The organism is Pseudomonas sp. NPDC088444 (assembly GCF_044900175.1).
In the GTDB taxonomy this organism is placed as follows: domain Bacteria; phylum Pseudomonadota; class Gammaproteobacteria; order Pseudomonadales; family Pseudomonadaceae; genus Aquipseudomonas.
Window position 1 is genome coordinate 170,166 of the sequence record NZ_JBJDNK010000004.1, and the last position, 55,483, is coordinate 225,648.

The window sequence follows — 55,483 nt, forward strand, 5'->3', positions numbered from 1 at the left end:
TATTGCTGCTGATACTGCTGACCAGGAATCGGCTTGAGGTTGACCTCGACGCGACGGTTCTGGGCACGGCCATTGACATCGGCGTTGCTGGCGATCGGCGAATCAGGACCGGCACCCCGTACCGACAGGTGAGAAGCATCGACGCCCTGCGAAGTCAGGTAAGTCGCCACGCTCTGCGCACGCTGTTGCGACAGGTCCATGTTGTGCTGGCGGCTGCCGGTGCTGTCGGTATAACCCACGATCTCGATCACGTTCTGGTTGTACTGTTTCAGCGAGCCTGCCAGGTTGTTCAACGGCGCGTAGAAGCTGCTGGCGATGGCCGAAGAGTCGGTGGCGAACGTGATATTGCCCGGCATCACCAACTTGATGTTATCGCCTTCACGCTGTACCTGAACGCCAGTGTTGGCCATGCTCGCGCGCAACGCAGCCTCCTGTTTGTCGGCGTAATAACCGTAACCGGCGGAGGCGGCACCCACCACGGCCGCGCCGATCAAGGCGCCCTTGCCGCGGTTGTTGTGATCGATGGCAGCACCCGCGACGGCGCCAGCCAATGCGCCCAGACCACCGTACTTGGCGGTTTTGCTCATCCCGCCGGAATTCTGCGCTTGCCCCTGATTGTCGTAAGGATTTTGCGATGCGCAGCCAGACAATACGGCCAGCGCGGTCGCAGCGATGATCAAACGGCGAAAGGTAAACATCTCGGAAGTGCTCCTGTTTTGCTTTACACGGCCACTGAAAAGGCCGAGCGATTTGCGCGATTAGAGCATGCTCGCCGTCAAAAATTCCTTAACGTCGCCTGAACGATTTCACGCCCGGACAAATGGATTTTCACGCATTTCATCACCCAGTCGTGTGTCTGGCCCGTGGCCTGTCACCACCGTGGCCGCCTCATCCAGCGTGTACAGCCGCTGCTTGATCGAACGCACAATGGTCGCCTGATCGCCTCCCCACAAATCGGTGCGACCCACGCCTCGCTTGAACAACGTGTCGCCTGCGATCAGCAACTTGGCGTCTTCGAACCAGAAACTCATCGACCCCGGCGTATGCCCCGGTGTGTGCAAGGCCACGCCGCAGCCACAGGCCAGCTCCTCATCGTGCTCCAGCCAGCGATCCGGCGGCGGAACGGGTACATACGGCACGCGAAACACCTGACACTGGGTTTCGAGGTTGTCCCATAAGAACTGATCCTCTTTGTGCAGATGCAACGTCGCTCCAGTCTTTTCCTTCAACTGCCCTGACGCCAGAAAATGATCCAGATGCGCATGGGTATGGATGATGCTCACACACTTCAGGCCATGGGCGTCGAGCCTGGCCATAATCAATTCGGGGTTGCCGCCCGGGTCGACCACGATGGCCTTCTGAGTGACCGGATCACCGATAATCGTGCAATTGCATTGTAGCGGGCCGACGGGGAAGGTTTCGCGGATGAGGGTGGGTTGAGGGGTATTCATAGGCAATCCAAAAATCAGGTGACTGTGTAAGGCAATTACAACACGCCAATGTACTTGCAACGCCATCATCCCTCTCAACTGAGTGGTTTTTCGACTATGGTCAGAAAGGCAAGGATTTTATTTTTTGCCTGATTCTTTGATGCCCGTCGAACATCTGTAAATAACGGTTTGTTTAATCAGGAGAAACCTGAAAACGCACCCTTCCAGCCCCCTGTTTCGGTTGATGTATTTTTCAAAAAACCGCTCATATACTGGCCTTGCGCAACCATCGAAATGTGTGGCGTTCGAGTAGATAAGATGTCACTCGATGACCCCGCAAGGCAGCCAGGCCCCCAAGCGTAACGAGCAGGCTCCATGCTAAGAAAAATCGCGGTTTCCGATCTAAGGCTGGGCATGTACATCCACGAGTTCTGCCGCCCGCGGCTTCATGATCCGTTCTGGACTCAGCATGTCGAACGCGAGCTGAGCGACGAGACGGTGTTGCAGCGCATTCAGGCTTCGACGCGCGAGGTATGGATCGACACCGGTCGCGGCAAAAGCCCCGACGAGCAGACGACGATTCTGGCCTTCGCTCCGTCGAGCACCCGCGAGGCGGACACCACGCCCAGCACCATGGAAAAAGAGCTGGCTCGGGCCAAGGCCATCTGCGGTCGGGCCAAGGCGGCGGTCATGACCATGTTCACCGACGCGCGCATGGGGCGAGCGATGAACGCCGAGGACGTCGATCTTCTGGTCGAAGAAATTTCCACCTCGGTGATGCGTCATCCTCACGCACTGATCAGCCTATCGCGCCTGAAAACCTCTGACGAATACACCTACATGCATTCGGTCGCGGTCTGCGCGCTGATGGTGGCGCTAGCGCGGCAAATGGAACTGAACGAGGAACAGGTGCGCGAAGCGGGCGTTGCGGGGTTGATGCACGACGTGGGCAAGATGATGATTCCCAAAACGATCCTCAACAAACCGGACCGGCTGACATTTGAAGAATTTGAGGCGATGAAATATCACCCTCAGGCCGGACTGAAGATTCTGCAAGACACCCGGCAAGCCACCAAAGCGGTGCTGGATGTCTGCTTGCATCACCACGAGAAGATGGATGGCACGGGGTATCCTCACGGTCTGAAAGGCGATGAAATCAGCATCTACGCCAAGATGGGGGCGATCTGCGACGTCTACGACGCCGTGACCTCAGACCGGCCTTACAAGAAAGGTTGGGACGCTGCGCAATCGATCCGCGAAATGGCGTCCTGGAAAGGCCACTTCGACGACACGATTTTCCAGCACTTCGTCAAAACCGTGGGCATCTACCCGGTTGGCGCGCTGGTTCGTCTGAAAAGCGAGCGCCTGGGGGTGGTCATGGAACAGGGCGAGAAATCGCTGCTGCACCCCAAAGTGAAAGTCTTTCTTTCCACCCGCACCCGCATTACGTTCATGCCGGAAATCGTCGACTTGGCCTGCACCGACGAACATGACGCCATCGTGAAATACGAACGGGCCGAGGACTGGGGCGTGCGTGACGTTGAGAAAATGTGGGCGGGGGATGCGGCGGTCTGAGCACGCATCGGCATTAAAATGCCGAATATCGCGCCCGAACAAAAAGAATCGGCAATAAAGTGCCTGTTTTTACCCCAACAACCCCAACTCCTGCGCCCTCGCCACCGCCTGAGTTCTGCGCTCCACTCCCAGCTTGCTGTTGATGTGGCTGGCGTGGGTTTTCACGGTGTGCAGCGAGATGAACAGCCGTTCACTGATTTCCTGATTGGAGCAGCCTTGGGCAATGAGTTGCAGCACGCCCAGTTCCCGCGCGCTGAGGGGGTCGCCGCCGGGGCATGCGATCGGTTCGCTGACGTCGCGGGCACAAGGCATGTCTTTGTCGGCGCCAGGGGGAAGCTGATTGAGCAGGTAGTCGACCAGTCGGCAGCGTGGGCGTTTGAGTAACTGTTCGCGCAGCCAGTTGCCGTGCTGATGAATGATGCCAAAGAACGGCAGGACTGCGCCGCCGGTCGCGCCCTGAAGGCTGCGGCTGAGCATGTCTTGAGCCTGGCTTTTATCCGACATGGCCAGTGCGAGCAACAGGTGTTGGCTGGTCGCATACAGTCCCAGCAATCCCGCGCCGATGCGCTGGGCGTAGTCGCTCAGTTGGCTCAGGCGTCGAGCGGCGTCATCGGTCCGCCCCTGAATGCGGTCAAGAATGGCCCGCAGCAGTTCGATGTGTTGTGGCATTTGCGGCAGGCATTCAGGCGCCGCAGCCGGGTGATCGCCACCATACGTCTGGCCCAGACGCAGCAGCCAGGCGTCGGCCAGATCGATGCGCCCCTGCGCCAGCCACAGCTCGCACTTGGCCAAGGTAATCATCGCGAGGTAATACACCGGCGGCACATCCCAGATGTGCATCAACCGCTCAGCCTCGGCCAGTTCGGCAAAGGCCTCGGCAAAGCGCCCCTCCCGTCCCTCCAGCCCGGCGATGACGCAGTGGCCGATGAGCACGCTGATGTCGCGACAGGCGCGAGCCTCGGTCAGCCCCGCGCCGAGACGGGCGCGTCCGGCCTCGGATTGCAAACACTGAACGAGCAGATAGCCCTCGTACAAGGTCAGCCGCGCTCGCACGGCGTAAAGCCGTTGTGAGGACAACCCAGCGAGACGTCGCAGGCCCTGACGCACTTCGTCCAGTGCGCGCAACGCTTCACCCCGAGCCTGCAAGGTGCGCGCACGATCATAGTGGGCTAGCGCTTCGAACAGCGGATTGGCCACTCGCTGCGCCAACTCCAGTGCCTCGCGATTGAGTGCGCGACCACGCCATAAATCGCCTTCGGCAATCGCCAGATTGGCCAAGGTCGACAGGCACAACAAGCGCTGGCCGTAGCGCTTTTGCGGAAGACTGGCCAGCGCTTCGCTGCAATAACGCTGTGCGGTGTAACTGTCACCGCGACCTCGGGCGATGATGCCGCTCAGCGCCAACCATTGAGCCAGCATGGACTTTTGCGCCGTCGCCGAAGGTGCAGGCAGAAAGCGACTGAGGTGATTGCCCAGTTCTTCGGCGGCATCGAGTTGGCACGCCAGCCCCAACGCCCAGGCATACAGCACGATCAGGCGCGGCGTGCTGATCAGTAAGCTGTCGGGCAAGTCCATTTTCCAGCGCAGCAACATGCCCACATTTTGCTCGGCCAGCAGTTGCTCTTCGGACAGGTTCTGCACCAGATTCGCAGCAACGTCGTGATGGCCTGCGCGCAAGGCCTGCTCAATCGCTTCATCCAGCAAGCCCTGTTCACTGAACCAGCGACAGGCGTTCAAGTGTAGGCGGCGCTGCTGGGGCGCAACGTTACTTCCGGCCCGAGCACGCAGCAGGTCGGAGAACAAGTGGTGATAGCGGAACCAGCGCCCGTGCTCATCCAATGGCACCAGAAACACTTGATGGGCCTGAAGGAAGGCGAGGATTTCGGCGCTGTCGTGAGTGTCGCGAGCGGCGTTACACAGCGCACTGCAAAAGCGCTCAAGGCAGGCGGTTTCATACAAGAAGGCCTGGACGTCGGCGGGCAGGCAGTCGATGACCTCTTCAAGCAAGTAATCGCGGATCAGACCCTCGCCGCCATTGAGTTCCTGGGTCAGGGAGTTATCCCCGGCTTCGGTAGCCGCCAGCAGCCAGAACCTCAGACCGGCGACCCAGCCCTCGCTGCGTTGCAGCAGGTTTTTCAGCGCGTCTTCGCTCAGCGAATTGCTCTGCTGATTGAGCACCGCCCTAGACTCTTCGTCAGTGAGGCGCAGGTCTTGCTCAGACAGTTCAAGCAGTTGCCGCGACAGCCGCAGCCGCGCCAGATGCCAATCCGGACGCTGACGGCTGGTAACCATGACGGCCAGCCCGGCAGGCAAGTGATTGAGGAGAAATTGCAGACAGCGGTCGAGCACCGGGCCTTGCACGAGGTGATAGTCGTCGAGCACCAGTAGCAGCGGTTTGCTGAGCATCAGGTGCATCGCCAGTTCATCGAGCAGGCCGTCGAGCCACTCCTCAAAGGCAAAAGGCTGATGCCGCTGACGCATTTTCAACAGGCCAAGGGCCTGGCTGCCGAGTTGCGGGAAGAATTGCTGGAGGCCTGAAAGCAGGCGTTCGAGGAATCGGCCGGGGTCGCTATCGCGCTGACTCAAACCCAGCCACAGGTTCTGCCATTGATCAGGAAGGCTTTCGCAGAACTCAACAGCGAGGGAGCTTTTGCCGAACCCGGCTGGCGCGCTGACCAACAGCAAACGCCCTGAAAGACCGGCACTCAGACGCTCGCACAAACGCGGCCTGGGCACATAGCCTTCAGGCAGTGGCGGACGAAAGAAACGCCCCTCCAGTGCAGTGACTGCGTGATTTGCGAATCCTTGCAAACGCGACAGATCAGTCATGGCCGACTCTTGTTGGAAGTGTTTGTTATTCGGCGTTCAACTGTCGGGAGACTAGCGGCTATGGTGCGGGTTTTGAAGAATGTTCGACGAAAGACTGTAAGAAAACATATCCAATCAACAGCGCGAATGTTGCTTTATATGTTTGGGGACGGGTGTGTCTGAAACGATGTGTGCTTAGAAAACACCCCGACGAATCGGGGTGTTTTCTTCTTGCCACCATGGGGTTCAGCCATAGGGTAAAGCGGCGCAGGACAACGAGTGCTCAGTGGCTGTGATCAACAGTGCACCGCTCTGCGCCAATTCGGTCATCGGATCAGCGCACGCCTTCCTGACGCAGCGCGTTAGGCTGGAAGTCGCTGATGGTGGCGGTGAAGCCGAAGTCGTATGCCTTCTTCTCTTCGTTCTTCATGCCCAGCGCCAGGTAACGGCCCGATTGCAGATCGTACAGGGTTTCCAGGGCGTACCACGGCACTTGCTTGTCGTAGTAGTTCTCGCCGTGCGCCTCGGCCACACGCCAGAGTTGGCCACGGCCGTCGTAGTGGTCGATCACCGCCGCTTGCCAGGTGTCTTCGTCGATGAAGAAGTCACGCTTGGCGTAGATGTGGCGCTGGCCTTCCTTCAGCGTGGCGGTCACGTGCCAGACGCGGCGCAGTTCATAGCGCGCCAAATCCTGATTGATGTGCCCGGCCTTGATGATGTCGGTGTACTTGAGTTTCGGGTCGTCGAGCTTGTAGCTGTTGGACGCAATGTACATCTCTTGCTTGCCGATCAGCTTCCAGTCGTAACGGTCCGGAGCGCCGTTGTACATGTCCAGGTTGTCGGAAGTGCGCAGACCGTCCGCTGCCGTACCCGGGCCGTCGTAAGAGACTTGCGGTGCGCGACGCACACGACGTTGACCCGCGTTGTAGACCCACGCCGAGCGCGGCTCTTTCACCTGATCGAGGGTTTCATGCACCAGCAGCACGGTACCCGCCAGACGCGCTGGGGCGGTCACTTCCTGTTTGAAATAGAACAGGATGTTGCCCGGATTCTTCGGATCGTAGTCCTTCATCTTGTCGCGAAACACGAACTCGTCGTGGAAGTACACCGGGTTGAACGAGCCATTGGTCTGCGGTGTGGCCTGGGTCACCAGACGCTGGACGCTGCCACCGCGATAACGGGTGATGTGGTTCCAGATCACTTCAAGGCCGTCTTTGGGGATTGGAAACGGCACAGCGGTTTCGAAGTTCTCAAGGCCGTTACCACCGGAGACCAACTTGGTGTTGGTGGCGTTGCGCTTGATGGCCGCGAACACGTCAGCAGGCACGGTGGCGCCCCGGTGTGACGGGTAGACCGGCATTTTGAAGGTGTCCGGGTAGCGCTTGAACATCGCGTATTGGCCCGGCGCGAGCTTGTCCTTGTACTGCTCGACGTTCTGCGCAGTGATGATGAACAGCGGCTTTTCGTTGGCGTACGGGTTGGCGAGGAAGCCCTTGTCGTCCACCGCTCCTGCGTTGGTCGGCATCGGGCTCCAGGCCGGAATGGTGTTGGCCGCGTTACCGGCCTTCTCGGCGCCCATCGGCGTCAACGTATTGCCCAGCTTGGCGGCTTCATCGGCGGAAACAGCCGCCATCACTCCGGTCGCCAGCAACGACAGACCGAGTACACCGATCTGCAGCAGACCTTTTGTTGTTTTCATGTTCATGGTCATTCCTTAGAAGTTCATACCGAAGCTGAGCGCCACGAAGTCGCGGTCATCCACTGTGGTGTACTTGCCGTCGAAGAAGTTGGTGTAGGACAGGTTGGCGGTGTAGGTGTTCTGGTACTCCGCTTCCACACCCAGGCTGATCGCTTTGCGACCCTCTTCGAAGTTGCCGCCCGGGCCTGGCGAATAACCGTCGACGTCATGGGACCAGGCCACGCTTGGCTTGAGGTTCACCCCGGCGAACACGTTGTTGTAGTCCCAGATCGCGCGCGCGCGATAACCCCAAGAGTCGGTGGTGGTGAAGCCGTCGTTTTCGCAGTAACGGCTCAGGTTGTTCTGCGCCGCGCCCGCCAGCGTACTGGCGTTGAGCGCCGTACATTGGCCATTTGGCAACGGACCAGGCCCGTAGCTCGGGTCACGGCCATAACGCAGTTTCGAGGTGCTCTCCAGACCACCGACGTGGGTCCAGCCGATTTCGCCGACCACGGTCAGACGCTCGGCGCCCATCACCTGATCGAAGAAATGGGTGAACGTGGTTTGTGCCTGGCTGATCTCTTTGCGGCGATAGCCTTTCTGGTCCTGACCCGGCGTGCCTTGCAGCAGCGAGACGCTGGAGTTCAACGGCGAGAGGCCTGAATACAGAATGTCGGTGGTGTTCAGTTGCACCGGTGCGTTCGGGCGATAGCTGATTTCACCGCTCCACGCCGTGCCGGTGGGCAACGTGGTGGAGAAGCTCAGGCCGAACAGGTGAATGTCTTCAGGGTATTCGACGTAGTAGCTGGAGTTGCCCGCCACCACCAGTGGCAGCAGCGTCGGTGCCAGAGCCGTCGCGGTCGCCAGCGGTACGCCGTTGCCCACCAGTTGCCCGACCAGACCTGCGCCGCTATAGGCGCTGGCCGGTGCGCCGCGACCGCTGAAGATCGGCAGACGGCTGTGATAGTTCATGTAATAGGCGCCGAATTCGGTGTCCAGCGGCTCGAAGTTATAGTGCATTGCCAAGCCATACTGGCCGCTGTCGCGCGCATCACGGTCAGGACCACGACGCACCACCGCGCCCTCATCCGGCGTGCCAAACACTACGCCACGTTGCGCCAGTGCGTTCTGCACCGGGTTGCGCAGCGCCGCAGGCAACGCGGAGTTCAGACCGGCCCGGGTACGCAATACCGCCAGATTGTTCGAGCAGCCATCAGCAATCACGTCAGGCTGCGAGAAGAACGTGCCGCAATTGTCGACGACGGTCTGGTCCCATTCCAGTTGGTAGAAGCCTTCAGCCGAGAGGTTCTCGGTCAGGCTCTGGGACAGGTAGAACATGTTGACCGGAATCAGGCCTTCCTTGATTTCCGAGCCGGGACGACGGAACGCCGAGACGTCGATGGGGTTGATGCTGTTGATGCCGCCGCCAATGAAGGTACTTTCACCCCAACTGACGACCTGTTTACCGAAACGCACGGAACCTGGCTCATCGGCGATGGAATAGTTGTGATAGACGAATGCATCGAGCAGTTCGAAACCTGAAGACTTCGCACCTTCCTTGCGGCCCGAGTCACTGATGTCCTTGAATTCACGGCTTTCATCCTTGAGTTCAAAGTCGTACCAGTACTTGCCACGCAGGAACACGCCCGTGTCACCGTATTTCAGTTCAAGATCGTGGATGCCCTTGAAGATCTTCGAAAAGGTTTCCCCACTTTTGAAGTTCAAGTGGCCGTCGTCGGAGGTTTGCGAGAGACCGTGTCCGCCGTTGTTCGAGCCGATCAGGTTCTTGTTGGCGTTCTGCGTCGACCAGCTTGCGCCAATGGACAGGGACGAGTCGAAATTACCTTCGATTTCACCGATGTTGAAACTGACGCCGAATGCAGGACCGGCGAGCGTGGAAGCGAGGCTGACGGCCAGAGGCAGTTTCGCCCGGCGCCAGAACAGGTTTGCTGATGTCATCGACGCTACTCCATGTGCTTTTATTTTTATGGCAGTGGGTGCTTCCAGAAACGACTCAGGTGGACTGATCCGCAGTGCCTGGGTGTCAACGCGTATCGGGCAGCCCATGTGAAGCTGCGAAGCGATGGGGCGTTTTTCTCCGGTACCAACCTACTGCCGACTATAGCCAGCAGGTGCTACTGCTTGATCCCTCTAAAGTGTGATTTACAGCGTCAACGCCTCTAATCCGCCGATTTCGACGGACCGACTGCGCGGCACAGGGAGGATGGCTGAATTTCAAAATTTGGCAAGGCAGACGCAAGCCAGACACCTTCACGACACATTGTCCCGGTCGAAACCGTGACAATGTGCGCGAAAAAGAGAGGGTCAGAGGGTGGAGAGGAACGCGCTGTTAGTGCTCTGCCATTCGACGATGTCCAGGCGGATGCGCTTCTTGTCGAGCTTGCCGACACTGGTCTTGGGAATTTCGGTAACAAGGGCGATCTGACTCGGAATCGCCCACTTGTTGATGTGCCCCTGCTCCACGAACGGCTTGAGGTGTTCCTTCAAGGCTTTGGCGTCGATGACGTGGCCCTCATGGGCAACCAGCAACGCGAACGGCCGCTCGCCCCACTGCGGATCGGCGACCCCGACCACTGCCACTTCGCGCACACCCGGATGGCGGCTGCACAGGTCTTCCAACTCCAGGGACGACACCCACTCGCCGCCGGTCTTGATCACGTCCTTGATCCGGTCACGAATATCAATGCCGCCCATGCTGTCCAGCGTCGCGACATCGCCGGTGTGCAGCCAGCCGCCCGCCCAGAGCTCGGCGCCTTTTTGCGGCTCGCGGTAATAGCCCTCGGTCAGCCACGGCGCGCGTAACACCAATTCGCCTTGGGTTTCGCCGTCAGAAGGGAGGAAATTGCCGTCGCTGTCGACGATGGCCGCCTCGACCAACACGCCCGGCGCACCGGCCTTTATCCGGTAGGTGACGCGCTCGTCTTCGCTGCCCGCCATCAACTCGTCGTTCAAATGCGCCACCGACACCAACGGCCCGGTCTCGGACATGCCGTAGGCTGCCGTCAGTTGAATGCCCTTGGCCTTGGCCGCTTCGTAGAGCGAACGGTTGAGCGAACTGCCACCGATGATGATGTTCCAGCCGGTGAAGTCAGCATCTTTGGCGGCCTTGGCGTTGAGCACCATTTGCATGATGGTCGGCACGCAGTGGGAGAACGTGACTTGCTCCTCACGCCACAGCCTGACCAGTAATTCCGGGTCGTAACGCCCAGGATAGACCTGTTTCACACCGAGCATCGTCGCCGCATACGGCACGCCCCACGCATGGACGTGGAACATCGGCGTGATCGGCATATACACCTTGTCGGTGCCCAACAGCCCTTCGACGCTGCCCATGATCGTGGCCACAGCCAGCGTGTGCAGCACCAGTTGCCGATGGGTGAAGTACACGCCTTTGGGGTTACCCGTGGTGCCGGTGGTGTAGAAGGTGGTGGCGACCGAGTTCTCGTCGAAATCCTCGAAGTGATACGTCGGGCTGGCAGCGGCCAGAAGGGTTTCGTACTCGCCAATCAGGTTTGGCAAATCAGCGGTCTTGTCCGGTGCGTCGGTGAGCAGTAGGGTTTTTTCCACCGTGGTGAGTTTGCTGGCGAAGCAGTTGTAGAGCGGCACGAACTCGCTGTTGACCAGAACGAATTTGTCTTCGGCGTGGTTCATGGTGAACAGAATCTGATCGGGTGACAGGCGTACGTTAATCGTGTGAATCACCGCGCCGATCATGGGAATGGCAAACATGCATTCCAGATACCGATGGCTGTCCCAATCCATGACGGCCACGGTATCGCCCGCTTTCACCCCCGCCTCGGTCAACACATTGGCCAGACGGCAAATGCGTTCATTGAGGGTCAGATAGGAGTAGCGTGATTGGTCCCGGTAGACGATTTCCCGCGTTTTTTCATAGCGACTGCCCGACATCAGCAAGCGTTTGATCAACAGAGGGTACTGGTACGCGCCATCAGCTGGCGGAATCACGCGTGTCTGCAGCATAGGAATCCCTTTTCAAGATGCATTGGCGGTGCCGAAAATATGCACTCTAGAGCCTTCACTCGCCAGTCAAATCAGCCAAAGGGATGATTCGAATGACGAGTGACCGTGCAGGCATTGCGCCATTTGAAAGGGCAAAGCCGCCTCAAGCGAGCTGCGCAGAGGGGTTTTCAGCCGGTGTACGGGGGAAAACCAACGCCGCCAGAAAGGTCAGCGCCGCAAAAGCCGCGAGGATCACGTACAGCCCCACCAGGCCCTGACGCGGCTCGACAAAAGCAATCAGCGGAATGGCCGTGGCGCTGGCACCGAACGAAAGGAAGTAACGCAGTGCAAACACCCGAGACTGCCACTGCGGGGCGACGAAATTGGCGACCATCGCGTCGTTGACCGTCACCTGACCGAACATCACGAACATGAACCCTGCGCCCAGCAACATCACCGGCCAGCTATCCACATAAGCCAGCGCAAACAGAAAAGGCGCCTGGCACACGGTGAGAATCACGAACGGCCATTTCAGGCTGAAGCGGTCGAGAAAGCGGCCAATGGTCAACTGCGCGATGGCACCGAAGGCATAGGCCAGGCTGACGATCAGCCCAAGGGTTTGCGGCGAGGCGAACAGGTCATGCAGACGATCCTGAAACAGTTTCGGGTAGGTCATGGTGGTGGCGTTGAACACCACGCCCCCGGTAGCCGTGGCGATGGCCAGCACGCTGAAGACAATGGTCATGGAAATGCGCTGACCGGCTTTGCCTTTCGGTGCCGTGTGGGGACGTACAGGAATCGGCTCGTCCTTGATCTGCCAGGCGAACACCAGCCCGATCACCATCGACACGCAGCCCGGCAGAATGAACGCCGAACGCCAACCAAACTGCGCCACCAGAAACCCGGTCAACAGCGCAGAAAATGCCACACCGAGGTTGCCCCACATGCCGTTGACACCGATTTCGCGACCGCGATTCTTCGCATACCCCACCAGCATCGCGGTGCCCACCGGGTGGTAGATCGCCGCGAACACACCCATCAACGTCATGCCCACCGCCAGCATCGTGGTACTGGTGCTCAGCCCGGTAAAGATCGACGCCGCGCCGATGCCGAGAAAAAACAGCACCATCATGTGCCGCCGACTCCAGCGATCCCCCAGCCAGCCGGCCGGTAGCGAACACGCGCCAAAGGTGATGAAACCGCCCAGCGACAGGCCGATCAGTTGCGCGTAATCCAGACCGAACGCGCCCGACATGCCCAGCACGGCGGCGGGGAAAATCAGCATGAACATGTGGTCAATGACGTGAGCGGCGTTGATGAAGTGGATCACCCGTTTGGGTGAATTCTGTCGTTCGGGTTTATTCATAGCGATGCATCCTGAACTTGCAGTGGGTAGGGACGCTCATGCTAAGTTGGCGACTATTCGCAGTTGAGACAACTAAGTCATCGAATCCGCCATGTTGATCAACCTGTTCAGTCACAGCCCGGTCACTGCCCACCCTGCGGACTACCCCGACGGTGGCCATCACCCGAGGCACATCCACGCTCAAGCGCAGCTGTTGTATGCCGTCAGTGGCATGATGCGGCTGGTGACCCAGAGCGGGGCCTGGGTGATCCCGCCGACCCGCGCGGTGTGGATACCGCCGATGGTGGAACACGAGACATTCATGGCGGGCGAGGTGTTGATGCGCTCACTGTTCATCGCGCCTGAACGCTGCCCCTCGGGCTTGAATCAATGCTGCGTGCTGGCCGTCACGCCCCTGCTCCGCGAACTGATCGTGCGGGCGACCCAAAGCGATGCCCACGCGGCCAATCCGTTGATTCAGCAATTGATGCTGGAAGAAGTCGCCAGTCTTGAGAACCTGCCGCTGCACATCCCCATGCCCCGCGACCGGCGCCTGCACAGCATCTGCATGGCCCTGCTCAGAGCGCCGGATCACGGCAACACGCTGGAAGACTGGGCGCAGGAGGTGGGCGCCAGCTCGCGCACGTTGACGCGGCTGTTCACGCAGGAACTAGGGATGAGTTTCAACGCATGGCGTCAGCAGGTGCGTTTGATGGAAGCGCTGCCCAAGTTACTGGAGGGCGAGAGCGTGCAGCGGGTGGCGAACGACCTGGGTTACGGCAGCGCGCGAGCGTTCAGCGCGATGTTCAGCCGATTGCTGGGGGAAAGCCCGAGGGAATATCTGGGGGCGTTGAAACAGTTGAGTGAGCTGAAACGGTAAACCGCACCTTTTAGGAGTGAGCTTGCTCGCAATGGCGCCAGTCCACCTCGGCGCCGCGCAGTCACGTAGCAAACACGAATACTGTGGGAGCCGGCTCCCACAGGATTTAGCCGTGTCAATAAAATTAGCGCGAATCAATGCACCTCAGTCAGCGCCAGCTTCAAGCCCAGCGCCACCAACACTCCACCCATGGCGCGGTCGAACCAATGCCCCATCCGCGCAAAACCTGCACGCACCCGCTCTTGACTGAACAAACGCGCCACCAGGCAAAACCAGATGCCAGTCGCTACCGCCAGATAAACGCCGTAACCCGCCTGCACCAGCAGCGGCGTGTGCGGGTTGATGACGACAGTGAACAGCGAGAGGAAAAACAACGTCGCTTTCGGGTTCAGGCCGTTGGTCACGAAACCGGCGGTAAACGCACCGCGTGCCGTGCGCCCGCCTTTGGCGAGATCAACCGGGGCGTCCGACGCCGCCGCTGGCTTGGCACGCAAGGCCTTGAAACCGATGTACAGCAGGTACGCCGCAGCCGCCCACTTCAACGCGTTGAACAGCACGATGGACTGGGAAACGATCAGGCCGATACCCAGCAGTGAGTAGCCAACGTGCAAGAAAATCGCGGTTCCCACCCCCATCGCGGTGTAAGTGCCCGCTTTGCGGCCGTGGGTGACGCTCTCACGTACGACCACGGCAAAATCAGGGCCGGGGCTGGCAACGGCAAGCAGATGAATCAGGGCAACGGTAAAAAATTCCGTCCAGTACATTGTGAGGGCTCCGGCAGGCTCTGGTAGGCTCGCTACCTTACCCCTCCCACCCCACAGAACAAAAGGTACAGCTGATGTCGAGTCAAAGCAGAGCAGTTTTTCTGGACCACACCTCTTTGGATCTCGGCGATCTGGATCTCACTCCATGGCGCGAAACCTTCGGTGAACTGGTGCTGCACGCCAGCACTTCAGCCGATCAGGTGATCGAGCGACTGCAAGGCGCTCAGGTGGCCATTTCCAATAAGATCATGATTGATGCCGCCACGTTCGCGGCGTGTCCGGATCTCAAACTGGTGCTCGTGACGGCAACGGGCGTCAACAACGTCGACCTGGATGCAGCACGCAAACACGGCGTCGTGGTGAGCAACTGCCAAGGCTACGGCACCCCTTCCGTGGCCCAGCACACGCTGATGTTGCTGCTGGCACTGGCGACTCGCCTGCCGGATTACCAACAGGCGATCCATCAGGGCCAGTGGCAGAAATCCAAGCAGTTTTGCCTATTGGATTTCCCGATCGTGGAACTGGAAGGCAAGACCCTGGGCCTGCTGGGCCATGGCGAGCTGGGTGGGGCAGTGGCGAAACTGGCCGAAGCGTTCGGCATGCACGTGCTGCTGGGGCAGATCCCGGGGCGTCCTGCCCGCGCAGATCGCGTGCCGCTGCACGAGTTGCTGCCGCAGGTCGATGCGCTAACCCTGCACTGCCCACTCAACGAACACACCCGCGACATGCTCGGCGCGCATGAATTGAGCCTGATGAAACCCAAAGCCTTCATCGTCAACACGGCTCGCGGCGGGCTGATTAATGAGCAAGCCTTGGCCGATGCGCTGCGCAACGGTCATCTGGCGGGCGCGGCGACCGACGTGCTGACCGTAGAACCTCCTGTGAACGGCAACCCGCTGCTGTCCGGCGACATCCCGCGCCTGATCATCACCCCGCACAGCGCGTGGGGCAGCCAGGAAGCGCGCCAGCGCATCATTGGCCAGGTCAACGAAAACGCCCGTGGGTTTTACGCGGGCCAACCTATTCGCGTGGTCAGTTGAAACATCACGCTCCCACATAAATACGCGCCTGGCGCTGATATTCCCCTGTTAAACTCCGCCCTTTTTTCAGGAGCCGACGATGGACCCGCGCAGTGAAGTGTTACTCCGTCAGGCCGAGTTGTTTCAGGGTGAATTGCTGCTGGCGGGCCTGCCTGCCGACGACCTTCTGAGCCGTCTGCCCAACGCGCAGGGCTGGAGCTGGCACGCTGGGGACTTCGCCGCGCTGGACGCCCGTTTCAATGGCAGAAACCACTTCGGCACCGAAGCGCCGACCCAGCCTTTCGAGGCCGCCGTACTGTTTCTGCCTAAAGCCAAAGACCTCACCGACTATCTGCTCAATGCGCTGGCCTCCCGTCTGACCGGTCGCGAACTGTTTCTGGTGGGTGAGAAGCGCGGCGGCATCGAAGCCGCCGCACGCCAACTGAGCCCATTCGGTCGCGCCCGCAAACTCGACAGCGCCCGCCATTGCCAGCTCTGGCAAGTCACTGTGGAGAACGCACCGCACGCCGTCGAGTTGAACAGCCTCGCCAAAGCCTTTGAGATCGAGATGGACGGCGGCCCGTTGAAAGTGATCAGCCTGCCGGGCGTCTTCAGCCATGGGCGCCTGGACCGGGGCACGGCCCTGTTGCTGGAGCACATCGACAAGCTCCCTGTCGGGCGTTTGCTCGACTTCGGTTGCGGCGCGGGCGTACTCGGTGCTGCGGTCAAACGTCGCAGTCCGGACATGCAAGTGACGATGCTCGACGTCGACGCCTTCGCCACCGCCAGCAGCCGCCTGACGCTGGCTGCCAATGGTCTGGAAGGCGAGGTAGTGACCGGCGACGGGATCGATGCAGCGCCTGAACACCTGGACGTGATTTTGACCAATCCGCCCTTTCATACCGGCGTTCACACCGATTACGCCGCGACAGAAAACCTGCTGCGAAAAGCGCGAGAACATCTGAAAAAAGGTGGCGAACTGCGCCTTGTTGCCAACAGCTTCCTGCGTTACCAGCCGATCATCGAGCAGCACCTTGGCGTATGTGCCATCTTGGCCGAAGGGAATGGATTCCGGATTTACCGCGCGAAACGTGGGTGAAAATTAACGCTTGCCGAACCGGATTCCCGTAGGCAGAATCCGCTCCGTCCTAGGGGAGTAGTCTCCCACGAGCCTCACGCTCGTCCGGCGCGCATCAACATACTTGGTCCTCAGACCATGGTGCGCGCGACCCCAGATCCGCATCAGACGGATCGGCGGTTTGACAAGACCTATGACACGCACATCCTGACCCGGGGCGGGGAGGCTGTACGTGTCATAGCCGTGTTGACCCGCCCCTTAGGAAACCCCTGATGCTGGAATCCCTGTTGGTCCCTACCGCGGTCGTCGCACTGGCCGAAATCGGTGACAAGACCCAACTGCTCGCGCTTATCCTCGCTGCTCGCTTTCGCAAGCCCTGGCCGATCATCGCCGGTATCGTCGCGGCCACGCTGGCCAACCACGCCGCAGCCGGTGCCGTGGGCGCCTGGTTCAGCAGTTTCTTCTCCGATGCCATGTTGCACTGGATCCTCGCCGCAAGCTTCACCGCCACTGCGCTGTGGACCCTGGTGCCGGACAAGATGGACGACGACGAAGCCAATACCGCTCGCAAATTCGGCCCGTTCATGACCACGCTGATCGCGTTCTTCCTTGCCGAAATCGGCGACAAGACGCAGATCGCGACCGTCATGCTGGCGGCGCAGTATTCCTACCTGTGGCTAGTGATTCTGGGCACGACATTAGGCATGTTGCTGGCTAACGTGCCGGTGGTACTGGCGGGTAACTTCGCCGCTGAGAAACTGCCATTGACGCTGATTCGCCGTTTGGCGGCCGGTGCGTTCTTCATCCTCGCCATCGTGGCGGTGTACAAGGCGATGCAGGTGAGCGGCTGGGTTTAACCCCATTCGCCCTTCGATGATCGTTCCCACGCCGGAGCGTGGGAACGATCAAGGTTATTGACCTATCCTCAGGATTTCGGTGCTTGCTCATACAGCGGCATGACCTTCGGAATCGCTGCCTGCAACGACGCAATCCGGTTTTCCGACGCCGGGTGAGTGCTCATGAACTCAGGCTGCGATGCTCCCGCCTGAGCCTGCATTTTCTGCCACAACGTAATGGCCGCATTGGGGTTGTAACCGGCACGGGCCGACAGCTCCAGACCGATCAAATCCGCCTCGTTTTCATTCGCCCGGCTGTTGGGCAATGTCAGGCTGTAATTGACCACGGTATCGGCCAGCGCCAGGCTGTCCTGTCCCAGCCCCAACAATGAGCCCGCGCCCTGCTTGGCCATTTGCACGCCATACGCCTTGGACATCGCCTCACGACCGTGCTCGCGCAGGGCATGGGCAATTTCGTGCCCCATGACCGCTGCCAGCTCGTCATCGCTGAGCTTGAGTGTATCGATCAGCCCGCTGTAGACGATGATCTTGCCACCCGGCCCACAGTTGGCGTTCAACTCGTCACTCTTGATCAGGTTCACTTCCCACTGCCATTGGGCAGCATCGGCACGTAGCTTCGGCGCCTGAGCGATCAAACGCTTAGCGACCGCCTGCACACGGGCGGCTTCGGCGCTGCTGTTATCCAGCACGCCTTTGGTTGTGGCTTCGCTGACCGTCTCTTTATAGGACTGGGCATACATCTGATTGACCTGATCGGTCGACAGCATGCTGAACATGTACTGCTTGCGCTCGACGCCTACCGAATCGCCGCTGGTGGTATTGACGGCCTGACATCCCGCAACCAGCAACGCTGCGCTCAAGGCACACAGAACAAAGGTCTGACGCATTTTGTATCTCCATCGAAACAATCGCGCCCATCCTAGGCGGTACGCCCGATGAGCACCAGATAGCAGCCGATTGCCATATGAAAGCCTGCCAAAAAAATCACACATTCGTAACAGCGCTGAAACACACTTCATCTCCCTTTCGGGATGACATGCTCTCTTTTGAATCAGACCAATCAGGCAGCATGTCAAAAAACGACAAAACGCCTTCAAAAGCGGCCACTTCGTCGGTTTCACCTAATAAAACAGGGGACCGAGGCGATATCTCCTTCAGACGTTCTTCCGCGTCCGGAGCCCCTATGAAGTTCAAATCGATCCAGTTTTCAGTCGCCGCACTGGCGGGCGCCATCGTGCTCAGCGTTGTGGCCGCCCTCGTTCTTTACGCGCTGTTTTCCGGCGCACGCACTCAGGATTTGGTGGAAAAGCGGACAACCGCCCAATTCGAGCAGGCCATCCAGGAACGCCTGACCGCAATCGCCCGAACGCAGGCCAGTGAAATCCAGCGGGAACTGGAAGCACCGCTGCAAACGGCAGCGGGTCTGGCGACGTTGAACGCCACCTTGGGCATGAAGGACGCCAAAGGCGAAGTACTGGTAAAAATGAGCCGTGAACAACTGCTCAACGTGCTGCACGAGACCGTCGTACGTAACCCGAAAATTCTGGGTTCCTACATTGGCTGGGAACACAACGCACTGGATCACAATGACGCCGCCTACGTCGAAACGCCGATCACAGGTGTCGACCCCAAAGACGGCCGTTTCATGGCCTGGTGGTATCGCAAGCCGGACGGCACCTTCAATCTGGAAAAGCTGGCCAGCCTGGAAGACACCAAAATCCTCTCCACCGGCATCCGCTCCAGCGAGTATTACCTGTGCTCCCGCGAGACCCGCAAAGCCTGCGTGATCGACCCGGCGCCTTATAAAGTCGGCGACAAAATGGTCATGCTGTCTTCGTTCATCGAACCCATCATGCTCGACGGTCAATTCCAGGGCATCGTCGGTGCAGACCTGTCGGTGAACTTCATTCAGGACATGCTCGAAGGCGCGGATAAAAAGCTGTATGACGGCGCGGGCGATCTGGCCCTGATCGCCACCAACGGGCGGCTGGTTGCCTACACCAAGGACACCAGCAAACTCGGCGAGAAAGCCAGCGACATCCTCGACGCCAACGAAGTCGCCAACCTGAACAACATCGTCAAAGGCGAAGTGCGTTACGACATCGATAAAGAGCACGGCCACATCGAGTTGTACCTGCCGTTTGGTATCGGCAACACCGACGCACGCTGGACGCTGATGATCCGCATGCCGGTCAGCGCGGTCATGGCCGACCTGCAAAAATTGCAGAGCGACCTGGCCCATCAACGCGACACCGATATTTTCGGCATGACCGTCGTCGGCCTGCTGATTGCGGCGCTGGGGTTGCTGATCGTCTGGTTCGTGGGACGTGGCATCGCGCGTCCACTGAAACAAATGGTCGCCATGCTTGACGACATTGCCAAGGGCGAAGGCGACCTCACTCGTCGCCTGACCAGCGACCGTGCCGACGAACTGGGCTCCATTGCGTCGGGCTTCAACACCTTCCTCGGCAAATTGCAGGCGATGATCAGCCAAGTGGTGACATCGGTGCAGAAGGTGAGCGATTCGTCCGAGCACACTGCCGATATTGCCATCCGCACCAACAAAGGCGTTCACAAACAGATGGCCGAGATCGATCTGGTTGCCACTGCCGTACATGAAATGACCGCTACTGCCCAAGACGTGGCGCGCAACGCCACCCAGGCCGCACAAGCCGCGAATCATGCGGACGACGCCGCCAATCAGGGCATGCGCATCGTGCACAACACCTCGAACTCCATCAGCGAACTGGCGGTGGAAATCGGCCGGGCTGTGGAAGTGGTTCAGACATTGGCCAAGGACAGCGAGAACATCAACGCGATTCTGACCGCCATTCGCGGAATTGCCGAGCAGACCAACCTGCTGGCCCTCAACGCAGCGATCGAGGCAGCGCGCGCGGGCGAACAGGGTCGGGGCTTTGCGGTGGTCGCTGATGAAGTGCGCAATCTGGCGCAAAAGACCCAGCAGGCCACCGAAGAAATCCAGACCATGATCCAGGCCTTGCAAACCGGCACGCGGCAAGTGGTGAAGGTCATGGAAGACAGCCAGAACAAGACCGATGAAAGTGTGGGCCATGCCGCCGAAGCGGCGCAGGCACTGGAGAGCATCACCCAGGCCGTGTCGGTGATCAACGACATGAACACCCAGATCGCCAGCGCCGCCGAGGAACAAAGCGCCGTGGCGGACGACATCAACCGCAACGTGATCAACATCGGTCAAGTGGCCAACGAAGTGGCGGGTGGGGCGGATGAGTCGAGTCAAGCGAGCGCCGAGCTGACCAAACTGGCAGAACAGCAGCGCCGGTTGATTAATCAGTTCAGGGTCTAAAAGCCACATCCCCCGTTGATCGTGCCCACGCTCTGCGTGGGCATGCATCCCATGACGCTCCGCGTCACACCAGCAACGGACGCAGAGCGTCCTGGGCGGCGTTACCACGCGGAGCGTGGGAACGATCAATCGCGCCCCCCAGGGGATCTTCGAAATGTTTAAAGCGGCGTCAGACACTCCGGCGCATTAAGCTTCGGATCATTCACCATGTTCGCCAACGGCCGCTCACGCAGTTGCATCTGCGGCGCAGCGAGCAGGGATTGCAGGGTCGCCAGCGAACTCTCCGGATCAAGCCAGGCAGCCTGCCCTTCTGCGTCGAGAATCAACGGCCTGCGCTGGTTCATCGCCGATTGTGTCACCACCGCCACGCTCAACCAGTCGTGGCCATCCACCGGATACGCTTCCCAGATCGCCGCAAAGAACAGCGCCGAGCCCTCCCCCGGCGTCAACCAAAATGGCCGTTTGCGCACCGTGCCACGCCATTCGTAAAAGCCGTTGGCCGGTAACAAACAGCGACGCTCGCGAAACGCCTGACGAAACATCGGCTGCTCAGCCAAAGTTTCCGCCCGCGCATGGGCCGGGGTGCGGGACATGTCGGTGAGCCACGGCGGAGTCAGCCCCCACCGAGCGCGCGCCAGCGTTCGTCCGCCTTGCTCGTCTTGCGCGGCACGCAGGATCAACACCGTGTCATTGGGGGAGATGTTCCACTGCGCCTGCTGGTCTGCCGGAAAGCCCGGCAAGGCCGCGAAAGCAGGCGTCCAGCGAAACAGGGCATAACGTCCACACATGGGTTTTAGGTAACTCTTCTTTAGAAAGTGACGGTGCCGACCTCAGCACAACAACACATCGGGGTAACTGTCAGGTTCTTCGCCAGACAGCGGAAACGCGTCATTGTACTCAGTGATCAAGCGCCGCGCCCGCTCGGCCTGATCATCCTCCACCGCCAGCCCCAACAAGCCGAACACCGGCAACTCGCCAATCCCGCCGAGCAAATGGCGCCCGGTGATGTGCGCCTCGATACCTTCACTGGCGAGCATCGATTGCAGCAGCTCACCTTCCATCATGTTTTCCGGCTCGTAGATTTTGCGCATCATTCGTTCTCGCTACGCACGTCCAGGGTCCAGTCCTCACCATCGGTATGCAGGCTGAAAATGATCGGGCGACAACAGACCGGGCAATCTTCGATGTACGTCTGATCGCCGCCGGACAGGTCCAGCACTGCCTCCACCGGCTCGCCACAATACGGGCAGTCATAATCCTGTATTTCCTGCATCACAGTCTCCGCGCCCAGATTTGCGTATAATCGCCGACTTGTTTGCCGGCCAGGCCTTCCATTTCGTATCTACAAGCCTGGCCAATCCTTATTTACCCTAGCCGTTTCCAACAAGAGAGCATGATGGGCGAATTCGATGCCATCCGACCGTACGACGACACCGAAGTAAAAGCCGTACTCAACCGGCTGCTGGGTGACAAGGCGTTCCTCGCAATCCTCACGCATTTCCGTTTTCCGCGTCTGGCCGGCTCCCTCGGCTGGATCCTGCAACCGGCCATCGCCCGTAAACTGCGTCGCCAGTTTGCCGGTATCGAGTCCGTTGCGGCCCTGCAGGACAAGGTCGAACATTACGTCGACCATACCATCGAGCGCGCCACCGATGGTGTGACCTACACTGGCGTCGAGCAGTTCAAGTCCGGCGTGGCGTACCTGTTTCTCGCCAACCACCGCGACATCGTGATGGACCCGGCGTTCGTGAACTACGCCGTGTACCACGCAGGCCTGCCGACGCCGCGCATCGCCATCGGCGACAACCTGCTGCAAAAGCCCTTCGTCAGCGACCTGATGCGTCTGAACAAGAGCTTCATCGTGCACCGTTCCATTACCGGGCGTCGCGAGAAAATGGCGGCCTATCAGTTGCTGTCGGCGTACATCAACCACTCGATCCGCCACGACTGCGCCTCGATCTGGATCGCTCAGGCCGAAGGTCGCGCCAAAGACGGCGACGATCGCACTGAGTCGGCGATCCTCAAAATGTTCCACATGAGCCGCAAGGACGAGCCGTTCGGCGAGGTCATTCAGTCGCTGAACCTGACGCCCGTCTCGATCAGCTATGAATACGACCCCTGCGACCACGCCAAGGCTCGCGAGCTGTACATCCGCGCCACCACCGGCAGCTACACCAAGGCGCCGGGTGAGGACGATGTCAGCATCGCGCTAGGCATCACTGGCTATAAAGGCCGCGTGCACGTCAATTTCGCACCGCCGATCACAGAAGCCTATGAAGACACCAAGCAATTGGCTGCTGAAATGGACAAGCAAATTCTCGGTGGCTACCGCCTGTTCCCGGTGCATTACCTGGCGTACGCGCAGTGGGCCGATGCTGATCCTGGCCTGAACGTACCAAGCGCTGCCGAGGTGTTCCCGGCAGACGAACTGGCGCGGGCGAAGGAAGAGTGGCAACGTCGTCTGGACGGCTGCCCTGAAGAGCACCGGCCTTATTTGGTGTTGCAATACGCGACGCCGGTGCGCAACCAGTACCGGGTCAAGGCAGGGTTGCCGTTGTAAAGACCGCATCATAAAAAACGGCGCTCAATCAGGCGCCGTTTTTTATTGCCTGCCACCCAATCCTGTGGGAGCCGGCCTGCTGGCGAAAGTGGTGTGTCAGTCGCCTGAGGAAGTAGACATACCGCATTCGCCAGCAAGCCGGGTCCCACAGCCCTCAGCATCAGTCAGATTTTGGTACTCACCCACGACAACACCAGCGCAAACGCCAGACACCCCGCTCCAATCCGGTAGCTCTGGCGAATCATACGCAAAGTCGGCACGTCCATCAGGTGCATAGGCTCATCAATCGGCGCCTGTTCGGTAAGGTTATTCAAATGCGCGGTTTCGCGCTGCTCCCGGACACGCGTAGTGTGCAGCAACCAGATGCCAGGGCCTGCCGCTGCCAGCGCCAGTAGATTGATGACCATCCCGGGGGAGTGCTGGAAGAGCGACATGGGGCCTCGATGGCGCCGGATAGAAGGCGCCGAAGATTCGGTGGGATCTGCCGAATACGGTATCGCCTGTCACCTTAACGTCACCTGAACCGGTCACTGTGTAGGCCCTCGAACGCCCCCTACAGGACACGGAGCCCGTCATGCTGCACGCCCACAATCAGGACCGCCTCTATCTCATTGCGCCGAGCGAAGAGCAGCAAGCCTTGATCGACGGCCTGGCCTTCAACGTCCAGGATCGCCACTGGCTGGTGTATTGCGCGCTGGGTGGGCATCAACACCATGATTTGCCCGAGGCAGATCTGGTCACAGGGTTCAGCTTTCTGGATTTCTATCAGGCGGCATAAGGCTAAAAACGCGCCTGGACAATCGGCGACTCACCCTGTGGGAATGTGTGTTCAGCCCTAGAAATGAACGCTCATGAAAAAGCCCCGGCATCTCGCGATACCGGGGCTTTTCGTTGACGCTTGATGCCGTTACTGGCCCAGCATCTGACCAATCGTCTGATCCTGGAACAGACGGGTCAGCGCATCACTCAACACGTCGCCGATCAGCTTGGTGTTGGTCTCTTCGTTCGGCGCCATGCCAAAACGCTGATCCAGCGAAGCGGCATAACGACCGTTGTAGCTGCGGCCGTTGTTCTGCACGTCAGCGCGGAAGGTCGAGCTGATGTTTGCCTCGGTCACGTACAAGCCTTCTTTTGGCGACTGATACTTCAAATCGGCCAACGTGATGGTCAATTGAGGACCATTGCCACCCTGAACCGGGGTGAAGCCCAACAGACGAACAGCGGCTTCGGCCTGAGCCTGGATTTGTGGTACCAGTTGCTGACCGCTCACTGTAATCGAGCTGGTTTCCGGATACAGACCGCCACGGGTACCAAGGGTCTGCGACTGGCGACCATCGACCACACGAACCACGACCTGCTGACCGTGCCCGACAGGCGCGAGTTGGCTGGTCAACTTCGGTTGCGGGTTGAGTGTCTGCGGGCTGTGGGCACACCCCACCAGCGTCAGACTGCCGACGGCAAGCAAACCGAACAAAACACGACGCAACATGCTCATTTCTCCATGGGCCAAGGCACAAATTGTGCGGCAGTATAGCGACCTCACAAGCTCACTCACTAGCGTAAAGATACGACAAAGTGCCACTGTCGCGGTTCCCGCGCATGCGCATCCCAACATCTCGCGACACTCGGACATCATCAAGCAATACCAGCGTCATCGCCATGTCATCGGCCCACGACATACTTTTAACAACTACCCAACACGGAGTCCCCGTCATGGACTTTCTCTGGTCGTTGTTTTTCCCGAAAAGCCGTCATCGCCACTACGCTCGCCTGGATCAACACGGAGTCTGTTTGTCGTTCAAGCACTGTGCACTGCCGCCACAGGGCCATGACTGGGTGGAAATCACCGAACCCAAGCTGTGCTGGCTGCAACGTCCCCTGCCTGCAAGCGCCCGTGTCGCTTCGCGCGCACGTGCGATTACCGCCCGACAATTGCTCAGCATCTGACCGAACGGCGAATAAAAGTCATTTTTTCTGGATCAATTCTGCGCGTTTCATCGCTATAATCTCCCCCCGATTATAAGGACGTCTCCTGATCGGGCCTCGCAGCATCGCTGATACCTGTTGTCAGCTCCTTCGTTCCGCCCACAGAGAGCCTTCCACACAGACATGTGCAGCCCGGCGTGCCGCCTTGCCCGCGTGAATAACTCGATTCATTCGAACCTTTCGCGCTGACCAATGCCCACACTGTGTTGGAACCTGATCTGCAGGCCCTGCCAGCGCGCAGGCCTTTTTTGAGGTTCGCGTCTCCAAAAGAGCGTGAAAAAAACGGGTTTTCACAACTTCACAAGAGTGTGGCGAGCAAATGAACAGTTACGCGTTTGTAAATGCACCATTAGCGTCTGACCCAGCCCCATCGCACAGGACTGACTGCCTGGCAGTCTCCACAACCGGAGCCTGAAGCCGTTCACGACTGATTTGCTTGCATGACCGGACGTCTTGACGATAGTCGAATGGCTGTTCGGGCCGAAAAATGCGTTCATGCTTCTTAATAAAAGCATCAACCAGGCCCTACCAGTAGCGTCCGCTGAAGATGCAAAAAATGGCGAAGAACCGGACATGGATCTCCCGGCCGACAGGCTTGAGGCAATGCGCGAATACGCGCCGCCCGCCCTCGGCAACTGACCTCGGGACCCATGCCGTCAATTTGGTGCTGCAGATTTTGGAGACGCGTTAATGGCGCATAACGAAGCAGTCGATGTGGTACTGGTCGGGGCAGGCATCATGAGTGCCACCCTCGCGGTACTGCTCAAGGAACTGGACCCCAGCCTCAAGATCGAGGTGGTCGAGCTGATGGATTCAGGTGCCGCAGAGAGTTCCAACCCCTGGAACAACGCCGGTACCGGCCACGCAGGCCTGTGTGAGCTGAACTACACACCGCAAGCGGCTGACGGCTCCATCGACACCAAGAAAGCGATTCACATCAACACCCAGTTCGAAGTCTCGAAGCAGTTCTGGGCCTATCTGGCTCGCAAAGGCACCTTCGGTTCTGCACGCTCGTTCATTACCCCGGTTCCGCACCTGAGCTACGTCGAGGGCGAGAAAGGTGTTTCCTACCTGAAGAAACGCTATGAGGCGCTGCGCAAGCACCACGCGTTTTCGACAATGGAATACACCGAAGACAAGGCCAAAATGGCCGAGTGGATGCCACTGATGATGCCGGGCCGTCCGGCAGACCAACAGTTGGCGGCGACCCGTGTCATGCACGGCACTGACGTCAACTTCGGCGCCCTGACCAACCAGTTGCTCAAACACCTGGCCGCTGCACCCGATGCGCAGGTCAAGTATTGCAAGCGCGTTACCGACCTGAGCCGTAAAGGCGATGGCTGGACCGTCACCATCAAGGACGTCAACAGCGGTGGCACCCGCGAAATCGATGCCAAATTCGTGTTCCTGGGCGCGGGTGGCGCGGCATTGCCGCTGCTGCAGATGTCCGGCATCGAAGAGGGCAAGGGTTTCGGCGGCTTCCCGGTGAGCGGCCAGTGGCTGCGTTGCGACAACCCTGAAGTGGTCAAGCACCACCAGGCCAAGGTTTACAGCCAGGCCGCCGTGGGTTCGCCACCGATGTCGGTTCCGCACCTGGACACCCGCGTCGTCGACGGCAAGACTTCCCTGCTGTTCGGCCCATACGCCGGTTTTACCACCAAATTCCTCAAGCACGGTTCGATCATGGACCTGCCACTGTCGATCCGCGCCGCCAACATCGCCCCGATGCTGGCCGTGGCCCGCGACAACATGGACCTGACCAAATACCTGATCAGCGAAGTGCGGCAGTCGATGGAGCAGCGTCTGGAAGCCCTGCGTCGTTTCTACCCTGAAGCGAAAGCTGAAGACTGGCGCCTTGAAGTGGCCGGACAGCGCGTGCAGATCATCAAGAAAGACCCGAAGAAAGGCGGCGTTCTGCAATTCGGTACCGAACTGGTCTCGGCCAAGGACGGTTCCCTCGCAGCGTTGCTGGGTGCTTCGCCAGGCGCCTCGGTGACGGTGTCGATCATGCTGGAGCTGATCGAACGCTGCTTCCCGGAGAAAGCCAAAACCGAATGGGCCGCCAAGCTCAACGAAATCTTCCCGGCACGTGAAAAGGCCTTGGAAAGCGATGCGCAGTTGTATCAACGCATCAGCGCCCAGAGCGACGCAAGCCTGGAACTGGTTTCCAACAGCCCGGCGGCAAGCTTCGCTTGATTCAGGGCTTGCCTTGAATCAGTGAGATCACTGAAGGCCCCGCCCACGCAGCGGGGTCTTCAGTTTTGCCTGTTGCCGGTTCAGCGCCGCCAACAGACACCACGCAGGCTGGCAATCAGCCGCGCGCTTTTTCGATCAACTCGATGTAATCCTCGGCATTGCGCTGATCCTTGATCAGAGCAACGAAGTCATTGCCGTGCTCGTCCTTGCCATCGAGGTCGTAGCCCGCTTCCTTGAAGAACCCCAGAAAACGCTCGAAATCATCGATGCGCAGGCCGCGATAGGCCTTGATCAGTTTGTGCAGCGAGGGCGAAGTGGCATCGGCTGGTTCGAAATCCAGGAACAATTTGATCTGGGCGTCGCCGATTTCATCGCCAATCACCTGCTTCTTATCTTTACGCATTGCTGACTCCAACTGACTTGCGGGACATTTTCAGGGGCGGGCAGTTTACCCCTCGCTCGGTCACCGGCTCAACGCGCGCGTACGCTGCCGGTGTGCAAGTCGGCCCAGACGTGACCATTGGCGTAACTGAGGAACTGGACGTACATCTTCTCGTTGCGCAGCAAATCGACCAGCACGCGGTACTGGCTCGCCGGGTAATACAGCGTCAGCGTGCGGCTCGGCTCGTCATATGCAGGCTTTTTTAGGCTTTTGCTTTCACCGTCGAAATGAATCAGCACCTCGGCAATCGTAGCGCCTTTGTTCATCGGCTTACCTTTCAGGCGCAGCGTCAGTGGCGATGTGACGGGGATGGGTTGCTGATTGGACTGACGCTGGCTGCCCGCGACGATGACGTACTCGGTAATCTGCAACAGTTGCTGCTGCTCGGGCTCACCTTCGCGCACCGACATCTCGTCGGGCGGCAGGTACTGGGCGTGCATGGGTTCAGCAAGGGCGGGAAGCGGCAGGGAAAACAGCAACATCAGCGCCGCTTTACTACGAAACGATAACGTCATGGAGGCCTCCCGGGAAAAGTGGGTGGCACTCTAGCATGCAAGCAACTGATCTCACTCAACGTTGTGGGAGCCGCCTTGCTGGCGATTGCGGTTTGTCAGTGACAAATGTGCAGAGTGACACACCGCTTCGCCAGCAAGCCGGCTCCCACAGAAGAACGCAGGCGTCAGTTACATCCCTTTAACGGCGTAGATACCCGCAGCATTGCGCCAGTAACCTTTGTAATCCATGCCATAACCGAAGATGTAGCGGTCAATGCACGGCAGCCCCACGAAATCGGCCTTCAGGTCAGGACGGGCCTTGCGGTTGTGGTCCTTGTCGATCAGCACGGCTGTATGAACGGCGCTGGCGCCTGCGTGTTTGCAGAAGTCGATGATCGCGCCCAGGGTGTGCCCTTCGTCCAGGATGTCATCGATGATCAGCACGTCACGGTCGATGAACGAGACTTCCGGCTTGGCTTTCCAGAACAGCTCGCCGCCGCTGGTTTCGTTGCGATAACGGGTGGCGTGCAGGTAGGACGCTTCCAGCGGGAAGTTCAAGTGGGTCAGCAGCTTGCCCGCAAAGATCAGGCCGCCGTTCATCACGCAGAATACGACCGGGTTGCGGTCGGCCAGCACGCTGTTGATCTGCTCGCCGACACGAGCGATGGAGGCCTCGACTTCCTCATTCGTGTACAGGCAGTCAGCCTCGTCCATGACTTGACGGATGTGTGCGAGATCAGCGGGCATGGTGCTCTCCAAAGGGGGGCTGGGCAAGAAAAGCGGGCAAAGGTACGCATCCGTCATCGTCAGAGCAAGTGTTTCTGGACTAACGTTGTACCAGCGTCCCATTAATGTAAAAAACCTGAACTTAACCTGTAGGACAAGTTACTGCTGAATAGATTAATCTAGGCCGTTTTTTTTGCCCGCCCGCTGGAGCCTTCCCCTTATGTCCATTCGTGAGATCCGCCATCCGCTGATCCGTCACAAGCTCGGCCTCATGCGCCGTGCCGATATCAGCACCAAGAATTTTCGTGAACTGGCTCAGGAAGTCGGCGCACTGTTGACCTACGAAGCGACCAAGGATTTGCCGCTGGAAACCTACGACATCCAGGGGTGGGCCGGGACGGTTCAGGTGGAAAAGATCGCTGGCAAGAAGATCACTGTCGTGCCGATCCTGCGCGCAGGCATTGGCATGCTCGAAGGCGTGCTCAGTCTGATTCCGGGCGCCAAGGTCAGTGCCGTGGGTGTGGCGCGCAACGAAGAAACCCTCGAAGCCCACACTTATCTGGAAAAGCTCGCACCGGAAATCGACCAACGTCTGGCGCTGATCATTGACCCGATGCTCGCAACCGGTGGCTCGATGGTCGCCACGATCGATCTGCTTAAAAAAGCTGGCTGCCGCGACATCCGCGCGATGGTCCTGGTGGCAGCGCCGGAAGGCATCGCCATCGTCGAGAAAGCGCACCCGGACGTACAGATTTACACCGCGTCCATCGATCAACGCCTGAACGAACACGGCTACATCATCCCGGGTCTGGGCGATGCCGGTGACAAGATTTTCGGCACCAAGCAAAAGGACGCCTGATGAAACAGGACGAGTTCAACGATCCACTGTGGCGCACCGTATTGTCGGGCGCCCAAATGCTGTTTGTGGCCTTCGGTGCGCTGGTGCTGATGCCGCTGATCACCGGGCTCGATCCCAACGTCGCGCTGTTCACCGCAGGTCTGGGCACGCTGTGCTTTCAAGTGGTGACAGGCCGTCAGGTGCCGGTTTTTCTGGCTTCAAGCTTCGCCTTCATCACCCCGATCATTCTCGCCAAGGGCCAGTTCGGCCTGGCCGCGACCATGGGCGGCGTCATGGCAGCGGGCTTTGTCTACACCTTCCTGGGCCTGGCCGTGAAGATCAAAGGCACCGGTTTCATTGACCGCCTGCTGCCACCCGTGGTCATTGGCCCAGTGGTAATTTCCATCGGCCTGGCAATGGCCCCCATTGCCGCGAACATGGCGATGGGCAAAACCGGTGACGGCGCGGCAGAGTTGATCCCGTACCACACGGCAATCACCATCTCGATGGCGGCCCTGCTGACGACGCTGATCGTGGCCGTATTCGGCAAAGGCATTTTCCGCCTGGTGCCAATCATCTCCGGCGTGTTGGTGGGTTTTGCATTGTCGTTCTGGTTCGGCGTGGTCGACGTAGCCAAGATCGCTGCGGCGCCATGGCTGGAACTGCCACGCTTCACGGCGCCGGAATTCAACTGGCAAGCGATTCTGTTCATCGTCCCTGTGGCGCTGGCCCCCGCCATCGAGCACATCGGCGGCGTGATTGCCGTGGGCAGCGTGACGGGCCGTGACTATCTCAAGAAGCCTGGCTTGCACCGCACGCTGCTTGGCGACGGCATCGCGACCACCGTGGCAGGCGCCTTCGGCGGCCCACCCAACACCACCTACGCCGAGGTGACTGGCGCGGTGATGCTGACCAAGAACTACAACCCGAAAATCATGACCTGGGCGGCGATCTTCGCCATCGCGCTAGCATTCATCGGCAAGTTCGGCGCGCTGTTGCAGAGCATTCCAGTGCCAGTCATGGGCGGGATTCTGTGCCTGCTGTTCGGCTCCATCGCCGCTGTGGGTATGAACACGCTGATCCGCCACAAGGTCGATCTGGCCGAAGCCCGCAACCTGGTGATCGTGTCAGTAACCCTGGTATTTGGCATCGGTGGCGTGCTGATCGGCACCGGTAACGGGCCAGACGACTTCGGCATGAAAGGCATTGCGCTGTGCGCCGTGACCGCGATTCTGCTGAACCTGATCCTGCCGGGCAATGATGGCTGGAAGAACAAGCATCTGGATGATCAGTTGCCGTAGTTAGTCCGCTACGAAAAAAGGGGGCCATCAATGAGCCCCTTTTTTGTGCCCGTACAACAATCCACCTGTGGGATTGAATTCATTCGCGACGTTTGTACAGCCGATAAATCTCCATCGGCTGTACCATTTTTCGCGAATGAATTCGCTCCCACAGGTCTGATTTGCGCAGGACTCAAACCATCGCAGGCGCACGCTCACACAAGGCATTCAACGCCTTCGCCCAGTTCGGATCGTCATTCAGGCACGGAATCAAAATCAGCTCTTCGCCCCCCGCTTCTTTGAACTGCTCTGCGCCACGATCCCCGATCTCTTCCAGCGTCTCGATGCAGTCCGCGACGAACGCCGGGCACATGACCAGCAGCTTTTTCACACCCTGCTCTGCCAGTTCCGCCAAATGCGCTTCGGTATAGGGTTCGATCCATTTGTTGCGGCCCAAGCGCGACTGGAAGGACACCGACCACTTGCCCTCCGGGATGCCCATCAACCTGGCAAACTCGGCCGAAGAATGCATGCACTGCGCGCGGTAACAGAACGCGAGGGTTTCGGGATTCGAGTGATCGCAGCAGTTGCCGTTTTTGTCGAAGCGATGTTTGCCAGTCGGATCGAGCTTGTTGATGTGGCTCTCCGGCAGGCCGTGGAAGCTCAACAGCAGGTGATCGTAATCCTGCTCCAAATGCGGTTTGACGCTCTGCACCAGCGCGTCGAGGTATTCCGGCTGATTGAAGAACGGCGGCAGCAGCGCCAGCTCGAATTTCAGCTGCTTTTCGCGGATGACGCGGCGGGCCTCTTCGACGACCGTGGTCACGGTGCTGTCGGCGAATTGTGGATACAAGGGGGCCAACGTGATTTTCTTGATGCCCTGCGCGGCCAGTCGGGTCAATACAGACTCAATCGAAGGTTCGCCATAACGCATCGCCAGTTCAACCGGTCCATGGGTCCATTCCCGGGTCATCGCCTGTTGCAGACGCTTGCTCAACACCACCAGCGGCGAGCCTTCGTCCCACCAGATCGACGCATAGGCGTGGGCGGACTGCTCCGGGCGCTTGATCAGGATCAACGAGACCAACAGGCGGCGCAACGGCCAGGGCAGATCGATAACGTAAGGGTCCATCAGGAACTGGTTGAGGTAGCGGCGGACATCCGCAACTTCGGTGGAGGCTGGCGAACCGAGGTTTACCAGCAGCAACGCGTGATCGGTCATGCAGCACCTTGAGGTCAATGGCGGCCTGTAATGTTTTCCAGGGCCGCGTGCAGATCGGTGAATTGGAAAGTGAATCCGGCGTCCAGCAACCGGGTCGGACGCGCGCGCTGGCCGCCCAACAGCAGAATCGACAACTCGCCCATCAACAGCCGCAGCGCGAGGGCTGGCATGGGCATGAACGCCGGGCGGTGCAGGATCGAGCCGAGCGTCTTGGCAAACTCACGGTTCCGAACCGGTGATGGCGCACAGGCATTATACGGACCCTCGGCATCGTCACGGTTCAACAGAAAATCAATCGCCGCGATTTGGTCGTTGATATGAACCCAAGGCATCCATTGGCGCCCATTGCCGATGGGGCCGCCCATGCCCAGTTTGAAAGGCGGCAACAAGCGCTGCATCATGCCGCCATCGTGAGCGAGCACAAGGCCGGTGCGCAGCAACACGACGCGAATGCCTAATGTCTGCGCACGTTGCGCCGTTTCTTCCCAAGCGATGCACAAGCGGCTGGCGAAGTCTTCGCTGACTGGCTGTGACGTCTCGTCGAGCTCACGCTCGCCCCCGTCGCCGTACCAGCCAACGGCAGAGCCGGAAATCAGCACACGCGGCTTCTGCTCGCGTCGCTCAAGCCAGGTCAGGAGTTGTTCGGTGAGGGTAATGCGGCTGTCCCATAGCAACATTTTGCGCTTGCGGGTCCAGGGCCTGTCGGCAATCGGTGCGCCCGCCAGATTGATCACGGCATCGACCGGCTGGCTGCCGATCTCGTCCAGATGCGCGACACCGCGCACGCCAGAACCACAGAGACGCGAGACCTGAGCCGGCGTGCGGCTCAGTACGATCAGCTGATGCCCTTGATCGCGCCAGTGTCGACACAGGCGTCGACCTATCAAGCCTGTACCGCCGGTCAGCAAGATGTGCATGTCGGTGATCCTCGCGTGGCGTTCATCGCAAATCGGTAGTCTATTTCTTTACACACAACGTGCTTTAGACGAAGCGAACAGTGAAACCTTAGGCCACGTTATAGAGAGCCGCTCGAACGCCATACGTTCGATCTCATCCGTTCGCACAGTTGAACGATTCTGGCGAACCGTCAGACTCACTATTGACCCGCTCAACAGCGGGAGCGGTCAGCGTCCTGAGCGTCGAAGGACGACAAGTTATACCGAAAAACAGCATTGTACAGGTTTTGACGACGGCGTAGTCTGTGCAGACAAGGTAACGAGGCTCCTATGACTGTACCCATCGCAATCATCGGTACCGGCATTGCCGGACTCTCAGCTGCCCGCGCGCTACACGCCGCCGGGCACAGCATTCACCTTTTCGACAAGAGCCGTGGCAGCGGCGGACGCATGTCCAGCAAGCGCAGCGATGCCGGTTCGCTGGACATGGGCGCACAATATTTCACCGCCCGTGATCGTCGATTCGCCAACGTCGTTCAGCAATGGCAGGCCGAGGGCTTCGTCGCTGAATGGGCACCGGTGCTCTACAACTTTCATGGCGGGCAGTTGAGTCTGTCGCCCGACGAGCAAGTCCGCTGGGTCGGCAAGCCGCGCATGAGCGCCATCACCCGGGCGATGCTCGGCGACCTACCAGTGACGTTTTCCTGCCGTATCAATGAAGTCTTCCGGGGTGAAGAGCATTGGCACCTGCTCGACGCCGATGGCCGCAGCCACGGGCCGTTCAGTCAGGTGGTGATTGCGATCCCCGCACCACAGGCGACAGCATTGCTGGCCGCCGCGCCAAAACTGGCGAGTGTCGTGGCCGGTGTGAAAATGGAGCCGACCTGGGCCGTCGCCATGGCCTTCGAAAGCCCGCTGGATACGCCGATGGAGGGCTGTTTCGTGCAGGACAGCCCCATCGACTGGCTGGCGCGCAACCGCAGTAAACCGGGCCGCGACAGCACGATGGACACGTGGGTGCTCCACGCCACCAGCGCATGGAGCCGTCAACATCTGGACATGTCCAAAGAAGACGTGATCGATCACTTGCACGGCGCCTTCGCCGAGATGATCAGTTGCGCGATGCCCGCCCCCGCCTTCACCCTCGCCCACCGCTGGTTGTATGCACGGCCTGCGGGGGGACGTGAAGTGGGGGCGCTGTCGGATCCTGATCTGGGCGTTTATGTCTGTGGTGACTGGTGCCTGTCCGGTCGCGTCGAGGGCGCTTGGCTCAGTGGCCAGGAAGCGGCGCGTCGTTTGCTTGAACATTTGAAGTAAATCGCCTGCCCCGGACGTAAACCTATAGAGCGGCGGAGCGTTGTGGGTGTCGGCTTGATGCGGGAGACGTTGCAACGAAGGCAGCTCCCCTAGGTCCAGCGTCGAACAAAAGACCTGGATCCAGCGCAGTCATTGTGGGAGCCGCCTTGGTGGCGAAGGCAGTTGACCAGACAACATAGAATCTCGCAGGACGCAGTTCATTAAAGTTGTACAAACCGTTTGACTTGTACAACTCAGAACCTATGATGAGCAAAAGTTGTACAACCGCCAAGGGTTGTACATGAAGCTCGTCGAGGTTTTACCCATGCGTACGCCGCTGGATCAGCCACCGGAAGCCAAAACGAAGCCCAAGCTGGGCGTTAGCGCGTGCCTGATGGGCGTTGAGGTTCGCTACAACGGTGGGCACAAAGAGTCGCATCTGCTGACTCGCGCACTCAACGAGCACTTCGATTTCGTTCCGGCCTGCCCGGAAGTGGCCATCGGCCTGGGAATTCCTCGCGAAACGATCCGCCTGGTAGGCGACCCCAAACACCCCCAAGCCGTCGGCACCGTCCACGAAGAGCTGAACGTCACGCAGCCATTGGCCGATTACGGAGCGCACATGGCCGAGGCCATGGACGACATCTGTGGCTACATCTTCATGCAAAAATCCCCGTCCTGCGGCCTGGAGCGGGTGAAGGTTTATCGCGACAACGGCGCGCCGTTCGATGAAGGCGGTCGTGGCGTTTACGCCCAGGCCTTCTGCGCCCGGCATCCTGATCTGCCCGTTGAGGAAGATGGCCGGCTGAATGATCCGGTCCTGCGGGAAAACTTCATCACCCGCGTGTTTGCCTACGCCGCCTGGCAGCACTTGCTCAAAGAGGGGATCAGCCGACGGGCGCTGACTGAATTTCACTCGCGCTACAAATACCAACTGATGGCCAACGACCCCGTGCAATACAAGGCACTGGGCAGCCTGCTCGGTCATATGGGCCGCAGCGATCCAACCGAGATCGCCCCCCGCTATTTCAGTGCATTGATGAACGCATTGAAGAAGCCTGCCACCCGGCGCACTCACACCAACGTGTTGCAGCATTTGTGCGGCTACCTGCGCGAAACGCTCAACACGTCGGACAAACAGGAAATACAGGGCCTTATCAACCAGTACCGCCAAGGCATCGTGCCGCTGGTGGTGCCGCTGACCCTGCTCAAACACCATTTCCGACAGCACCCGGACCCGTACATCGCCATCCAGGTGTACCTGCAACCGCACCCGGAAAACCTTAGCCTGCGCAACGCCATTTGAGCCATGAACGACATCACTACCGAACCAATGGAAGACGACCCGCAAGCCTACGCCGAGGCCCTCGAAGATGGCTGGCTGCCGATTCGTGAGGTCGCCCGCCTGACCGGCGTGAACGCTGTGACCCTGCGCGCCTGGGAACGTCGCTACGGCCTGATCGTGCCCCATCGCACGCCCAAGGGGCATCGCCTGTACAGCACCGCCCACGTCGACCGAGTGTTGGCGATCCTCACTTGGCTCAATCGCGGGGTGTCGGTCAGTCAGGTCAAGCAACTGATCGACAACCAACAGGCCGCGTCACCCAGCGTCGAAAGCGACTGGGAACCGCTGCGTCAGAATCTGCTGCAAGCCATCACCAGCCTCTCGGAACGCCGGCTGGACGACACCGTCAATCAGGCCATGTCGCTTTACCCGCCGCGCACGCTGTGCGAGCAGTTGCTGCTGCCTCTGCTCAGTGAGCTGGAGCAGCGCTGGCAAGGGCAGTTCGGCGCACAACTGGAGCGGACGTTCTTCTATTCATGGCTGCGCAGCAAATTCGGCGCGCGGCTGTATCACAACAACCGTCAGGTCAGCGGCGCGCCACTGTTGCTGGTCAATCAGTCCGATACGCCCATGGAGCCGCACCTGTGGCTGACCGCGTGGCTGGTCAGCAGCGCCGATTGCCCGGTGGAAGTCTTCGACTGGCCCCTGCCGGTCGGCGAACTGGGCCTGGCCTGTGAGTACCTCAAACCCCGCGCCGTGCTGTTGTACTCCAGCAAATCGCTGAACCTGAACCCGTTGCCGCGCCTGCTGAGCAACATCGACTGCCCGAAACTGATCGTCGGCCCGACGGTGCAAATTCATGCGGACGAATGGGCCGAGTGCGTCAGGGAAATCAACGGGCTGACCCTCGCGGACGACCCGCTGAGCGCCCACGCCGCGCTGCAGCGTCTGGACCTCATTTAAGGAGTGATCATGCAATTGTTCTGGCTGCGCACTGATTTGCGCGCACACGACAACACCGCATTGAACGCTGCGATGAAGCAGGGTCCGACTGTGGCCGTGTACATGATCAGTCCGGGACAATGGCACAGCCACGATGACGCGCCGTGCAAAGTGGATTTCTGGCTGCGCAATCTGGCGGCGTTGAAAAACGGGTTGGAGGCACTGAACGTACCGCTGCTGATCGTCAATGCCACTACGTGGGACAAAGCCCCCAAGGCACTGCTGGAGTTGTGCCTGACCCATAAAATCGAGCACGTTCACGTCAACGAAGAGTATGGAATCAACGAGGACAATCGCGACAAGGCCGTTGCTGCGATGCTTGATCAACACGGCATCGGCTTTACGCGCCACCTGGATCAACTGTTTTTCAAGCCCGGCAGCGTACTGACCAAAAGCGGCGGTTACTTCAAGGTCTACACCCAGTTTCGTAAAGTCTGCTACGAGCGTCTCCATCACTCGATTCCGTCTGTGGGCAGGCTGCCCCCGGCGCAGGCGGCGCTGCACATCAAGAGTGATGACGTTCCAGAAAGTGTCCACGGTTTCGCCACGCCTCCCGACGCGCTGCGCATGCTTTGGCCCGCTGGCGAGGACGAAGCGCGCAAACGGCTGGCGCAGTTCACCGACGACGCGGTGCATTACTACAACGACGAACGGGATTTCCCGGCCAGACCCGGCACCAGCCAGTTGTCCGCCTATCTGGCAGCCGGCGTGATTTCACCACGGCAATGCCTGCACGCTGCGCTGCGCAGCAACAACGGCGAGTTCGAGACCGGCAACGTCGGCGCGGTGACCTGGATCAACGAGCTGCTGTGGCGCGAGTTTTATAAACACGTTCTGGTCGGTTTTCCGCGGGTGTCTCGCCACAGAGCGTTCCGGCCGGAAACCGAAGCGTTGAAATGGCGTCACGCCCCTAAGGATCTGGAGGCCTGGCAGCAAGGCCGGACCGGACTTCCGATTGTTGATGCAGCGATGCGTCAGTTGCTGGAGACCGGGTGGATGCACAACCGCCTGCGCATGATCGTGGCGATGTACCTGACCAAAAACCTGCTGATCGACTGGCGCGAAGGCGAGCGTTTCTTCATGCAGCACTTGATTGACGGTGATTTGGCCGCCAACAACGGCGGCTGGCAATGGAGCTCGTCGACGGGCACCGACTCATCGCCCTACTTCCGTATTTTCAACCCGATCAGCCAGTCCGAGCGGTTCGACCCGCAAGGCGTGTTCATCAAGCAGTGGGTGCCGGAGCTGGCCGAACTGAACAAACGCGACGTTCACGACCCCTCGGCACTGGGTGGGCTGTTTGGCGTACAAGGCTATCCGGCGCCCATCGTGAACCTGAAGGCCAGCCGCGAGCGGGCCCTGGCAGCGTTCAAGTCCCTCCCCCATCGTCAGCCAGAGACTCAAGACCATGAGTGAATTCCTGCGCGACTACGCCCGGCGCTTTGCCGAACTCGACAAGGACAACCTGCATCGGCTCGGTGAGCTGTACAGCGAGGACATCGCCTTCACCGATCCGCTGCACGAGATCCATGGCCTGACCCGTCTGGGCGACTATTTCGCCGAGCTGTACGCCAACGTGCGTGACCTGCATTTCGAGTTTCATGCATTCGACCAGGTGCGCGAAGGCAAGGGCTACTTGCGCTGGACCATGACCTACCGCCACCCGCGTCTTAATCATGGCGAGCTGATTGCCGTCAACGGCTGCTCGCACCTGCTGTGGACCGACAACAAAGTGTTCCAGCATCGCGATTTCTTCGACGCCGGAGCGCTGCTCTACGAACACCTGCCCGTGATGGGCAGGATGATTGGCTGGCTCAAGAGGCGACTGGTATGAAACGACGCATCTGGTTGACGGGCGCCAGCAGCGGAATCGGCCTCGCACTGGCCGAAGCGCTGCTCAGTGCGGGTCACCAGGTGGCGTTGACCGCGCGCAGCTTCGAGCCACTGGAAGCGCTGGATCGGCGCTTCCCCCGCCAAGTGGTGCTGGCGCCGGGCGATGTGACGGATCCCGAGCAAGTCACGGCCATCGGCGAGCGCATCGCGCAGGTATGGGGGGCGCTGGACACAGCGATTCTCAATGCCGGGACGTGTGAATACGTCGACACTCACCAATACGACGCCAAGCTGGTCGAGCGGGTGATCAGGACCAATCTCATTGCCACCTCCTACTGCGTTCAGGAAGCGCTGACTTTGTTGCGCCTGGGCGAACGGCCTCATTTGGTGGGCGTGGCCAGCTCGGTCGCCTTCCTGCCGCTCACCCGCTCCGAAGCCTATGGCGCCTCGAAGGCCGGGGTCCGTTACCTGTTTCAGTCGCTACGCATTGACCTGGCCCACGAAGGCATCGACGTCACGCTGGTCAACCCCGGTTTCGTCGACACCCCGTTGACGGCCAAAAACGATTTCGCCATGCCGATGCGCTGGTCCGCGCCCAAAGCGGCGCGCTTCATCGCCGAGCGTCTGGACACACCGCGCAGACCACTGGAAATCTCCTTCCCGTGGCTATTCATTCTGGCGCTCAAGGCCATTGCCCTGTTGCCCGGCCGCCTGCAACTGGCGCTGAGCAAACGCATGGTGCGCCGCCCCGACCAGCCAGGAGCGGCGCCATGAAGATCGCGATCATTGGCAGCGGCATTTCGGGCCTGACCAGCGCCTGGCTGCTGAACCGGCTGCACGACGTCACCGTTTTCGAAGCGGAAAACTGGATCGGCGGCCATACCCACACCGTCAACGTTTCGGTCAATGGCCAGCAGCACGCCATCGACACCGGGTTCATCGTCTTCAACGACTGGACCTACCCTCACTTCATCAAGTTGCTGGGCAAACTGGGCGTCGCCTACAAACCCACCGAAATGAGCTTTTCGGTGAGCGACCCTCATACCTGCATCGAATACAACGGTAACAACCTGAACAGCCTGTTCGCGCAACGCAGCAACCTGTTGTCGCCCACCTTCTGGGGCATGCTGCGAGACATCCTGCGCTTCAACAAGCAGGCACTCGCAGACCTGCAAAGCCAGCGCATCGCCGCCGATACCACGTTGGGCGCCTATCTCAAGGCCGAAGGCTACGGTAGACGCTTCACCGAGCATTACATCGTGCCAATGGGGGCTGCGATCTGGTCAATGTCACTGGTTGACATGCTGGCGTTCCCGCTGCAATTTTTCGTGCGCTTTTTCAAGAACCACGGCCTGCTGTCAGTGAGCAACCGGCCGCAATGGCACGTCATCGAGGGGGGATCGAGTCGCTACATCGAGCCGCTGACGGCATCGTTTCGTGACCGCATTCGCCTGCGCTGTCCGGTCACACGGGTCGAGCGCGACCGTGAAGGGGTGACCGTTCACAGCACCCTCGGCAGCGAGCGCTTCGACAAAGTGGTGTTTGCCTGTCACAGCGATCAGGCCTTGTCGTTGCTGGCCGAACCCAGCACCAACGAGCGGGAAATCCTCGGCGCCCTGCCCTACGCCGACAACGACGTGGTGCTGCACACCGACACCAGCCTGCTGCCCAAACGCCCTTTGGCATGGGCCAGCTGGAATTACCGTCTGGGTGGCGCAGGCGATCAATCGGCTGCCGTGACCTACGCCATGAACATCCTGCAAGGGATCGACAGCGACACCACGTTCTGCGTCAGCCTCAATCAGACGCCGTCCATTGATCCGAACAAGATTCTCGCGCGCTATCGCTACGCCCATCCGCAATACAGCCTCAAGGGCATCGCCGCCCAGGCCCGCTGGCAGGAACTGCACGGCGCTCGGCACACCTATTACTGCGGGGCCTATTGGGCCAACGGCTTTCATGAGGATGGGGTGGTCAGCGCACTGCGCGTGGCGTCGGCGTTCGGGGAGTCTCTATGAACAGCGCCCTGTACAGCGGCTGGGTGACTCATCGGCGCTTTGTGCCCAAAGCTCATGCCTTCACCTACCGCATCGGCATGCTGTACCTGGATCTCGACGAACAGGATGCGGTGATGAAGCTATCACCCTTCGCAGGCGCAAGCCGACTGGCGCCGTTCTCGTTTCGTCCCGGAGATTATCTGAAGGATTACACCAGTCGAGGCATGTCGCTGATCGGCGCCGTTCGGGAAATCGTCAAGCAATCGCAAGGACGCGCGCCCATGGGGCGAGTTTGCCTGCTGACCCAGGCCCGCAGTTGGGGGTTGTCGTTCAACCCCGTGAGCTTCTTCTATTGCTACGAAGAAGATGGGGCATTAGCGGCGATTGTCTGTGAGGTGACCAATACGCCCTGGCGCGAGCGCTACCACTACGTCCTGCCCGCAGGGCCTAAAGGCCATCAGCACTTTGCCGTGGCCAAGGCCTTTCATGTCTCGCCGTTTCTGCCCCGTGATCTTGAATACCGCATGAGTTTTAGCCAGCCCGATGCGCACTTGGGGGTCCACATGGCCGACTGGCAGGGCGATAAAAAAGTGTTTGATGCCACGCTGAATTTGCAGCGCCAACCGCTGGATCGCCCGGCGCTGCATCGTCATTTGCTGGATTTTCCCTGGATGACGGCCAAGACCTGCCTGGCTATTTACTGGCAGGCGTTGAGACTTTTTCTGAAACGTATTCCGGTGTTTTCCCACCAGGCCGCTGAGGGCTCGTACCGCACTGCCGCCGCTCAATCAAAGGCTCGACGCCATGAAAAGTAACAGCCTCCCCCTGGGTCTGAGCACCCACAGCTTGACCTCCCATTTCTTGCGACGTGGTGTGTTACGCCAACTGGAACATCTACGTCATGGACAACTGGTGATCTACGAGGGCGATCAACATCATGTGTTCGGCGCAGCAGGCGCATTGTTACTAGGCGAAATCCGCGTGCAAGATTCGGCCGCTTGGGGCCTGGTTGCCAGCAATGGCTCGATTGGCGCGGGGGAAGCCTTCATTCACGGCTACTGGACCAGCCCGGACCTGACCGCCGTGATTCGCGTCTTCGTCAGCAACCTCGATGTGCTCGACGCGATGGAAGGCGGGCTGGCGCGCCTGAGCCGCCCGTTCGTTCAGGGGCTGCACTGGCTCAATCGCAACACTCGCGCAGGCTCTCAAAAGAACATCGCCGCCCATTACGACCTGGGCAACGACATGTTTGAACAGTTTCTTGACCCGACCATGATGTATTCGGCGGCACAGTTCCTCAGCCCCGAGGACTCACTGGAACAGGCGCAACTGAACAAACTGGAGCGGATCTGCCAGAAACTGGCGCTCAAACCGTCAGACCATTTGCTGGAAATCGGCACCGGCTGGGGCAGCATGGCGATCTATGCCGCGCAGCACTATGGCTGTAAGGTCACCACCACGACGCTCTCCAAAGAACAGTTCGCTTACACCGAAAAACGCATCGCAGAACTGGGCTTACAGGACCGCATTACACTGCTGCTGCGCGACTACCGTGACCTCGACGGCCAATTCGACAAGCTGGTGTCCATCGAAATGATCGAAGCGGTGGGCCATCGCTTTATGCCCACCTATTTCAAGCAGTGCGCGCGCTTGCTCAACGACAACGGCCTGATGTTGATTCAGGCGATCACCATCCGCGAACAACGCTATGCGCAGGCCAAGCGCAGTGTGGACTTCATTCAGCGCTACATCTTCCCCGGCGGCGCACTGCCATCAGTGACCCGCATGCTGGAGATCGTCGGCAAGGACACCGACATGAACCTGCTGCACATGGAGGATTTCGGCCTGCACTACGCACGTACCCTGCGCCTGTGGCACGACAACTTTCGCCGCGCGACGGGCCATTTGAAAGAACGGGGCTACGACGATTACTTCCTGCGGCTGTGGGAGTTTTACCTGTGCTACTGCGAGGGCGGTTTTCTCGAACGCACCATTGGCACCGCACAACTGCTGCTGGCCAAACCCCAAGCGATGCGTGCGCCGCTGCTGGGACGTTTCGATGCTTAAAAGGCTGCTGAACGCAGCGCTGTTTCAAGTCGGCTGGTTCGCCTGCGTGCTGGGAGGCAACAGTGGCTGGCTATTGCTGCCTGTGACCATCGTGCTGGGGCACCTGTGGCTGATAGGCACTTGGCGGACGGAGGGGCGATTGCTGATGACGGTTTTCGCCTTGGGCTGTGTGCTGGACAGCGCGCTGATCAAAATCGGCCTGTTCGATTTCGGAGAAGCCGGGCGTGTGATTCCACTGTGGCTGGCCTTGCTCTGGCCGCTGTTGGGGACGACGTTACGGCATTGTCTGGCCTGGAGCGCACGCCCCTGGTGGCTGGCGAGTCTGCTGGGGTCTATCGGCGGACCGCTGTCTTACCTCGCGGGATCGCACCTGACCTACGTGCAATTGCCACTGGGCGTCTGGCCGAGCGCGCTGATTCTGGGAGTGATCTGGGCGGTGGTGTTTCCGCTGTTGCACTGGCTGGCAGGGTATTTTTGCGAGGCGCGTCAGCGGGAGGTGTCGGTGTGAGCCGGTCAACTTACGCGTTCATTGTTGAAGTTTCTATGTGGCTTGGCCAAACGCCTTCGCCAGCAAGCCGGCTCCCACATTGACTGCATCGGATTCGGATCTCTTGTTCGACGCTGAACCTGTGGGAGCCGGCTTGCTGGCGAAGGCGGTGTCTCAGACAACGATGCTTAGAACGGCATCGTGTAATGAATCGCGTAGCTCTCGATACCGTCGTTGGTGCTGGTCAGGCCACCATTGGAGTAGTGAGTCGCACGCAGGCCCACTTCATGACCACCGGCGAAACGCAGGCCGAAACCAATGCGGTCTTCGAACTGGAAAGCGCTGCCCAGCTTGTTGCCTTCGACTTCCGTGCGCTGGAATACCGCAGCGCCGATGCCGGCTTCGATATAAGGCTTGACGCTGTCACCGGCGAATTCATATACGAACACTGGAGAGAACGACAGGCTGTTGTTGCTCGCGTTCTTGTCGCCTTCCCAGTAGGTGTAGGCGCCGCTCCAGTAGCCGGTCAGGCGACCGACGCTGGTTTGCCACCAACTCTTGTCCCAATCAAATTGCGCACCCAGACGATAGGTCATCGTCGATTCGCCGGTATGGCCCACCGAGAATTCGACCCCATCGGCCTGTGCAATCGCACTTTGCCCCGTCAACACAGCCGCAATCGCAGCCAAACAAAACAGTCGCTTCATCTGAAACATCCCATTTTCGAGTGCAGTTAGAAATATTTTTATCAACAGACGAGCTGTAGAAATCTTCGAATGAATGAAAGTTCATCCAAAAACAGTGCTATTCACGTTTTTTTCACGAACCGAAGGATCGCACACTGTCAGATTTTTTCCATAGTACAGGTAGGATGTTTCTGAAATTTTCTGGATTTCCACTCGTCCAGAATTGAGCTTCCACAGGGCGAGAAGTGGAAAGAAGATCACGTTGGTTCAATAGACGCCCTAATTGGCGAGCGACTGCGGCGCCCGTATCAATCAGGGTGATGGATGACGGAATCATTTCCCTCAAAAGCGGTTTGAGGAAGGGATAGTGAGTGCAGCCCAGAATAATCGTGTCGCACCTCGCCTCAAGCAGCGGCTCGACATAACGCCATAAGAGTTGGCGAATGACAGGACTGACCAGATCACCGGTTTCGATCAATTCCACCAATCCCGGACAGGGTTGAGTAATCACCTGTACATCCGTCGCGAAGCGGTCGAGCAACGCAGCGAACTTCGCGCTTTGCAGCGTGCCCGTTGTCGCCAGCACGCCCACCACGCCACTTTGGGTTGCGGCGGCAGCGGGTTTGACGGCGGGTTCCATGCCCACCAGTGGCCAGTCCGGATAGCGCTCGCGCAAATCAGCCACCCCGGCCACAGTGGCCGTGTTACAGGCGATCACCAGCGCCTTGGCGCCCTGCTCGCGGAAAAACTCTGCAATGGTCACGCAGCGCTGGCGAATGAACTCGGGGGTTTTCTCGCCGTAGGGGATATGCCCGCAATCAGCGACATACAGCAGCGATTCGTTGGGCAGCAGCTGATGAATCTCGCCCAGCACCGACAGCCCGCCGACACCCGAATCAAACACGCCCACCGGCGCGTCGCTGTCTCTAGCCATGCTTGCTCATTCTATTCATGAGGGGTGCCGCATACGCTGCAGCCCGGATCGCGTTTGACTTTCAGTTCACGCAAGCGCGTGCCCAGCGCATCGATCAACAACAGCCGTCCGACCATGGGTTCACCAAAGCCAGCGAGCAATTTCAGCGCCTCCAACGCTTGAAGGCTGCCCACCAGCCCCACCAGCGGTCCGATCACACCCGCTTCGGAGCACGTCAGCTCATTTTCGCTGCCATGCCCGTACAGGCAGTGGTAGCACGGGCTTTCGGCACGACGGGGGTCGAACACCGACAACTGGCCCTCCAGCCGAATCGCCGCGCCGCTGACCAGAGGCTTGCCTGCCGCGACACACGCCGCGTTCACAGCTTCACGAGTGGTGAAGTTGTCGGAGCAATCGAGCACCAGATCCACCGCCGCCACGACCGCCGCCAGGGAGTCCTCATCCAGCGCAGCGCGATGGGGAACCAGCACAACGTCGGGATTGATCGCGGTCAGCCGTGCGATGGCAGAGTCCACTTTGCTCACGCCCACGCTCTGCGTGTCATGAATGATCTGGCGCTGAAGGTTGGTCAGGTCGACCGTGTCGAAGTCCGCCAGATGCAGCTCACCCACCCCGGCAGCAGCCAGATAGAGCGCCACAGGAGACCCCAATCCGCCGACACCGACGATCAGTGCGCGGCTCTGCTTGAGGCGCAACTGGCCATCGATGTCGACCTGTTGCAGAAGAATCTGCCGACTGTAGCGCAGCAGCTCTTCGTCGGTCAGCACGGCACGCGCCCAAAGGTGATGCGTTCATGTTCGCCGAGATCGCGGCGGGTCTGAATCTGCTCGAAGCCCTGCTGGTTCAGCAACTCGCGAACGGCTGCACCCTGATCGTAGCCGTGTTCAAGCAACAACCAGCCACCGGGCTCCAGATGCGCAGGCGCTTGCGCAACGATCAGACGCAGATCGTCCAGGCCGTCCTTGCCGGACGTCAGGGCGGTACTGGGTTCAAAGCGCACATCGCCCTGAACCAAGTGAGGATCGTTGTCCGCAATGTAGGGGGGATTGCTCAGAATCAGATCGAAACGCTGGCCTTCCACTGCACCGAACCAGTGGCTTTCCAGCACACGGGCGTTGTCCAGATGCAGGCGCTGGCGGTTGCGCTCGGCCAGTTCCACGGCTTCGGCCACCCGATCCACCGCCGTGACAGACCACTGCGGACGGTCCTTGGCCAGCGACAGCGCGATGGCGCCGGTGCCAGTGCCCAAATCCAGAAGACGATGAGGAATCGCGCCCGACAGCAGTTCCAGTGCGGTCTCCACCAGCATTTCCGTTTCCGGGCGCGGGATCAGCGTATGGGGCGCGACTTCAAGATCAATGTTCCAGAAGCCCTGCTGGCCGAGGATGTACGCCACCGGCTCACCGGTACGACGACGCTGAAGATAGCCGTCGAACGCTTGCGCGGCTTCGGTGCTGACAATGCGCTCCGGCCAGGTGTGCAAAAAGCTGCGCGGCTTGCCCAGGGCAGCGGCCAACAGCAGTTCGGCATCCAGTCGGGCTGTCGGAGAATCCGGCAGCTCAGCGCTTCTTAACAAGCTGGCGATGATGGTCATTTACTCACCCAGTGCCGCAAGTTGATCTGCCTGATACTCGGCAAGCAACGGTTCTATCACTGCATCGACACCACCCGCCAAAACTTCATCCAGCGAATACAGCGTCAGGTTCACGCGGTGGTCCGTCACTCGCCCCTGTGGGAAATTGTAAGTACGAATACGCTCGGAGCGATCTCCTGAACCGACCAGCAATTTACGCTCACTGGCAATCGCATTGGCAGCGGCAGCGGTTTGCTGGTCGTTGAGCTTGGCTGACAGCCAGGCCATGGCCCGGGCACGGTTCTTGTGCTGGGAACGTTCTTCCTGGCACTCGACGACGGTTCCGGTCGGTATATGGGTAATACGAATCGCCGAGTCGGTGGTGTTGACGTGCTGCCCGCCCGCGCCCGAGGAACGGAACGTATCCACACGCAAATCCGCCGGGTTGATCTCGATCGCCTGCTTCTCATCCGGCTCAGGCAGCACCGCAACCGTGCAGGCAGAGGTGTGAATGCGGCCTTGGGACTCGGTTTCAGGCACGCGCTGGACGCGGTGGGCGCCGGACTCGAATTTCAGCTTGCCATAGACGTTCTCGCCTTCGACCCGCGCAATGACCTCTTTGAAGCCGCCATGCTCGCCTTCGTTCTCGGAAAGGATTTCCACGCGCCAACCGCGACGTTCGGCGTAACGGGAATACATACGAAACAGGTCACCGGAGAAAATCGCCGCCTCGTCGCCGCCAGTGCCCGCGCGAATTTCCAGAAACACGTTACGGCCGTCGTTGGGGTCCTTGGGCAGCAGCATCTTCTGCAACTCGCCCTCCAGCACCACCAGTTGCTCCTTGGCCTCACGCACTTCCTCGACGGCCATTTCGCGCATGTCAGGGTCACTGTCCTTGAGCAACGCCTGCGCGCCCTCAAGTCCGGCCTGTACTTTTTTCAGCTGCGAGTAGGCCCGAATCACGGGTTCGACTTCCGCGTATTCGCGGGAATAGGCGCGGAATTGGGTCTGATCGGAAATGACTTCGGCGTCGCCAAGCAGCGCGGTCAATTCTTCGAAACGGTCGCTGAGCACGTCCAGCTTATTGAGCAGTGAAGCTTTCATTGCGGGGGTTTATCCGTGGAGCCCTCATTGAGGGCAAAGAGTTCCTGGGCCATGGCCAGCGCATCGACGCGACCTTCGGCAGACAGCTTTTTCAATTGCACGCTTGGCGCATGCATCAGTTTATTCGTGAGGCCCCGTGCCAGCGCCATCAATACATCTTCGGCGTTACTGCCGTTGGCGAGCATGCGTTGTGCCTTTTGCAACTCCTCATCACGCAGGCGCTCGCTTTGCTGACGATAGGCCTTGAGCACATCGACGGCCGCCAGCTCGCGCAGGCGCGACATGAAATCGTCGACGCCCAGCGTCACCAATTCTTCAGCCGCCTGAGCGGCGCCCTGACGACTCTTCAGGTTCTCGGCGACGACCTCGTGCAAATCGTCCACGGTATACAGATAAACGTCGTCCAGCTCACCGACTTCCGGCTCGATATCCCGTGGAACGGCGATATCTACCATGAAAATCGGCTTGTGCTTGCGCAGTTTCAGCGCGCTTTCCACTGCGCCCTTGCCCAGAATCGGCAACTGACTGGCAGTGGAACTGATGACGATGTCACTGTTGACCAACTCGGCCGGGATATCGGCCAGCAAAACGGCATGAGCGCCAAACTCTTCAGCGAGGATGCTGGCGCGCTCCAGCGTGCGGTTGGCGACCACGATACGCTTCACGCCCAATTCATGCAGGTGCCGGGCGACCAGCGTGATGGTCTCGCCTGCCCCAATGAGCAACGCCTGACTGCGTTGCAGGTCGCTGAAAATCTGTTTGGCCAGGCTGACCGCGGCAAATGCCACCGAAACCGGGTTTTCGCCAATGGCCGTGTCGGTGCGCACCTGCTTGGCCGCGCTGAACGTCGCCTGAAACAACCGGCCCAGCAATGGACCGATGGTTCCGGCCTCCCGCGCAACGGCATAGGCGGATTTCATCTGCCCCAGAATCTGCGGCTCGCCCAACACCAGCGAATCCAGCCCCGAGGCCACGCGCATCATGTGCCGGACCGCTGCGTCGTCTTCGTGCACATAGGCACTGGCGCGCAGTTCATCGATATTGAGGTGGTGATAATCGGCCAGCCAGCGCAGCACGACGTCCGCGGTGAGCGAATCCTGCTCTATATAAAGCTCGCTGCGGTTGCAGGTCGACAGGATGGCCGCCTCGCGACTCTGGGTCAGGCGGCACAGCTGCTGCAACGCCTCGACCAACTGCTCAGGCGTAAATGCCACGCGCTCGCGGACATCCACGGATGCAGTCTTATGGTTGATACCCAGAGCAAGAAAGGCCATTCAAGGTCGCTGATGGTGACGTGAAGCCGACAATTGTCCTACTTCAATAGATTCAGAACAACCACCGCAATACATTCAGAACGTCCAGGACCGTCTATTGTCCCTATAGTGTTCCGCTTCGCAGCGCGCGCCCTGCGACAAATTGTCCAAGCGCGGGCTGTAAATGGCGGGTCTGTAGTTTTCAGTCGGGCTGTGGGTTTGCTCCCTGCCTTGTGTCATGATGTTTTCAAACCGCAGGTAAGCCGCCCTCTCTTCTATATGAATAAATCCTCCGCGTTGTTCCTTGCCCTTGTCGTTCTTGGTGGCTGTCAGTCTACGGCCTCCGTTTCCACGGAGCCTCCGGCCCCCGCGAAAGAAACGACGCCCGCACCTGTAACCAAGCCGCAGGTCTATGGTTCGTTCACCCAGGAAACCGTCGTTGCCCTGCTGACCGCCGAGCTTGCAGGGCAGCGCAACCGCTTCGACATCGCACTGGATAATTACGTGACCCAGGCGATCCAGACGCAGGATCCGGGGATATCCGAGCGCGCCTTCCGCATCGCCGAATACCTGGGCGCCGATCAGGCTGCACTGGACACCTCGATGCTGTGGGCCAGAAACGACCCGACCAATCTCGAAGCGCAGCGCGCTGCCGCCATTCAACTGGCCCGCGCCGGACGCTACGACGACTCCATGCGCTATATGGAGAAAGTGCTGCAAGGGCAAGGCGACACCCATTTCGACTTCCTCGCGCTCTCGGCCGCGGAAACCGACTCCAATACACGTAAAGGTCTGCTCGCCAGTTTTGATCGCCTGCTGGCCAAATACCCGAAAAACGGCCAGTTGATCTTCGGCAAAGCCTTGCTGCTGCAGCAGGAAGGTGACAGCGTTGCATCGCTGAAACTGCTCGAAGACAATCCTCCGGGAGAGGGTGAAGTCGCACCGATTCTGCTGCGCGCCCGCCTGCTGCAAAGCATGAATCGCGGCAAGGAAGCGTTGCCCCTGCTGGAAAAAAGCATCAAGAAATACCCGGATGACAAGCGCCTGCGCCTGACGTACGCGCGGATGCTCGTTGAGCAGAACCGCATGGAAGACGCGAAGGTGCAATTCTCCAGCCTCGTTCAGCAATACCCGGACGACGACGAACTGCGTTACTCGCTGGCACTGGTGTGCCTGGAAAACAAAGCGTGGGACGAAGCACAAGGTTATCTGGAAGACCTCATTGCCCGCGGCAGCCACGTTGACTCGGCTCACGTGAACCTTGGCCGTATTTATGAAGAGCGCGAAGACCCGCAAAACGCGCTGAATGAATACGCCCAGGTCGGGCCAGGCAACGACTATCTGCCCGCGCAACTGCGTCAGGCAGACATTCTGATGAGCAACGGCAGCACCGCCGAAGCCTCGAAACGTCTGGCTCAGGCCCGCGCCGACCAGCCGGATTACACCATTCAGCTCTATCTGATCGAGGCAGAAACACTGACCAACAACAACCAGAGCGACCGTGGCTGGCAGGTGTTGAATCAGGCGCTCAAGCAATACCCGGACGACCTCAATCTGCTCTACACCCGCGCCATGCTGGCGGAAAAGCGTGACGACCTGAAGCAGATGGAGACCGACCTGCGGGCGATTCTCAAGCGCGAACCGGACAACGCCATGGCCCTGAACGCGCTGGGTTACACCCTCTCCGACCGCACGACGCGCTATGCCGAAGCGAAAGAACTGATCGAGCGCGCCCATCAGCTCAATCCAGACGATCCTGCCGTGCTCGACAGCCTGGGCTGGGTCAATTATCGCCTGGGCAATCTCGATGAGGCCGAGCGCCTGCTGCGTGAAGCACTGGAGCGCTACCCTGATCACGAAGTCGCCGCGCACCTGGGCGAAGTGCTCTGGGCAAAAGGCCAACAGCGCGAAGCCCGCAAAGTGTGGGGCAAAGCCCTCGAACAGCAACCTGATAGCCCGGTCCTGCGCAGCACCCTCAAACGCCTGACCGGCTCCGAGACCCTTTGATTTATGTTATTGCGCCACGTCATCGTATTCAGCTTGATTGCCCTGCTCGCCGGCTGCGCCGGAATCACCTCCCGTGAGGCCGTGCAAGGCACAGGCGACGCCAACAGATGGAAAGCCAACAAGGAACAGCTCGCCAGCCTTGATGGCTGGGAAATCAACGGCAAGGTTGGCATCCGCGCACCGAAGGACTCCGGCAGCGGCACCCTGTATTGGCTGCAACGCCAGGATTACTACGACATTCGCCTGTCCGGCCCGCTGGGTCGTGGTGCCGCACGCCTGACGGGACGCCCCGGCGCCGTGTCGCTGGAAGTCGCCAACCAGGGGCGTTTTGACGCGCCCGATCCAGAAACCCTGCTCAAGGATCAACTGGGCTGGAGGCTGCCGGTCTCCCATCTGGTCTGGTGGGTCCGCGGCCTGCCCGCGCCTGAAACCAAAAGCAGCCTGACACTGGATGGCGACAGCCGCCTGGCCGGGCTGGAGCAGGATGGCTGGAAAATCGAGTACCTGAGTTACGCAGAGCAGAATGGTTACTGGCTACCTGAACGCATGAAACTGCACGGCCAGGACCTGGACGTCACGCTGGTCATCAAAGACTGGCAGCCGCGCAAGCTGGGGCAATGAGCATGTCACTGTCCCCTCAAGACGCGCCACGTCTGACCCTGCCCGCCCCTGCCAAGCTGAACCTGATGCTGCACATACTCGGGCGCCGCCCCGACGGCTACCACGAATTGCAGACGATCTTTCAGTTCCTCGACTACGGCGACGAGCTCAGTTTCGCACTGCGCGAAGACGGCGAAGTGCGCCTGCAAACGGAAATTCCTGACGTCCCCCACGACAGCAATCTGATTGTCAAAGCCGCTCGCGCGCTCAAAGAGCAGTCCGGTTGCACACAAGGTGTCGACATCTGGCTGAAGAAAATCCTGCCCATGGGTGGCGGCATTGGCGGTGGCAGTTCGGATGCCGCGACTACCCTGCTAGGGCTCAATCATCTCTGGCAACTGGGCTGGGACGAGGATCGCCTCGCTGCACTGGGCCTCAAACTGGGCGCCGACGTCCCGGTTTTCGTACGTGGACACGCGGCTTTCGCCGAGGGCGTGGGCGAAATCCTCACCCCTGTGGACCCCGAAGAACCGTGGTATGTCGTGCTGGTGCCGCAAGTCTCTGTAAGTACAGCAGAAATTTTTTCAGATCCACTGTTGACACGTGACACGCCGCCCATTAAAGTGCGCCCCGTTCCCAAGGGAAACAGTCGAAATGACTGCTTACCGGTTGTAGCAAGGCGTTATCCAGATGTTCGTAACGCGTTGAATTTGCTAGGTAAATTTACCGAAGCAAAACTAACCGGAACTGGAAGTTGTGTGTTTGGGGCCTTCCCAAACAAAGCTGAAGCTGATAAAGTCTCGGCCCTTCTTACAGAGACCCTTACAGGGTTTGTAGCAAAAGGCAGCAACATTTCGATGTTGCACCGCAAGTTACAAACACTGCTCTAAGAGAACCGAATGCCAGGCATTCGTTGCAACAGATACAGGGGCGTCGCCAAGCGGTAAGGCAGCAGGTTTTGATCCTGCCATGCGTTGGTTCGAATCCAGCCGCCCCTGCCATTTTCCTATAGCCATCCAGGCATACCCAAATACATCAGGTACTGCGCGTGTCCAAGATGATGGTCTTCACGGGGAACGCTAACCCCGATCTGGCTCGGCGTGTCGTTCGTCAGCTGCATATCCCTCTCGGTGACATTTCTGTCGGCAAGTTTTCCGACGGCGAGATTACCGCTGAGATCAATGAAAACGTTCGCGGTAAAGACGTCTTCATCATTCAGCCGACCTGCGCTCCGACCAACGATAACCTGATGGAACTCGTCGTGATGGCCGATGCCTTCCGCCGCTCCTCAGCGACTCGTATCACCGCTGTTATCCCTTACTTTGGTTATGCCCGCCAGGATCGCCGTCCGCGCTCCGCTCGCGTGGCAATCAGCGCCAAAGTGGTTGCGGACATGCTCACCGTTGTCGGTATCGACCGTGTGCTGACCGTTGACCTGCACGCTGACCAGATTCAGGGCTTCTTCGACATTCCGGTAGATAACATCTACGGCTCCCCGGTTCTGGTGGATGACATCGAAGATCAACGTTTCGAAAACCTGATGATCGTTTCTCCGGATATCGGTGGCGTCGTGCGTGCACGTGCTGTTGCCAAATCCCTGGGTGTCGATCTCGGGATCATCGACAAACGCCGCGAGAAGGCCAATCACTCTGAAGTGATGCACATCATCGGTGACGTCGAAGGTCGTACCTGCATTCTGGTCGACGACATGGTCGATACCGCCGGCACTCTGTGCCACGCGGCCAAGGCTCTGAAAGAACACGGCGCAGCCAAGGTATTTGCCTACTGCACCCACCCTGTTCTCTCGGGTCGTGCGATCGAGAACATTGAAAATTCCGTGCTGGACGAACTGGTGGTGACCAACACCATCCCGTTGTCCGCAGCAGCACAAGCCTGTGACCGTATCCGTCAACTGGATATCGCACCGGTAGTGGCTGAAGCGATGCGTCGCATCAGCAATGAAGAATCGATCAGCGCGATGTTCCGCTAAGGGCTCTGCCCTTTCGAAACTCCGTTGACGAAAAGCGCCCCGCCCCAACAGCCTCTGTTGGGGCGGGGCTTTTTTGCCCATATCGGGTTTGGCGCTGGTCGCAAACGCCACCCGAGCATGGCTATTTTGGAGATACAAAATGACTGACTTTACTCTGAACGCCCAAGCGCGTACTGACCTGGGGAAAGGTGCGAGCCGCCGCCTGCGTCACTCCGCCAGCATCCCTGCCGTTGTTTACGGTGGTAACAAAGACGCGCAGTCCCTGACCATCGTGGCCAAGGAAATCACCAAACTGTTCGACAACGAAGCGGCTTTCAGCCACGTGATCGAACTGAACGTTGACGGCACCAAGCAAAACGTCATCGTTAAAGCACTGCAGCGTCACCCAGCCAAGCAGTTCATCATGCACGCTGACTTCATCCGTGTTGTCGCTGGCCAGAAACTGACTGCCAAGGTTCCGGTTCACTTCGTTAACGAAGAAGCTCCGGTCAAGAAAGGCGGCGAAGTTTCCCACGTAGAAAACGAAATCGAAGTTTCCTGCGAAGCCAAAGACCTGCCTGAGTTCATCGAAGTTGACCTGGCTAAAGCCGAAGTCGGCACCATCATCCACCTGTCGGACCTGAAAGCTCCGAAAGGCGTAGAATTCGTGGCTCTGGCTCACGGTGACGACAAAGCAGTTGCCAACGTTCACGCGCCACGCGTTTCCGCTGAAGCTGCTGAAGAAGGCGCTGCCGAGTAATTCATTACTCGCACGCCGGTTGCATGAGTGACGATATTCAGTATCGTCACCTACAACCCAAGGAAGAGCCCCTGACGTGACCGCCATCCAACTGATCGTCGGCCTGGGAAACCCCGGCCCCGAATACGAACAGACCCGGCATAACGCAGGGGCTCTTTTCGTTGAACGCATTGCCAGCGCCCAGCGTGTCAATCTGACCGCTGACCGCAAGTATTTCGGCCTGACGGCTAAATTCAGCCATCAGGGCCAAGACGTTCGTCTGCTGATACCCACCACCTACATGAACCGTAGCGGCCAGTCCGTTGCGTCACTGGCGGGTTTCTTCCGGATTCCTCCTGCGGCCATTCTGGTGGCCCACGACGAACTCGACCTGCCTCCGGGTGTCGCCAAACTCAAACTGGGTGGCGGACACGGCGGGCACAACGGCCTGCGCGACATCATCGCGCAGCTCGGCAACCAGAACGGCTTCCATCGTCTGCGGCTCGGCATCGGGCACCCAGGCGACGCCAAATTGGTCTCCAACTTCGTACTGGGTCGTGCGCCGCGCGCCGAACAGGAAAAACTGGACGCCAGCATCGACTTTGCCCTCGGCGTGCTGCCGGATGTCCTCGCAGGCGACTTCGCCAAGGCGATGCGAGTCCTGCACAGCCAGAAGGCCTGACATCACACGAGGGGAAACACCATGGGATTCAATTGCGGCATCGTCGGCCTGCCCAACGTCGGCAAGTCCACCCTGTTCAACGCCCTGACCAAATCCGGTATTGCGGCAGAGAACTTTCCCTTCTGCACCATCGAGCCGAACAGCGGCATCGTGGCCATGCCCGATGCACGCCTGAACGCGCTGGCTGAAATCGTCAACCCCAAGCGCATCCTGCCGACCACAATGGAGTTCGTCGACATCGCCGGTTTGGTGGCGGGTGCCTCCAAAGGTGAAGGTCTGGGCAACAAGTTCCTGGCCAACATCCGCGAAACCGATGCCATCGCCCACGTGGTCCGCTGCTTCGAAGACGAAAACGTGATTCACGTCTCCAACAGCGTCGACCCGAAACGCGACATCGAAATCATCGACCTGGAACTGATCTTCGCTGACCTCGAAAGCTGCGAGAAGCAACTTCAGAAAGTTGCGCGCAATGCCAAGGGCGGTGACAAGGAAGCGGTGGTTCAAAAAGGCCTGCTGGAACAACTCATCAGCCACTTCACCGATGGCAAGCCTGCGCGCAGCCTGATGAAAGGCATGAGCGCCGAAGAGA

At 59.5% G+C, this 55,483-nt stretch carries 55 protein-coding genes, 1 tRNA gene, 1 pseudogene and 1 riboswitch (2 of these 58 only partly in view); of the genes and pseudogenes, 32 read left to right on the top strand and 25 right to left on the bottom strand.

Annotated elements, in window-relative coordinates; all coding sequences use genetic code 11:
• Both ACI2KB_RS09865 and ACI2KB_RS09870 read right to left on the bottom strand, forming a co-directional pair.
• Positions 1-698, bottom strand: the 5' portion of a protein-coding gene (locus ACI2KB_RS09865; RefSeq protein WP_404633881.1) for an OmpA family protein. It extends 1 nt beyond the left edge of the window; the window shows 698 of its 699 coding nt (coding positions 1-698); it begins with the start codon at positions 696-698; its stop codon straddles the left edge of the window (only 2 of its three bases are visible, at positions 1-2).
• Between the two features lie 108 nt (positions 699-806).
• A complete protein-coding gene (locus ACI2KB_RS09870; protein ID WP_404633883.1) occupies positions 807-1,451 on the bottom strand; it encodes an MBL fold metallo-hydrolase in 645 nt (214 codons plus the stop codon).
• Positions 1,452-1,805: 354 nt separating this feature from the next.
• Here ACI2KB_RS09870 and ACI2KB_RS09875 point away from each other — a divergent pair, with 354 nt between their 5' ends.
• Positions 1,806-3,005: an HD-GYP domain-containing protein gene (locus ACI2KB_RS09875; RefSeq protein WP_404633885.1), complete on the top strand. Its 1,200-nt coding sequence runs from the start codon at positions 1,806-1,808 to the stop codon at positions 3,003-3,005.
• 69 nt (positions 3,006-3,074) lie between these two features.
• On the opposite strand, the gene ACI2KB_RS09880 is transcribed toward ACI2KB_RS09875, so the two are convergent.
• The 5 genes from ACI2KB_RS09880 to ACI2KB_RS09900 all read right to left on the bottom strand — a co-directional run bounded on the left by ACI2KB_RS09880 (position 3,075) and on the right by ACI2KB_RS09900 (position 12,838).
• The gene (locus ACI2KB_RS09880) at positions 3,075-5,834 is read right to left on the bottom strand and encodes a LuxR C-terminal-related transcriptional regulator (protein ID WP_404633887.1); all 2,760 of its coding nucleotides are present in this window, start codon (positions 5,832-5,834) and stop codon (positions 3,075-3,077) included.
• 313 nt (positions 5,835-6,147) lie between these two features.
• Complete coding sequence (locus tag ACI2KB_RS09885) at positions 6,148-7,512, bottom strand: DUF1329 domain-containing protein (RefSeq protein ID WP_404633889.1); 1,365 nt, start codon at positions 7,510-7,512, stop codon at positions 6,148-6,150.
• A gap of 15 nt (positions 7,513-7,527) precedes the next feature.
• Positions 7,528-9,450 carry a DUF1302 domain-containing protein gene (locus tag ACI2KB_RS09890; RefSeq protein WP_404633891.1) on the bottom strand — a complete coding sequence of 641 codons (1,923 nt, stop codon included), beginning with the start codon at positions 9,448-9,450 and terminating at the stop codon, positions 7,528-7,530.
• Positions 9,451-9,816: 366 nt separating this feature from the next.
• Positions 9,817-11,493, bottom strand: coding sequence for a fatty acid--CoA ligase (locus ACI2KB_RS09895; protein ID WP_404633893.1), 1,677 nt, complete (start codon positions 11,491-11,493; stop codon positions 9,817-9,819).
• 142 nt (positions 11,494-11,635) lie between these two features.
• Entirely contained in the window at positions 11,636-12,838 is a 1,203-nt protein-coding gene (locus tag ACI2KB_RS09900) for an MFS transporter (protein WP_404633895.1), read from the bottom strand.
• A 91-nt stretch (positions 12,839-12,929) separates the two neighbouring features.
• On the opposite strand from ACI2KB_RS09900, the gene ACI2KB_RS09905 reads away from it, so the two are divergent.
• Positions 12,930-13,697, top strand: coding sequence for an AraC family transcriptional regulator (locus tag ACI2KB_RS09905; RefSeq protein WP_404633897.1), 768 nt, complete (start codon positions 12,930-12,932; stop codon positions 13,695-13,697).
• Between the two features lie 134 nt (positions 13,698-13,831).
• On the opposite strand, the gene ACI2KB_RS09910 is transcribed toward ACI2KB_RS09905, so the two are convergent.
• Positions 13,832-14,461: a LysE family transporter gene (locus ACI2KB_RS09910; RefSeq protein WP_404633899.1), complete on the bottom strand. Its 630-nt coding sequence runs from the start codon at positions 14,459-14,461 to the stop codon at positions 13,832-13,834.
• A gap of 74 nt (positions 14,462-14,535) precedes the next feature.
• On the opposite strand from ACI2KB_RS09910, the gene ACI2KB_RS09915 reads away from it, so the two are divergent.
• The 3 genes from ACI2KB_RS09915 (at position 14,536) to ACI2KB_RS09925 (ending at position 17,415) form a co-directional block, all read left to right on the top strand.
• Entirely contained in the window at positions 14,536-15,501 is a 966-nt protein-coding gene (locus ACI2KB_RS09915; RefSeq protein ID WP_404633901.1) for a 2-hydroxyacid dehydrogenase, read from the top strand.
• Positions 15,502-15,580: 79 nt separating this feature from the next.
• The gene (locus ACI2KB_RS09920) at positions 15,581-16,579 is read left to right on the top strand and encodes a methyltransferase (protein WP_404633903.1); all 999 of its coding nucleotides are present in this window, start codon (positions 15,581-15,583) and stop codon (positions 16,577-16,579) included.
• A 40-nt stretch (positions 16,580-16,619) separates the two neighbouring features.
• Positions 16,620-16,740: riboswitch (yybP-ykoY riboswitch) on the top strand.
• A gap of 90 nt (positions 16,741-16,830) precedes the next feature.
• A complete protein-coding gene (locus ACI2KB_RS09925; RefSeq protein WP_404633905.1) occupies positions 16,831-17,415 on the top strand; it encodes a TMEM165/GDT1 family protein in 585 nt (194 codons plus the stop codon).
• 68 nt (positions 17,416-17,483) lie between these two features.
• Here ACI2KB_RS09925 and ACI2KB_RS09930 read toward each other — a convergent pair whose 3' ends face one another.
• Positions 17,484-18,302 (bottom strand): M48 family metallopeptidase, encoded by an 819-nt coding sequence (locus ACI2KB_RS09930; RefSeq protein WP_404633907.1) that lies wholly within the window; start codon positions 18,300-18,302, stop codon positions 17,484-17,486.
• 1,379 nt (positions 18,303-19,681) lie between these two features.
• Between ACI2KB_RS09930 and ACI2KB_RS09935 the strand changes: the two are divergent.
• Together ACI2KB_RS09935 and ACI2KB_RS09940 are read left to right on the top strand one after the other, a co-directional pair.
• Positions 19,682-19,885: pseudogene (locus tag ACI2KB_RS09935) on the top strand (HAMP domain-containing protein); the annotation flags it as partial.
• 111 nt (positions 19,886-19,996) lie between these two features.
• Positions 19,997-20,740, top strand: coding sequence for a methyl-accepting chemotaxis protein (locus ACI2KB_RS09940; RefSeq protein WP_404634359.1), 744 nt, complete (start codon positions 19,997-19,999; stop codon positions 20,738-20,740).
• A 158-nt stretch (positions 20,741-20,898) separates the two neighbouring features.
• Here ACI2KB_RS09940 and ACI2KB_RS09945 read toward each other — a convergent pair whose 3' ends face one another.
• The 3 genes from ACI2KB_RS09945 to ACI2KB_RS09955 are packed head-to-tail and all read right to left on the bottom strand — an operon-like array spanning position 20,899 to position 22,013.
• Positions 20,899-21,528 carry an SOS response-associated peptidase gene (locus tag ACI2KB_RS09945; RefSeq protein ID WP_404633909.1) on the bottom strand — a complete coding sequence of 210 codons (630 nt, stop codon included), beginning with the start codon at positions 21,526-21,528 and terminating at the stop codon, positions 20,899-20,901.
• 42 nt (positions 21,529-21,570) lie between these two features.
• Positions 21,571-21,831 (bottom strand): DUF2007 domain-containing protein, encoded by a 261-nt coding sequence (locus tag ACI2KB_RS09950; RefSeq protein ID WP_404634361.1) that lies wholly within the window; start codon positions 21,829-21,831, stop codon positions 21,571-21,573.
• Positions 21,831-22,013, bottom strand: coding sequence for a CPXCG motif-containing cysteine-rich protein (locus tag ACI2KB_RS09955; RefSeq protein ID WP_274132686.1), 183 nt, complete (start codon positions 22,011-22,013; stop codon positions 21,831-21,833). Before ACI2KB_RS09955 ends, ACI2KB_RS09950 begins: the two co-directional genes overlap by 1 nt.
• Positions 22,014-22,136: 123 nt before the next feature.
• Between ACI2KB_RS09955 and ACI2KB_RS09960 the strand changes: the two genes are divergently transcribed.
• Positions 22,137-23,300, top strand: a complete 1,164-nt coding sequence (locus ACI2KB_RS09960; RefSeq protein WP_404633911.1) for a 1-acyl-sn-glycerol-3-phosphate acyltransferase — start codon at positions 22,137-22,139, stop codon at positions 23,298-23,300.
• A gap of 164 nt (positions 23,301-23,464) precedes the next feature.
• Here ACI2KB_RS09960 and ACI2KB_RS09965 read toward each other — a convergent pair whose 3' ends face one another.
• Positions 23,465-23,734, bottom strand: coding sequence for a hypothetical protein (locus ACI2KB_RS09965; protein ID WP_404633913.1), 270 nt, complete (start codon positions 23,732-23,734; stop codon positions 23,465-23,467).
• A 140-nt stretch (positions 23,735-23,874) separates the two neighbouring features.
• Here ACI2KB_RS09965 and ACI2KB_RS09970 point away from each other — a divergent pair, with 140 nt between their 5' ends.
• Positions 23,875-24,078, top strand: a complete 204-nt coding sequence (locus tag ACI2KB_RS09970) for a hypothetical protein (protein WP_404633915.1) — start codon at positions 23,875-23,877, stop codon at positions 24,076-24,078.
• 129 nt (positions 24,079-24,207) lie between these two features.
• On the opposite strand, the gene ACI2KB_RS09975 is transcribed toward ACI2KB_RS09970, so the two are convergent.
• On the bottom strand, positions 24,208-24,789 hold the full coding sequence (locus ACI2KB_RS09975; protein WP_404633917.1) for a YajG family lipoprotein: 582 nt from the start codon (positions 24,787-24,789) through the stop codon (positions 24,208-24,210).
• 224 nt (positions 24,790-25,013) lie between these two features.
• Between ACI2KB_RS09975 and ACI2KB_RS09980 the strand changes: the two genes are divergently transcribed.
• From ACI2KB_RS09980 to mqo, 3 genes are all read left to right on the top strand, one after another.
• On the top strand, positions 25,014-25,247 hold the full coding sequence (locus tag ACI2KB_RS09980; RefSeq protein WP_404633919.1) for a hypothetical protein: 234 nt from the start codon (positions 25,014-25,016) through the stop codon (positions 25,245-25,247).
• 492 nt (positions 25,248-25,739) lie between these two features.
• Positions 25,740-25,925 carry a hypothetical protein gene (locus ACI2KB_RS09985; RefSeq protein WP_404633920.1) on the top strand — a complete coding sequence of 62 codons (186 nt, stop codon included), beginning with the start codon at positions 25,740-25,742 and terminating at the stop codon, positions 25,923-25,925.
• A gap of 51 nt (positions 25,926-25,976) precedes the next feature.
• Positions 25,977-27,482, top strand: a complete 1,506-nt coding sequence (mqo, locus tag ACI2KB_RS09990; RefSeq protein ID WP_404633922.1) for a malate dehydrogenase (quinone) — start codon at positions 25,977-25,979, stop codon at positions 27,480-27,482.
• Between the two features lie 115 nt (positions 27,483-27,597).
• Here mqo and ACI2KB_RS09995 read toward each other — a convergent pair whose 3' ends face one another.
• The 3 genes from ACI2KB_RS09995 to ACI2KB_RS10005 all read right to left on the bottom strand — a co-directional run bounded on the left by ACI2KB_RS09995 (position 27,598) and on the right by ACI2KB_RS10005 (position 29,165).
• Positions 27,598-27,885: a PA4642 family protein gene (locus ACI2KB_RS09995; protein WP_404633924.1), complete on the bottom strand. Its 288-nt coding sequence runs from the start codon at positions 27,883-27,885 to the stop codon at positions 27,598-27,600.
• Positions 27,886-27,953: 68 nt separating this feature from the next.
• Positions 27,954-28,439 (bottom strand): hypothetical protein, encoded by a 486-nt coding sequence (locus tag ACI2KB_RS10000; RefSeq protein WP_404633926.1) that lies wholly within the window; start codon positions 28,437-28,439, stop codon positions 27,954-27,956.
• 168 nt (positions 28,440-28,607) lie between these two features.
• Positions 28,608-29,165: a hypoxanthine-guanine phosphoribosyltransferase gene (locus tag ACI2KB_RS10005; RefSeq protein WP_404633928.1), complete on the bottom strand. Its 558-nt coding sequence runs from the start codon at positions 29,163-29,165 to the stop codon at positions 28,608-28,610.
• A gap of 199 nt (positions 29,166-29,364) precedes the next feature.
• Here ACI2KB_RS10005 and upp point away from each other — a divergent pair, with 199 nt between their 5' ends.
• Both upp and ACI2KB_RS10015 read left to right on the top strand, forming a co-directional pair.
• Positions 29,365-30,003 (top strand): uracil phosphoribosyltransferase, encoded by a 639-nt coding sequence (gene upp, locus ACI2KB_RS10010; protein WP_404633930.1) that lies wholly within the window; start codon positions 29,365-29,367, stop codon positions 30,001-30,003.
• Positions 30,003-31,283: a uracil-xanthine permease family protein gene (locus ACI2KB_RS10015; RefSeq protein WP_404633932.1), complete on the top strand. Its 1,281-nt coding sequence runs from the start codon at positions 30,003-30,005 to the stop codon at positions 31,281-31,283. The genes upp and ACI2KB_RS10015 overlap by 1 nt, the downstream gene beginning before the upstream one ends.
• 172 nt (positions 31,284-31,455) lie before the next feature.
• Here the strand turns inward: ACI2KB_RS10015 and hemH are convergent, their stop codons facing one another.
• Both hemH and ACI2KB_RS10025 read right to left on the bottom strand, forming a co-directional pair.
• The gene (hemH, locus tag ACI2KB_RS10020) at positions 31,456-32,484 is read right to left on the bottom strand and encodes a ferrochelatase (RefSeq protein WP_404633934.1); all 1,029 of its coding nucleotides are present in this window, start codon (positions 32,482-32,484) and stop codon (positions 31,456-31,458) included.
• Between the two features lie 14 nt (positions 32,485-32,498).
• Positions 32,499-33,401 carry a TIGR01777 family oxidoreductase gene (locus tag ACI2KB_RS10025; protein WP_404633936.1) on the bottom strand — a complete coding sequence of 301 codons (903 nt, stop codon included), beginning with the start codon at positions 33,399-33,401 and terminating at the stop codon, positions 32,499-32,501.
• 309 nt (positions 33,402-33,710) lie between these two features.
• On the opposite strand from ACI2KB_RS10025, the gene ACI2KB_RS10030 reads away from it, so the two are divergent.
• From ACI2KB_RS10030 to ACI2KB_RS10075, 10 genes are all read left to right on the top strand, one after another.
• The gene (locus ACI2KB_RS10030; protein WP_404633938.1) at positions 33,711-34,697 is read left to right on the top strand and encodes an NAD(P)/FAD-dependent oxidoreductase; all 987 of its coding nucleotides are present in this window, start codon (positions 33,711-33,713) and stop codon (positions 34,695-34,697) included.
• A gap of 304 nt (positions 34,698-35,001) precedes the next feature.
• Positions 35,002-35,982, top strand: a complete 981-nt coding sequence (locus ACI2KB_RS10035; RefSeq protein ID WP_404633940.1) for a YbgA family protein — start codon at positions 35,002-35,004, stop codon at positions 35,980-35,982.
• A 3-nt stretch (positions 35,983-35,985) separates the two neighbouring features.
• Positions 35,986-36,924 (top strand): MerR family transcriptional regulator, encoded by a 939-nt coding sequence (locus ACI2KB_RS10040; RefSeq protein WP_404633942.1) that lies wholly within the window; start codon positions 35,986-35,988, stop codon positions 36,922-36,924.
• A gap of 9 nt (positions 36,925-36,933) precedes the next feature.
• Positions 36,934-38,379, top strand: coding sequence for a deoxyribodipyrimidine photo-lyase (phrB, locus tag ACI2KB_RS10045; RefSeq protein WP_404633944.1), 1,446 nt, complete (start codon positions 36,934-36,936; stop codon positions 38,377-38,379).
• Complete coding sequence (locus ACI2KB_RS10050; RefSeq protein ID WP_404633946.1) at positions 38,372-38,797, top strand: nuclear transport factor 2 family protein; 426 nt, start codon at positions 38,372-38,374, stop codon at positions 38,795-38,797. The genes phrB and ACI2KB_RS10050 overlap by 8 nt, the downstream gene beginning before the upstream one ends.
• Positions 38,794-39,570 carry an SDR family NAD(P)-dependent oxidoreductase gene (locus ACI2KB_RS10055; protein WP_404633948.1) on the top strand — a complete coding sequence of 259 codons (777 nt, stop codon included), beginning with the start codon at positions 38,794-38,796 and terminating at the stop codon, positions 39,568-39,570. Before ACI2KB_RS10050 ends, ACI2KB_RS10055 begins: the two co-directional genes overlap by 4 nt.
• On the top strand, positions 39,567-40,814 hold the full coding sequence (locus ACI2KB_RS10060; protein ID WP_404633950.1) for an NAD(P)/FAD-dependent oxidoreductase: 1,248 nt from the start codon (positions 39,567-39,569) through the stop codon (positions 40,812-40,814). The genes ACI2KB_RS10055 and ACI2KB_RS10060 overlap by 4 nt, the downstream gene beginning before the upstream one ends.
• Positions 40,811-41,608, top strand: coding sequence for a DUF1365 domain-containing protein (locus ACI2KB_RS10065; protein ID WP_404633952.1), 798 nt, complete (start codon positions 40,811-40,813; stop codon positions 41,606-41,608). Before ACI2KB_RS10060 ends, ACI2KB_RS10065 begins: the two co-directional genes overlap by 4 nt.
• The gene (locus ACI2KB_RS10070; RefSeq protein ID WP_404633954.1) at positions 41,598-42,860 is read left to right on the top strand and encodes a class I SAM-dependent methyltransferase; all 1,263 of its coding nucleotides are present in this window, start codon (positions 41,598-41,600) and stop codon (positions 42,858-42,860) included. The genes ACI2KB_RS10065 and ACI2KB_RS10070 overlap by 11 nt, the downstream gene beginning before the upstream one ends.
• The gene (locus ACI2KB_RS10075) at positions 42,853-43,368 is read left to right on the top strand and encodes a DUF2878 domain-containing protein (protein WP_404633956.1); all 516 of its coding nucleotides are present in this window, start codon (positions 42,853-42,855) and stop codon (positions 43,366-43,368) included. Before ACI2KB_RS10070 ends, ACI2KB_RS10075 begins: the two co-directional genes overlap by 8 nt.
• 167 nt (positions 43,369-43,535) lie before the next feature.
• Here ACI2KB_RS10075 and ACI2KB_RS10080 read toward each other — a convergent pair whose 3' ends face one another.
• From ACI2KB_RS10080 to hemA, 6 genes are all read right to left on the bottom strand, one after another.
• A complete protein-coding gene (locus tag ACI2KB_RS10080; protein ID WP_404633958.1) occupies positions 43,536-44,054 on the bottom strand; it encodes an acyloxyacyl hydrolase in 519 nt (172 codons plus the stop codon).
• A 112-nt stretch (positions 44,055-44,166) separates the two neighbouring features.
• Complete coding sequence (murI, locus tag ACI2KB_RS10085; RefSeq protein WP_404633960.1) at positions 44,167-44,967, bottom strand: glutamate racemase; 801 nt, start codon at positions 44,965-44,967, stop codon at positions 44,167-44,169.
• A gap of 11 nt (positions 44,968-44,978) precedes the next feature.
• Positions 44,979-45,734, bottom strand: a complete 756-nt coding sequence (locus ACI2KB_RS10090) for a molybdopterin-synthase adenylyltransferase MoeB (RefSeq protein WP_404633962.1) — start codon at positions 45,732-45,734, stop codon at positions 44,979-44,981.
• Entirely contained in the window at positions 45,728-46,561 is an 834-nt protein-coding gene (gene prmC / locus ACI2KB_RS10095; RefSeq protein WP_404633964.1) for a peptide chain release factor N(5)-glutamine methyltransferase, read from the bottom strand. Before prmC ends, ACI2KB_RS10090 begins: the two co-directional genes overlap by 7 nt.
• The gene (prfA, locus tag ACI2KB_RS10100) at positions 46,562-47,644 is read right to left on the bottom strand and encodes a peptide chain release factor 1 (RefSeq protein WP_404633966.1); all 1,083 of its coding nucleotides are present in this window, start codon (positions 47,642-47,644) and stop codon (positions 46,562-46,564) included.
• Positions 47,641-48,918 carry a glutamyl-tRNA reductase gene (gene hemA / locus ACI2KB_RS10105; RefSeq protein WP_404633968.1) on the bottom strand — a complete coding sequence of 426 codons (1,278 nt, stop codon included), beginning with the start codon at positions 48,916-48,918 and terminating at the stop codon, positions 47,641-47,643. The genes prfA and hemA overlap by 4 nt, the downstream gene beginning before the upstream one ends.
• A 258-nt stretch (positions 48,919-49,176) precedes the next feature.
• Here hemA and ACI2KB_RS10110 point away from each other — a divergent pair, with 258 nt between their 5' ends.
• The 8 genes from ACI2KB_RS10110 to ychF all read left to right on the top strand — a co-directional run.
• Positions 49,177-50,904: a tetratricopeptide repeat protein gene (locus tag ACI2KB_RS10110; RefSeq protein ID WP_404633970.1), complete on the top strand. Its 1,728-nt coding sequence runs from the start codon at positions 49,177-49,179 to the stop codon at positions 50,902-50,904.
• A 3-nt stretch (positions 50,905-50,907) separates the two neighbouring features.
• Positions 50,908-51,525, top strand: coding sequence for a lipoprotein insertase outer membrane protein LolB (gene lolB / locus ACI2KB_RS10115; protein WP_404633972.1), 618 nt, complete (start codon positions 50,908-50,910; stop codon positions 51,523-51,525).
• Positions 51,526-51,527: 2 nt separating this feature from the next.
• A complete protein-coding gene (gene ispE / locus ACI2KB_RS10120) occupies positions 51,528-52,394 on the top strand; it encodes a 4-(cytidine 5'-diphospho)-2-C-methyl-D-erythritol kinase (protein WP_404633974.1) in 867 nt (288 codons plus the stop codon).
• A 36-nt stretch (positions 52,395-52,430) separates the two neighbouring features.
• Positions 52,431-52,505 (top strand) — tRNA-Gln (locus tag ACI2KB_RS10125).
• Between the two features lie 47 nt (positions 52,506-52,552).
• The gene (locus ACI2KB_RS10130; protein ID WP_037018241.1) at positions 52,553-53,494 is read left to right on the top strand and encodes a ribose-phosphate pyrophosphokinase; all 942 of its coding nucleotides are present in this window, start codon (positions 52,553-52,555) and stop codon (positions 53,492-53,494) included.
• Between the two features lie 139 nt (positions 53,495-53,633).
• Positions 53,634-54,233: a 50S ribosomal protein L25/general stress protein Ctc gene (locus ACI2KB_RS10135; RefSeq protein ID WP_404633976.1), complete on the top strand. Its 600-nt coding sequence runs from the start codon at positions 53,634-53,636 to the stop codon at positions 54,231-54,233.
• A gap of 76 nt (positions 54,234-54,309) precedes the next feature.
• Positions 54,310-54,894, top strand: coding sequence for an aminoacyl-tRNA hydrolase (pth, locus tag ACI2KB_RS10140; protein ID WP_404633978.1), 585 nt, complete (start codon positions 54,310-54,312; stop codon positions 54,892-54,894).
• A 21-nt stretch (positions 54,895-54,915) separates the two neighbouring features.
• Positions 54,916-55,483 carry the 5' portion of a redox-regulated ATPase YchF gene (ychF, locus tag ACI2KB_RS10145; RefSeq protein WP_404633980.1) on the top strand. 533 nt of this gene lie beyond the right edge of the window, so 568 of the gene's 1,101 nt are visible here — the first part of the coding sequence; its start codon is at positions 54,916-54,918; its stop codon lies off the right edge, out of view.

Excerpts from the sequence above, each read along its gene's own strand:
- ACI2KB_RS09870 (WP_404633883.1), bottom strand. The coding sequence starts at position 1,451 with ATGAATACCCCTCAACCCACCCTCATCCGCGAAACCTTCCCCGTCGGC.
- ACI2KB_RS09875 (WP_404633885.1), top strand. The coding sequence starts at position 1,806 with ATGCTAAGAAAAATCGCGGTTTCCGATCTAAGGCTGGGCATGTACATC.
- ACI2KB_RS09880 (WP_404633887.1), bottom strand. The coding sequence starts at position 5,834 with ATGACTGATCTGTCGCGTTTGCAAGGATTCGCAAATCACGCAGTCACT.
- ACI2KB_RS09885 (WP_404633889.1), bottom strand. The coding sequence starts at position 7,512 with ATGAAAACAACAAAAGGTCTGCTGCAGATCGGTGTACTCGGTCTGTCG.
- ACI2KB_RS09890 (WP_404633891.1), bottom strand. The coding sequence starts at position 9,450 with ATGACATCAGCAAACCTGTTCTGGCGCCGGGCGAAACTGCCTCTGGCC.
- ACI2KB_RS09895 (WP_404633893.1), bottom strand. The coding sequence starts at position 11,493 with ATGCTGCAGACACGCGTGATTCCGCCAGCTGATGGCGCGTACCAGTAC.
- ACI2KB_RS09900 (WP_404633895.1), bottom strand. The coding sequence starts at position 12,838 with ATGAATAAACCCGAACGACAGAATTCACCCAAACGGGTGATCCACTTC.
- ACI2KB_RS09905 (WP_404633897.1), top strand. The coding sequence starts at position 12,930 with ATGTTGATCAACCTGTTCAGTCACAGCCCGGTCACTGCCCACCCTGCG.
- ACI2KB_RS09910 (WP_404633899.1), bottom strand. The coding sequence starts at position 14,461 with ATGTACTGGACGGAATTTTTTACCGTTGCCCTGATTCATCTGCTTGCC.
- ACI2KB_RS09915 (WP_404633901.1), top strand. The coding sequence starts at position 14,536 with ATGTCGAGTCAAAGCAGAGCAGTTTTTCTGGACCACACCTCTTTGGAT.
- ACI2KB_RS09920 (WP_404633903.1), top strand. The coding sequence starts at position 15,581 with ATGGACCCGCGCAGTGAAGTGTTACTCCGTCAGGCCGAGTTGTTTCAG.
- ACI2KB_RS09925 (WP_404633905.1), top strand. The coding sequence starts at position 16,831 with ATGCTGGAATCCCTGTTGGTCCCTACCGCGGTCGTCGCACTGGCCGAA.
- ACI2KB_RS09930 (WP_404633907.1), bottom strand. The coding sequence starts at position 18,302 with ATGCGTCAGACCTTTGTTCTGTGTGCCTTGAGCGCAGCGTTGCTGGTT.
- ACI2KB_RS09940 (WP_404634359.1), top strand. The coding sequence starts at position 19,997 with ATGGCCGAGATCGATCTGGTTGCCACTGCCGTACATGAAATGACCGCT.
- ACI2KB_RS09945 (WP_404633909.1), bottom strand. The coding sequence starts at position 21,528 with ATGTGTGGACGTTATGCCCTGTTTCGCTGGACGCCTGCTTTCGCGGCC.
- ACI2KB_RS09950 (WP_404634361.1), bottom strand. The coding sequence starts at position 21,831 with ATGCGCAAAATCTACGAGCCGGAAAACATGATGGAAGGTGAGCTGCTG.
- ACI2KB_RS09955 (WP_274132686.1), bottom strand. The coding sequence starts at position 22,013 with ATGCAGGAAATACAGGATTATGACTGCCCGTATTGTGGCGAGCCGGTG.
- ACI2KB_RS09960 (WP_404633911.1), top strand. The coding sequence starts at position 22,137 with ATGGGCGAATTCGATGCCATCCGACCGTACGACGACACCGAAGTAAAA.
- ACI2KB_RS09965 (WP_404633913.1), bottom strand. The coding sequence starts at position 23,734 with ATGTCGCTCTTCCAGCACTCCCCCGGGATGGTCATCAATCTACTGGCG.
- ACI2KB_RS09970 (WP_404633915.1), top strand. The coding sequence starts at position 23,875 with ATGCTGCACGCCCACAATCAGGACCGCCTCTATCTCATTGCGCCGAGC.
- ACI2KB_RS09975 (WP_404633917.1), bottom strand. The coding sequence starts at position 24,789 with ATGTTGCGTCGTGTTTTGTTCGGTTTGCTTGCCGTCGGCAGTCTGACG.
- ACI2KB_RS09980 (WP_404633919.1), top strand. The coding sequence starts at position 25,014 with ATGGACTTTCTCTGGTCGTTGTTTTTCCCGAAAAGCCGTCATCGCCAC.
- mqo (WP_404633922.1), top strand. The coding sequence starts at position 25,977 with ATGGCGCATAACGAAGCAGTCGATGTGGTACTGGTCGGGGCAGGCATC.
- ACI2KB_RS09995 (WP_404633924.1), bottom strand. The coding sequence starts at position 27,885 with ATGCGTAAAGATAAGAAGCAGGTGATTGGCGATGAAATCGGCGACGCC.
- ACI2KB_RS10000 (WP_404633926.1), bottom strand. The coding sequence starts at position 28,439 with ATGACGTTATCGTTTCGTAGTAAAGCGGCGCTGATGTTGCTGTTTTCC.
- ACI2KB_RS10005 (WP_404633928.1), bottom strand. The coding sequence starts at position 29,165 with ATGCCCGCTGATCTCGCACACATCCGTCAAGTCATGGACGAGGCTGAC.
- upp (WP_404633930.1), top strand. The coding sequence starts at position 29,365 with ATGTCCATTCGTGAGATCCGCCATCCGCTGATCCGTCACAAGCTCGGC.
- ACI2KB_RS10015 (WP_404633932.1), top strand. The coding sequence starts at position 30,003 with ATGAAACAGGACGAGTTCAACGATCCACTGTGGCGCACCGTATTGTCG.
- hemH (WP_404633934.1), bottom strand. The coding sequence starts at position 32,484 with ATGACCGATCACGCGTTGCTGCTGGTAAACCTCGGTTCGCCAGCCTCC.
- ACI2KB_RS10025 (WP_404633936.1), bottom strand. The coding sequence starts at position 33,401 with ATGCACATCTTGCTGACCGGCGGTACAGGCTTGATAGGTCGACGCCTG.
- ACI2KB_RS10030 (WP_404633938.1), top strand. The coding sequence starts at position 33,711 with ATGACTGTACCCATCGCAATCATCGGTACCGGCATTGCCGGACTCTCA.
- ACI2KB_RS10035 (WP_404633940.1), top strand. The coding sequence starts at position 35,002 with ATGCGTACGCCGCTGGATCAGCCACCGGAAGCCAAAACGAAGCCCAAG.
- ACI2KB_RS10040 (WP_404633942.1), top strand. The coding sequence starts at position 35,986 with ATGAACGACATCACTACCGAACCAATGGAAGACGACCCGCAAGCCTAC.
- phrB (WP_404633944.1), top strand. The coding sequence starts at position 36,934 with ATGCAATTGTTCTGGCTGCGCACTGATTTGCGCGCACACGACAACACC.
- ACI2KB_RS10050 (WP_404633946.1), top strand. The coding sequence starts at position 38,372 with ATGAGTGAATTCCTGCGCGACTACGCCCGGCGCTTTGCCGAACTCGAC.
- ACI2KB_RS10055 (WP_404633948.1), top strand. The coding sequence starts at position 38,794 with ATGAAACGACGCATCTGGTTGACGGGCGCCAGCAGCGGAATCGGCCTC.
- ACI2KB_RS10060 (WP_404633950.1), top strand. The coding sequence starts at position 39,567 with ATGAAGATCGCGATCATTGGCAGCGGCATTTCGGGCCTGACCAGCGCC.
- ACI2KB_RS10065 (WP_404633952.1), top strand. The coding sequence starts at position 40,811 with ATGAACAGCGCCCTGTACAGCGGCTGGGTGACTCATCGGCGCTTTGTG.
- ACI2KB_RS10070 (WP_404633954.1), top strand. The coding sequence starts at position 41,598 with ATGAAAAGTAACAGCCTCCCCCTGGGTCTGAGCACCCACAGCTTGACC.
- ACI2KB_RS10075 (WP_404633956.1), top strand. The coding sequence starts at position 42,853 with ATGCTTAAAAGGCTGCTGAACGCAGCGCTGTTTCAAGTCGGCTGGTTC.
- ACI2KB_RS10080 (WP_404633958.1), bottom strand. The coding sequence starts at position 44,054 with ATGAAGCGACTGTTTTGTTTGGCTGCGATTGCGGCTGTGTTGACGGGG.
- murI (WP_404633960.1), bottom strand. The coding sequence starts at position 44,967 with ATGGCTAGAGACAGCGACGCGCCGGTGGGCGTGTTTGATTCGGGTGTC.
- prmC (WP_404633964.1), bottom strand. The coding sequence starts at position 46,561 with ATGACCATCATCGCCAGCTTGTTAAGAAGCGCTGAGCTGCCGGATTCT.
- prfA (WP_404633966.1), bottom strand. The coding sequence starts at position 47,644 with ATGAAAGCTTCACTGCTCAATAAGCTGGACGTGCTCAGCGACCGTTTC.
- hemA (WP_404633968.1), bottom strand. The coding sequence starts at position 48,918 with ATGGCCTTTCTTGCTCTGGGTATCAACCATAAGACTGCATCCGTGGAT.
- ACI2KB_RS10110 (WP_404633970.1), top strand. The coding sequence starts at position 49,177 with ATGAATAAATCCTCCGCGTTGTTCCTTGCCCTTGTCGTTCTTGGTGGC.
- lolB (WP_404633972.1), top strand. The coding sequence starts at position 50,908 with ATGTTATTGCGCCACGTCATCGTATTCAGCTTGATTGCCCTGCTCGCC.
- ispE (WP_404633974.1), top strand. The coding sequence starts at position 51,528 with ATGTCACTGTCCCCTCAAGACGCGCCACGTCTGACCCTGCCCGCCCCT.
- ACI2KB_RS10135 (WP_404633976.1), top strand. The coding sequence starts at position 53,634 with ATGACTGACTTTACTCTGAACGCCCAAGCGCGTACTGACCTGGGGAAA.